Consider the following 49888-nt stretch of genomic DNA (forward strand, 5'->3'; position numbering starts at 1 on the left):
GACTCCTCAGCTGGCCGGTTATTCCCGGTTGGCCAACTTTTTAGCTGAGCGACTGGCCGGTAATCGCTGAGGTGAGGACCGTGGCGAGCCCGCCGCCCATCACCGCGGCAGCGAGGCCGACGCTGGCCGCTTTCCAGGACCCGCTAGCCCACCGCAGCCCGACCGCGACCAGCATGCTGAGCACGAGCGACAGCCCGAACTGCGGCGCCGCCTTCGCGATCGTGTCCAACGCGTGCGTCTGCTGGCCGCTGAGCAACAGCATGTAGAGGACGAAGAGCACGACCGGGACGCCGTACCAGCCAACGGTGTAACCCACCGCCTTGAGCGGACCGCCGGTGTCCTCCTCGATCTCATCGTCCGGCTCGAGCAGATCGTTCTGCCGCGCCGAAGCCGACGTGAGCGTACTCACAGGCCGCCGCTCGTACGACCCGGTCGGCGACGTCATGACCGCACCCCGAGGCGGCCACTCCGTATCCGGCGGATCCTGCCAGCTGGCCCCCGTCCGCTGGATCACCTCGGTAGCACCCGCGGACGCCGAGTTCGCAGCCGGCACCTTCACCGACCCAGCAGCCCCGCCCTGCGACGGCGCCCGGAACGGCACAAAATTACTGGTACTGAACCGCCGCGACTCCCCATCAGCAAGATCACCGTCAGCCGCCAGTTCCCGACGCCAATCCGCCTGCCCACCGGCACCCGGGGCGCGACCGCTCTGAGCCCGCTCCTCTTGCAGCCAGTTCGCCGTCCCGCTGGGGTCGGGGGCGCGGCCGTTCTGCGCGCGCTCCTCTTGCAGCCAGCCGGCCGTCTCGCTGGGGTCGGGGGCGCGGCCGTTCTGCGCGCGCTCTTCTTGCAGCCAGGGTGCGGGGGCGCCTAGTTCGGGGCCACTCTGCTTACGGCCGTTCTGTGCGCGTTCTTCGTCGAGCCAGGACGCAGGACCGGCCTGTTCGGGGGCACCTTGCGCCCGGCCGTTCTGGGCGCGTTCTTCCAGCAGCCACGAGGCCGTGTTGCCATCCTGCCGCGGACCGTTCTGCGCGCGCTCCTCCTGCAGCCACGCAGCGGGACGGACCTCGGTGACAGCATCGGAAGGCCGCGGCCCGCCCGTCTCGGCACGCAGTTGACTGAGCCAGTCCTCGGACTGGGCATCCGCCTGCACGGACGCCCGCCCCGCACCGGGCTTGGCCTGATCCCCGCCCATCTCACGACGCCAGTCCTGCGCCGCCCCACGATCCTGCAGCGACCCTTCGTCCTGCTGCCGTCCCACGGGCGCGGCCGAAACAGGCCGATCCACCGCACCGGGCACAGGCGCCGCCGACACAGGCCGGTCGAAACCACCGGGCGCCGCCGAGACGGGCCGGTCGTAATCGCCGGGCGCGGCCGAGACAGGACGGTCGTCGTAGCTGCCGGGTGCTGCGGAAACGGGTGCATCGGCGGGGCCGCTGCGCGAGGTGCCCGGGCTGCTTAAAGCTCGGCCGGAACCGTCCGGAGCACCGTCGCGTTGCCGGCCCGGTCCTGCTTCGAGCTCGCGCGCGCGTCCCTGCAGAGGCCGCGTCGGCCCTTCGCCATCGCGTCGGTAGGCATCCTGGGAAATCGGTGCCTCGGGAGCCGAACCAAGCTGCAGCGGGGCATCGGCAGCCCGGCGCCGCCCACCCGTACGCCGGCCGCCTTCCGGTCCTTCGTCCGTGCCTTCGCTCGCCGGCGGGCCACCGGGCGGGCTGTCAGGGGCACGGCGGCGTCGCCGAGGGCGGGGTTCGTCGCCTCGGTCGTCCTCGTCGTCTTCGTCGTCGTCAGCTTCGGCCCGGTGCCACTGACCGGTGTCGCTGTCGCGGAGCCATACCTCGGTCTCGGGATCGCGATCCCAGGACGCGGTTTCGAGCTCCCGCTGCCAACTTGTGTCCGGCTCGCGCCTGCGGGCGTACTCTCGCTGGCTGTCCTTGCGGCCCGGCATCCCGACGCCGCGCTGCGCATCGAGACCACGACGAGGCTCGCGCTGGCTTTCCGGGCCACGCGGTCGCGCGGGCCGGCGTTCGGGGGTACGCCCCTGGCCGTCGCGCTGCCAGGAACCGGTGTCCCCGGGACCTGGCACCTGGTCAGGTCGGCCGTCGCGCTGCCAGGAACCGGTGTCGCCGGGCGCGGGCCGCCCGTCACGCCGCAGCGATCCCGTGTCCCCGGGACCTGGCGCCTGGTCAGGCCGTCCGCTGTCCGCGGGCCGCGTCCGTCCGTCCCGCTGCCAGGACCCGGTGTCACCAGGCGCGGGCCGCCCATCACGCCGCAACGAACCGGTGTCACCAGGCGCGGGTCGTCCGTCACGCCGCAACGAACCGGTGTCGCTAGGCTCGGGACGTCCGTCACGCTGCCAGGAACCGGTGTCGCCGGGCGCCGGCCGTTCTTCGCGTTGCCAGGAGCCGGTGTCGCCGGGCGCGGGTCGTTCTTCGCGTTGCCATGAACCCGTGTCGCCGGGCGCGGGCCGTCCTTCGCGTTGCCAGGAACCGGTCTCGCCGGGCGCCGGGCGTCCCTCGCGCTGCCAAGAGCCCGTCTCACCAGGTGCAGGCCGGCCTTCGCGCTGCCAGGACCCGGTGTCCCCCGGCTCAGGTCGTCCGTTGCGCTGCCAGGAGCCGGTGTCGGACCGTCCGTCCTGCTGCCGGGAGTCGCCGTCGCGAGGACGGGGGCCGCCGGGGGCGGGTGGTTCGTCGCGTTGCCAGGAGCCGGATGCGGAGGGGGACGCGGATTCGATCTCCCGGCGCTGCCACGAACCCGAGGGTGAGCCGGACTCGATCTCGTACGGCCGGTCGGACCTGCCGCGCCGGCCGGTTTCGCCTCGCCCGTCGTTCGTGCCGGACTCGCGCTGCCAGGAACCGGTGTCCGTGCGGCTCTGCCGGTTGCCGGGCCTGCCGTCCTGCGGGAGCGAGATGATCCCCGTCTCGGTGGCGCTGTGTGCCCAGGGGTCGACTGCCGGTGCCGGTTCGGGGTCGCGCCGCCACGAACCGCTGTCGTTCCAGCCGTCGCGTGGCTCGGGACCGCGTGCCTGGTCGCCGCTGCGCCAGCTTCCGGTGGGCGGTTCCGACGACTGCCAGTTGTCAGTACGCCGGGGAGCGCCCCGAGATTCGTCCCCGCTACGCCAGCTGTCGGTGGTCGTGCTCGTTCGCCAGCTGTCGCTGGACGGTGGCAGGGGGGAGGGCGGCTGGGTGGCGTCGCGGCGCCAGCTGCCCGTGTCGGACATCGGGTCCTGGAACGCCGGCATGCTGCCCGTGTCGGTGTGACCGGCCCAGTTGTCGGCGTCGGAGCGCGTGGTCCAGCCCGTACCCCCGCCTGTCCGGGATCCTGGTTCCGGGGCCCGGCGGCGACCCACCTGGGGTGACCCGGCGGCCGATTCCCGGCGCCACTGCGCGCGGTCGTCCTCCCGGACGAGGTGCCGGCCGTCCTCGGACCAGCTTGACCGGGGCGGCTCGGAGGTCGGTTGCCAGCTCGAGCGGGTGTCCCACGACGGCCGGTCCGAGCGGGTGTCCCACGACGGCATCGACGACGACGGCGATGCGGCCGACGGCATCGACGAGGAAGGCATGGAGGGCATCGAGGACGACGGCGACGCGGGCGGGGTCGAATACTGCTGCCACGAGGGCCGGTCGTCGGGTCGCTGCCAGCTCGGTGCCGCGTCGGCGGGGCGCGGCGGGGCCGACTGCTGCCAGCTCGGCGTGGGGTCCGACGGCGGTTGCTGCCAGCTGGGGGTCGGGTCGAGGGGTCGCTGCTGCCAGCTGGGCACGCTGTCGGCGGCACCCTGCTGCCAGCTGGGTGCGGCATCCGCGGGTCGCTGCCAGCTCGGCGGCGCGTCCGGGGGTCGCTGCTGTTGCCAGCTGGGGGTCGGGTCGGCGGCCTGCGGCCAACTCGAGGTGGGGCTGGGGGGTGATTGCCAGCTGGGGGTCGGGTCGACCGGGCGTTGCTGCCAGCTCGGCGTGGAGTCGCCGACCTGGCCCGGCAGTCGGTCGTTGGGCTGTTGCCAGCTCGGGGTTGCCTCGGCGGCCTGCGGCCAGCTCGAGGTGGGGCTCGGCGGTGACTGCCAGCTGGGGGTCGGGTCGACCGGTCGCTGCTGCCAGCTGGGGGTGCTGTCCGCGGCGGCCTGTCGCCAGCTCGGCGCGGCGTCGGCGGGCCGCTGCTGCCAGCTCGGGGTGTCAGCGGCCTGTTGCCAGCTCGGGATGTTCTGCTCGGCCGCGGAGTCGGGGGTGGGCCACGCGGTGCCTGAGATGGCCGGTAGGCGCGTGGGCGGCTCGCCAGGGGTCACACCCGGGGGCGGGACCGCTTCGTCCTCTGCGCCGCTCTGCCAGGCCTCAGTAGTGGTACGCCAGCCGTGCGAACCGGTGGACGATCGCCACTCGGTCGTCTGGCGCCACCGCGCTGACTCGGTGGTCGCGCGCCACTCGGCGGTGGACGTCCGCCAGCCGACGCCGTCTGCCGGAACCGGTGGACGGCCCGTTGCCGCGACGTCCGACCAGCGGCTGACCGTGCCGGAGCTGGAGCGCTCGACGGCCTGGTCCTCGTTCTGAGCCCACGCCTCCGCGCGAAGCGACCAGGCGATCGCCTCGGGGATCGGCTGCATGCTGCCTGTATCGGTCACCGAGCCGTTGCCCCAGATCGGCGCCCCTGGCTCGACATTCTTGGACGAATCAGGACTTTCCGGGCTGTCCGAGGGTGGCCAAGAGTCAGCGGCGCTCCTCTCGCGCGGCAGGCGGGCGCCGTAGTCCCACTCCCGTTGGTCCACCTGAAAAGCGTGACGTGCGTTGCCCGGTTCTGCAACGCCCTGGCGCGATCGCTTCGTCACCGGCAGCACCTTTTTGTTTTCTCCACATGCTGGGGACGACGAATATGCAGCTCACGGCGGTGCAGACCACCACGGCCCACGGAGTTTTACACAGGCTGTGCACAGGGCCGCGCACAGGCACAGCGACGTTGTCCACAGGTTGTCCCGAGCGCCGTCCACCGCAGCGTTTGGGTCGATGACGTGCGGGTTCGTATGGTTACCGGCGCTGGATCGCGCCCACCGGCCGGTCCGCACGGGTCAAACCGGCCCATGTGCCTGATCCGCCGGGAAGGCGGCAATTCGTGTCCTGGATCACTCGGTCGGGCGCGCCCTCACCCGAAAGTGTCGTACCAGAGGTGTTTGATCTACTCGGGTCACTGGCGTTCGCGTCAGGTTCCACCCGGACGGGATGTTCATCCGGCCCGGCGTTCACAGGAAGGGGAGGTCGGAGTGTCCATCACCGATGACGCACGACCGGAGGCCCGTCCGCAGTCCTCGGGGCGCCCCTCCGGCCCCCCGCCGTCCAGCGAAGGCGCCTTCGACAAGACCCCGCCCCAGGACATCGCCGCCGAGCAGAGCGTCCTGGGCGGCATGCTGCTCTCCAAGGACGCCATCGCCGACGTCGTCGAGATGCTCAAGGTCGCGGACTTCTACCGGCCGGTGCACGCGACGATCTTCGACATCATTCTCGGACTGTACGGTCGCGGCGAACCCGCCGACGGCGTCACCGTGGCGGCCGCGCTGGCCGACTCCGGCGATCTGCAGCGCATCGGCGGGGTGCCGTACCTGCACACCCTGATGGAAAGCGTCCCGACAGCCGCCAACGCCTCGTACTACGCCCGCATCGTCGCGGACCGCGCGATCCTGCGCCGCGTGGTTGAGGCCGGCACCAGGATCGTGCAGCTGGGCTACGGCTCCGGCGGTCACGAGGGCCGCGACGTCGACGACATCGTCGACCTGGCCCAGCAGGCCATCTACGACGTGACCGAGAAGCGCGTCAACGAGGACTTCGCGGCCCTCGGCGACATGCTGCAACCCACCCTCGACGAAATCGAGGCGATCGGTGCCGCCGGCGGTGGCATGGCCGGCGTCCCCACCGGCTTCGCCGACCTGGACCGCCTGCTCAACGGTCTGCACGCGGGCCAGCTGATCATCGTCGCCGGCCGCCCCGGCCTCGGCAAGTCAACGGTCAGCATGGACTTCGCCCGCAACGCCGCCATCCGCAGCAACTGCGCCGCGGCCATCTTCTCCCTCGAAATGAGCAAGATCGAGATGGTGATGCGCCTCCTCTCCGCGGAGGCCCGCGTCCCGCTGCACTCCCTGCGCTCAGGCCAGCTCTCCGACGACGACTGGACCAAACTCGCCCGCCGGATGGGCGAGATCAGCGAAGCCCCGATCTTCGTCGACGACACCCCCAACATGAACCTCATGGAGATCCGAGCCAAGGCCCGCCGCCTCAAGCAGCGCCACAACCTCAAACTCCTGGTGATCGACTACCTCCAGCTGATGAGCTCCCCGAAGAAAACGGAAAGCCGCCAGCAGGAGGTCTCCGAGCTCTCCCGAGGCCTCAAGCTCCTCGCCAAAGAGATCGAATGCCCGGTCATCGCCGTCAGCCAGCTGAACCGAGGCCCGGAACAGCGGACCGACAAACGCCCCCAACTCTCCGACCTCCGAGAATCCGGCTCCATCGAACAGGACGCCGACGTAGTCCTCCTCCTCCACCGGGACGACTACTACGACAAGGAATCCCCCCGAGCCGGCGAAGCCGACTTCATCGTCGCCAAACACCGAAACGGCCCCACCGACACAGTCACCGTGGCCGCCCAACTCCACCTCTCCCGCTTCGTGGACATGGCCATCGTCTAACCCCCACCCCCACGAGGCGGCCCATAGTCCCAACCCATCCGTTTTCCCTCCTCGCACATCGCTTGGAGGGTCTCCTCGCTGGGTAGCTCCGTCTCCAACACGTCGTGGGCGATTCGTCCGGCCGTTGTGCGGTCGAGCGACTGCGTTCTCTCCCGGTACTGGTCGTCGAAGAGGAACCGGACGGCCAGGGCCGGGGCGTAGATCCACGCTTTACGTGGGACGCTCCACAGGATCGCCTCAAGCGGGCCGGTCACCTGTACGCGGTGGACCACGATGCTCGTTATCAGGCCCGACTCGTCCGACTTCAGGATCGTGCGGTAGCTGAATGCCGGCTCGGTCATCAGTGCGATCCGATCTGTGTGGGCCAAAGACGTCCCCCGGAATCAGGCCGTACCTGTCGAGGATGTCCTGGAAGGTAGCGCCCTCCACCGACAGCATGCGCAAGTATTCGTTCCAAGCCGCATCCTCCTCGGCGATCCACGTTACGAAGGTCGAGTCGACCTGCTTCGTGACAGGGAGATCGAGCAGATCACCCGGCTGATGCTGGGAAAGCGCGAGATTCTTGTTGATCGCCAGCATCTGCACGAAAGCATCAACGCGCACCGCGAACGGTGCCTGATGCAGTCGGAGGATCTCGTACAGCTGATGAGTCTGCTTTGAGGCCCGCCACGACAGCGCGGTAGGAAACTGCACCTCGAACCGGAATCCGGCGGGGTCGGTGACTGTGGCGTTCAACCCGTTGTGCCGTCCACCGGGGGTCCAGAATCCCACGACCTTGCCGACACGGAACCCGCGTTGTCGAAGAGTCTCGAAGATGGACAGAACCGATCTTGAGTATCCACTCTCCGGTGTCTGCACCGAAAACCGAACCCGGTCCTTCACCGTTTCCAGAAAGCCCTGAACGTCCAGACCCTCGGTCTCTGTGAGCTCGGCAAACGTACGGCTGAGCGACTCCACAGTCTTGGCCGAGTGCTCCAGCCCGACAAGTGCGAGCGGCCCGGCATCGGATCGCACGGAGTTTATGGAATCCAGAATGTTCTGAAGCTCCCCGGTGAGCCGTGCAGCAACCACTTGAGAAAGCTCTACCGACGCGACTATGGCGACCTTGTCCTCCCCGCCGAGCGCATCGAGGTACTGACCTTCGACCTCAGTCGGATCAAAATCGTCCGCCGTTACGTCGGCAATGGACGAGGACTCCAGATCTTGATCATCGCTTTGAGGAGCGCCTGGCTCGGGAGGCCGGGGTGAAGGGGCCGAGGTCGGTGGTGGTGCTGGGGGTGGTGGCGGGCCTGGGTGGGTGTGGGTTTGGGGGCGGGGGTGCCACCAGCCGTCTTCTCGGTTTTTGAAGGGGAGGGGGGTGCCTTGGCCGTTGACGACCAGGGCGTCCAGGGCTATGAGGTTGTCGGGGTGGGGTTCGCCGCGGTGGCCGTAGAGGGCCATTCCTGGTGGGGCTATGCGGCCTGATTGGGGGTCGACGTAGAGGATTTCGCCGTGGTGGTTGACGGCGGCCCAGGCGTGGGCGGAGCCGCCTTCCCAGGCGTTGACGAGGAAGGCGAAGGAGCCGTGGCCGCCTGCGATGAGCTGGGAGGATACGTCGGTGAGGGCTCGGGCGACGCGTTGGCGGGCGAGGGTGGGGGTGTCTGCCGGGTTTGGTTTGCACAGGGATTGGAGGCGGCCGCCTGTTGCTTGTTCTACGCGTTCGGGGCCGGTTGTTTCGCCGTAGAGGGGGCGTTGGGGGTCGCCGTCGCGGTAGGCGTCGAATGTGCGGGGGGCTGAGACCCGGGGGCGGCCGTGGATGTAGGTGTCGAAGAAGGAGAGGACGCAATCTTGGCAGTTGATTCCGCGGGTCGGGTCGGCTGCGGGGCCGCCGTCGTTCATGAGTTGGAAGTACGGCGAGCGGGGATCCACCAGGCGCATCGGGTTGCCGTAATAGTCGCGGGGTACGGCGTTCTCGACGTCTAGTTGGTGCTGGGCGAGCGGGGTGCGGAGACCGCCGAACTCGCCGTATCTGCGGGAGCCCTCAATTGCGGGCGGGTGGCCGTCGCCGGTCAACATCGAACGGTTTCCGAGGGAGACCGCGCCGGGTGCGAGGTTGCCGGTGTCGCGGTTGGTGCGGTGCCAATCCCGCGGACCGACCGTTGTCAGATCGCCGGTGCCGATGTCGAATGCCGGGTCGCGTGCCACCCGGGCTTCGGTTTCGGCCCGGTCGGCGGCAAAATTGGCGGTGGCGGCGTTCGTGTCGAAGAACTGGGCCAGGCCCGGATCGAACTTCAGGAATCTCGCCACCCGGGCGGAACGGCGCGCGTTCCGGGCCTGCCGGCGGGCGTTTTTTGCCTTCTCCTCCAGCCGTTCGACGGTGTCCTGCCGTCGCATTTGCCCGTATGCCGCACGCCGTTCCCGCGCGAACCGGAAATAACGATCCACATCGGAGGTCGCTCCAGGCGGTGCCGCCGCCGGCCCAGACCCAGACCCAGATCTCGTCGGTACGCCCACAGCGCTATCCCCGCCCCCCAGCGGACTCGACCACGGGCTTTCGCCGCGCTGACGCCCGGCACCCGGCGAATAGGGGACGAACCCGGGAGCGAGAGGCGTAGACGTCTGTCCGAGGGGGCTCGTAGCGGGCGATGCCGACAAAGGATCCGAGAGTGGCGGCGCATAGGCGGCACCCGTCTGTCCGGCGAAGTTTCCGGAGTCGAAGCCCGCGGGCGCGAGCGAAGGCGGCGAGACAGAAGCCGCCGCCAAGCCGGTGGAGTCGCTGCCCAAGCCGGTGGAGTCGCTGCCCAAGCTGGTGGAGTCGCTGCCCAAGCCGGTAGGGCCGCTGGCCAAGCCGGTATGGCCGTTGCCCAAGCTGGTGGCGCTGCTGGCCAAGCCGGTAGGGCCGCCGGCTGAGCTGGTGGAGTCACTGGGCAAGCCGGAATCAGCCGGCTGATGGGAGGGTTCGGCGCTCGGAGGGGTGGAGATGGAGTCCAGGTTGGGCGGGCTTGTCATCGCCCCGGTATGAGCAACGTCCGAACCCGAATGCGGGGAACCAGGGTCCAGTCCCAGGTCAGGGTGGGCTGAGCCTGGATCCGGCTGAGAAGAAACCAGGTCCGGACGAGCACCACCCAAATCTGAGTGAGCGGAACCCAGGTCTGAGGGGGCGGAGCCGAGCCCGGGTTGAGCTGAATCCAGGTCTGAGGGGGCGAGGCTGGAGAGGTCGATGGGGGGTGTGGAGGTGGGGGCCGCGAGGGTCGCGAAGGCCGGGGTGGGTTCCGGGGTGGCGGGGTCGGTGCCTGGGGAGAGGGCCGGGGGGCCCGAGTCGGTGGGTGGCGACAGGGCTGACATTTTGGCGAGGAGGGAGTTCGTGGCGGTGGAGGTGGTGGATTCGAAGGAGGAGGTGGTGGCGCCGGAGGTGGCGGATTTGGCTACTCCTTCTAGGTTTGGCAGGTTGCCGGTCATGGCTGCGCCGCCGAATTCGCCGAGGACCTCGGCGCCGGCTCCGCGGAGTACTCCGCCGCCGTGGGAGCCCTTTCCGGTGTGTGCGCCGGCTGCGGCGAAGCCGCCTCCGAAGCCGCCCGCGGCGGACATTCCGAGGTCGGTGAGGTTCACTCCGGATGCTCGGCCGGTGGCGTTCTGGTAGCCCTGGACGGCGCCGTTGGTGGCGAGTTCCTCGCGGGTTTCCTCGAGGCCTTCGTGGAGGGCTTCTTTGCCGAGATGTTTGCGGCCTTCGCGGGTGGTGAGCTGTTTGGCCGCTCGTGTGCCCGCTTCCTTGACGGTCTGCTTGATGGCTTTGCGGCCGAGCTGTTCGACGAGGCGTTTGAAGATCTGCTCGATGGCGATCCTGGTGGCGGCGATCAGGCCGCCCGCTGCGGGTGAGGCAGCACCGAGGGTCATGGCGACCGCGACGGCCATGCCGATCAGTTCGATCAGGAACATGCCGATCTCGATCCAGGCCTCGAGTTTGGCGCCCTCGAGGTCGCGGCCGCAGCCTTCGACGAGTTTTCCCATTTCGTCGGCCATGTCGAGGAGGGCGGCGAGGGGGGAGTCGGCCTGGTTCCAGGCGTCCTTGAAGGCGTCGGCGGTGACTCCTTGGCCGCCGTATCCGTTGAGGACCCGGCCGGCCGCGTCGGAGGCGTCGTCGCGGGGGACCAGCATCTGGCCGGCGATGGTGTACCAGTGGTCGGCGACGTCCCAGGTGGTGCTTTCGTTGCCGGCCGGCCAGTCGAAGCCGACGACCCATTCCAGCGCTTCGTAGGCCCAGCCCGGGACGTCGAACGGGCAGAAGTCGAGCGGATTGGGGATGGGGCTGGGCAGGATCGTCATCGCCGGTTCCGGTACGTGTGCTCCACGCGTACCGATGCGTGAAGATCTGTTTCTGTGACCTCTCGCACCGCCTGGATGACCGCGTCGCCGAGCCCTGCCACGTGGCTGCCCAATGCGGCCCAGGCCTGCAGGAACTGGTCTTCGGCGGGGCGGTAGTTGCGTTCGAAGGCGCGGCCCATGTCGTCGTTGCCCCAGGGGTGGGCGCCGCTCATCGCCGCCAGTTCCGCACCGGGGCCCGAACGCAGTTCGCTGAGGTGTTCACCGGCTGATGCGAGGTCGCGCCCGGCGCCACCGGCGAGGGTGGGGTCGAGCCAGAGCTCACTCATGGGTGGGGTCGAAGGTGGGTCCGGGGGCTTCCCGCATGATCGCGTCCTGGCGGCGCAGCAGCGAGCCGAAGTCGTTGTCGCTGAGGAAGCGCATCGGGCCGGATTCTGAGGGGATCAGACCCGCCATCAGGCGTTGGACCTCGATCGCGGCCTTGGTGGCGGCCGCCGCGGTGACCGCGATGATCTCGTCGGCGAGCTCGTCGGGTTCCAGCTCGCGATAGACGCCCGGGTCGAGTTTCAGGTCTATGAGCTGGCCACGCGGCCCGACGGTGGCCTCGACGAAGCCGTCGTCGGAGCGGACGGTTGCCCGCAGCGAACTCAGGTTGCGCTGCAATTCGTCCATTCCGGACCTAAGCCGCTGGTACTGGCCGTGTACCTCGTTGAAGCGTGCACGCAATGCCTGGTTAGCGTCACGATCTGCTGTCTCCGCCACGGTCGCCCCCCTCACGAACGTCCATCGACGTCAATGACAGTAACGGGCGACGCAACCCTATGTGTTCAGGTAACTTCAGCGCGTGCACACTTTTGGCACATTGAGGGGGCGGAATGATCACACGGGATGAGGCCGAGGAGATCGCCGCCGGCTGGGCGCGCAGCGAAACCGAGCGCCGGGGGTACGAGTGCACGCCGATGGTCACCGAGTTCGACCTGGGGTTCGTGGTGTGGACGCGTCAGCCGCCCGCGGTGCTGCCGATCCCGGGAGACGGTGCCCGCACGGTCATCGATCGCGAAACCGGTGCCCTGTCCACGTTTCCCGGGGTGCCGCCCAGCGTGGTTGCCGAGCTCTATCGCGAGCGGTGGCCGGAAGTCGCAGCTCAGCGGCGTACGGTGGCTCCCGAAGTGGAATTGCGGCGCAACGCGCGTCGCCGGCCGGTGCCGACGACGGCCGCGCACATCACTGTGGACGGACGCCTCTACCTGGCCCGCGGCGCCAAGGGTGACCAGGAGATCAACCACCATCCGCTGGTCGCGCGGCAGCTTCGAGATCTGGAACCCGCTTCGACGGTACGCGGACTCGATCGTCACGCCGAGCTGATCGTGCTCTCCGATGTGCTGCACGAGGCTGACCGGCGCCGCGAAACCCCGATGACCCGCGACGAGGTCCGTGCCTGGTTGCGCACGGCGGACTTCGAAGCATATTTCGTACGCGAAAAAGGTGACCCGCTCGCCGGAACCGAAGCCCGTCCGTGCGAATCCTGCATCGCGATTCTCGTCGACTTCGCGCTGCTCCCCTGGTCCCACCTGGCGTTCATCGAACCGTTCCGGCCGTACTCGGAGAACGTAGCCCAGCCCGGCCGCTTCCCCGACCCGGTCGCCGGGGCGCTGGCCGACGCGGGCTGGCGACCGATGCAGCGAACCGTCGCCGAGGTCCTGGCCGACGGCATGATCGACGATGTCGTGCTGGTGCCGGGGAATCGGTATCGGCATCGGGTGTTTCCCGCTGCCCGGGCCGCGGTGATGGACTTTCCGGGGATCTTCTGCGGGCTGCGGGGTCCCGGGATTCGCCGGCAGATCAGGTGGCTGAACCTCGAACCTTCGGCCGCGGCGTACACGGCGGATGTGCTCGGAGAATTTGGCACCGTGATCGGGACGCGGCTGTTTCCGCTCGGCGTGGAGGCCAAGGGTGACGCGATCCTCGCGATCGACGAGCACGGGCGGGTTTTCGCGCTGGATCAGGGCGGCGAGTGGTATCTCGGCAAGGATCTCGACGAGGCCCTGACCGGGCTGCTGACCGGCGACGGGCCGGCGGAGCGGGTCCGCGACGACGGCAGCTGGTAGGCCGCACGCGCCCCCGCCACGTGCGCGCGTCACGCCGGGCGGGGGCACGCGTCATGCCAGGCGGGGGCGCGGCGGGTTGCCGCGCTCCCGATTCGGCGTCGGTGAGGCTCAGTCGAAGAGCTCGCCGAGGAAGCTCTTCTTGCGGCGGTAGTGGCCGTGATGCCCCTGCTGCCGGTAGTGGCCGTGATATCCGTGCTGGGCGTACTGCGGGCCGTGACCGTAGGCCGGCGCCGGGGCAGCCGGGTAAGCGGGCTGGCCGTAGGCGGGGGCCGGTGCCGCGTAACCACCGTGGACCGGCGGGGCGGGCGGAGGCGGCGGGTAGCCACCCGGGGCGCCCGGGGCCTGGGCCGGGCGTGGCGGGGTGCCGGCCTGCGGTTGGCGGCTGTTCCAGTTGGCCTCGGCGTCGAAGAGTTTCTCCAGCTCGCCGCGGTCGAGGAAGATGCCGCGGCACTCCGTGCACTGGTCGATCGTCACGCCGCTGCGCTCGTAGACCCGCATCTCGCCATGACACTTGGGACAGGTCATCTGCATCTTTAAACGGTACAAGGCCGTGTCACTGCGTGGTGGCGTTGTCCCTGTGGGTCTGCTGAATGTCAGCCTGTATGCGCCAGCTATCCGGCGGACAGCCGAGCTGGTTGCCGCTCCCGCCGGCCGAGTGCGGGGGCCCAGACGAGGAACGCGAGCGGGTACAGCAGGTAACCGAATCTGGTGGTCGGCATGAGGAGAGTTGCGGCGAGGAGCCCGTACCCGCAGAAGAGGGCGGCTGTTGCGGCCGTGCGTGGCGGATGCCGGATGAGTCGCACCGCGATCGCCAGACCTGCCGCAACCAACAGTCCGATCGCGACAAAACGGCCCCCGGGCAGTGCCTGCGCGATGAGATAACCGGGGAAAGGTGACTGCGCGGGGCTTGTCACCACCCCGTGACCGAGCGGGAAACGCAGGACATTCTCGACGAAGGCGTCCGCGTGGACGAGCAGGGCTGGGAGCAGCGTCAAGATCGGCAGGCCGAGGGCGCCCGGTAGAAAGCGGCGGACGTCCTTGCGCGTGATCGCCAGAACCAGGAGCACGGCGAGCACCGGAAACGCGAACAACTTCAGCGAGGCCGCCGCCCCCACCGCCACGCCCGCCGCGACGAACCGGCCCCGGCCCGCGAACGCCAGCGCGAGCAGCGACAGGGCGAGCACGGGGAGGTCGTCGCCGCCGGTCGCGAGGGTCAGGGCGCAGAGCGGGAGGACGGTGGCGAACTGCAATGCGCGTACGGTCGAGGAGGTCAGCAGGTGTAGCGCCGTGACCAGCGCGCCTGCGGTGACCAGGGCAAACCAGATCCGGGCGTCGGTGAACCAGAAGTCGCCGAGGGCAGCGCGCGGCAGGCCGAAAACGGCCATTCCGGGCTGGTACGGCGCGTAGCCCAGTAGTTGGTCGCCTGACGGCAGCGCGGAAATCGCGTCGCGGGTGAGGTACGGCGTGCCGGTGTGCGCCAGGCGTTCGCCCATGTGCTCAACGACCAGCACTTCCTCTTGGGCGCGATCGGTACGGCCGTTTGCGCGTTGAACCGCCTCCACCACCAGGGGAAGCAGGGCAGTGGCAGCCCACGCTAGCCAGGTCAGGCTTAGGCGTTGGGCGGGGCGGCGGAGGATCAGCTGGGTCGCGGTGATCAGGAAGGCCGCCAGGTAGCCCCAGGTCGCGATTGTTCCCCAGGCTCGGTGCGGCAGCAGGGTTGAGGTGAGTGCTGTTACCAGCGCGAATACGGCGGAAAGGCCGTATAGGGCGGCGTCCATGGCGAGTCCGCCGGCCGCCTGATCTATCCGCTCCGGCAACCTCACGCTGGCCAGTCTGGCAGAGGCGATCATTCGCTGGCTGGTCGACTGGTTAGGTTGTGTGCAATTTAATTGTGCACAACTTAATTGGGCACAACCTAAACGTGGATCAGCTTCGACCTGGGCCGGGCGGGTGAAAGGCCAGGTGACGGTCAGGCCGGACGGGCGGTCAGGCCGGGTGGCGCTCAGGCCGGGTGGCGCTCAGGCCGGGTGGCGCTCAGGCCGGACGGGGCGGTCAAGCTGGACTGACGCTCAGGCTGGACAGGATGGTCAGGCCGGGAGCGGTGGTCAGGCTGGGAGGTGGGGGATTTGGGAGCGTGAGTTGCGGCGGCGCGGCATGCGGACGACCGATCCGGCCTTGTGGAGCGGCTCGGCCAGGATGCCGGGGGTGCCTGCGGACCCTCGCTGCAGTGTGGCAAGCAGCCGGTCAGCTCGCATCGGGCGAGCGAACAAATGCCCCTGCCCGGCAACGCAGCCCAGCTCCCAGAGCGCCAGCCGCTGAGGCTCGCTCTCCACCCCCTCAGCAACCACGCTGAGCTGTAGACTTCGGGCCAGATCGACAGTCGACCGGATGACCGCCGCAGCCTCCGAGGAAGTCTCGACCGCGGTGACGAACTCGCGGTCGATCTTCAGCTGGTGCACCGGGATGCGGGAGAGCACCGACAGCGACGAAACCCCCGTGCCGAAGTCGTCGAGGGCGAGGCGGACACCTGCGTCGCGCAGTTCGCTCAGCGCTCGGTCGACCACGTCGAGCTGGCTCAGCGTCAGGGTTTCGGCCAGCTCGAGGACGAGCCGGTCGGGTGGCACCGAGTGGGCGGCGAGGCGGTCGAGGACTGTGGCGGGGAAGGTGGGGTCTAGGAGGCTGCGGGGGGAGACGTTGACGGCGACGGGGAGGTTGAAGCCGGCGTCTCGCCAGACGGAGAGGGCGGTGAGGGATTCTTCGAGGACGGCGTCGGCGAAGGCGGGGAGTTGGCCTGAGCGTTCGACGGTTTGCAGGAACTGCATCGGGGTCAGGTTGCCGTGTTCCGGGTGGTGCCAGCGGGCGAGGGCTTCTGCGGAGGTCACCTCGCCGGAGGCCAGGTCGACGATGGGCTGGAAGTCGACGAAGAATTCGTGTTCGGCGACCGCGCGGGTGAGTTCGCCGCCGAGCATGAGGCGGCCGACGTCTGCGGTGTCGTGGGCGTGTGCGTACGTGGCTGTGCTCTGGCCGCCGCGTTTTGCCTGGTACATGGCGACGTCTGCGCGGCGCATGAGCTCCTGGACGCCGCCGCTGCCGGGGGCGAGGGCGATGCCGCCGGCCGCTTCGACGGTGAGTTGCATGCCGTCGACGACGATCGGGGGTTCGAGGCAGGTGAGCATCGCGGCGGCGCGGTGGCTGGCCACGGCCGGGGTGGGCAGGTGGGCGAGGAGGACCGCGAACTCGTCACCGCCGAGCCGGGCGACCAGGTCGCCGGGTTGCGCGGCGTGCTCGAGACGGCGGGCGACCTCGCGGAGGACGTCGTCGCCGGCGGCGTGGCCGAGGGTGTCGTTGACCTCTTTGAAGTGGTTGAGGTCGATGAGCAGCATGGCGAGCATGCCGTCGGAGCTGCGGCCGGCGAAGCTGCGGGCGGCCTGTTCGAGCAGCTCACGGCGGTTGGCGAGGCCGGTGAGCGGGTCGTGGGCAGCCTCGTACGCGTTTTCGGCGCTGACCCGCTTGAGCTCGGCGTACGCCCGCGCGTTGCCGATGGCCGTGGACAGTGAGGAGGCCAGCGTCTGCAGCTTGTACTGCTCGGATTCGTTGAGCTTGACCGGTTTGCGGAAGCGGAGTCGCAGGACACCGATGGCGCCGCTGGTCGGGCCGTCGAGCGCAGCCTCGATGGTCGAACCCTCCCGCTCGGGGGCCTCGCTGCGCGGTCCTTCGTAGCCGAGCCGATCGGCCGAGCCGCGCACGAGACGCGGTGGGTCCACATCGTCCAGCTCGATCTCGGCCTCGTCGGCGGAGAACAGCCCGGGGGTGCGGGTCACCGCGGAGTGCAGCACCGAGGCCAGGTCGGTCACGTTGAGCTGGTCGGCGGTCCCCGCGAGTCGCTGCCAGGCCTCCTGGTCGGCGCGCTGACGGATCTTGTTCTTCGTCGCGAGCTGCAGGGCCAGCACCGTGGGGATCATGGTCACGATGAGCAGCGTGCTCCGCTCGATCGTGAGGACGGCGACCAGCGCCAGCACGATGTTGAACCCGCGGGCGGCGAGCACCAGGTCGAGGTTGCGCAGCATGGTGCGCCGCCATGACGTGCGCGTTGCCAGCGAGAAGATCGTGTTGCCGAGGAATTCATCGACGATGCCGTAGGCGAGCGCGGCCGCGAGGAGACCGAGCACAAGATTCGGGTACGACTGGAAGTCGCCGATGTGCCCCATGTCGGGCCGGATGCCGACCAGGTAGGCGGTCGTACCGGCGGCGGTGGCAGCGACGACGTCCTTGGCGACGTTCCAGGTGACCTTCATCGGGTCCCGGATGGAGATCTTCGCCGTCAGGATGCCCAGCATCGTGCAGATGATCACCCACTGGGGCGGGATGGTGGCCACCGCGACCAGCAGCGCACCGGAGGTCGCCGAGTAGGCGCGCTTCTCCGAGCGGATGCGGATGAGGATGATCGGGCTGCCCGCGACCGCGATGATGACGGTCAGCGCGGCGAGGTAGAACAGGCTGCCGAGCGGCACCGGTGGCGCCTCGAGCGCCGCCTGGAGCAGGCAGCATGACCCCGCGAACGCGACGAGGCCGACACACAACCGGAGTCGTTTGTCGGCCTTCGCGTCGTTCACCGCGGGTGCTCCATGACCCCATGGTCCCCCGTTGCCCATACGGGCTGTCAATCCCTTGTCGCCGCTCTGTAGCCGGCGAGGGCTGTCTGATTCAGTGCCAGTCGTTGTCACGCATTTGCGCCTCCATCACATGAACGGCATGCAAAGCCTTTTTTAAGGGCGTTGCGGAGCGAGTCCTTTGAGGAGCGCCGGCCGCGTTCCCTGCCAAGAGGTTAGGAAAGGAATGCGTAGTCAGCAAGAATGATTTGTCGCTCGTTTCACGAAATGCGAGTCTCGCCCGCTTTGTACCGAATCCGTGACCGTTTAACAACGCTCCGCAGTGTTCGGAGACCGTGTATTTGCCGTACCCCTCCAGTGGTTCGCGCACGCGTACTGGACGGGCGCCATGACCTGGAGTGCAATGTACGTCCGATGCCGTGGGGGCACCTCATGAAAAAAGCGTGTGGTGGACCAATTCACCGCGTGGAACGGATTGCAATCCGAAATGGCTACGGAAAGTGCAATGGTGCTGACAATGTGCTATTGCCTGGCGCGCCGAATTCCAAGACCAACTTGCCGGTGGATACGCTGGTGAACGTGACAGACGCAGCGAAAATGACTCATGTCGACGCCCAGGGCGCGGCACACATGGTCGACGTATCCGCCAAAAACGTGACTGCCCGCCGTGCTGTCGCCGCCGGCCGGCTCGTCACCACCGCCGAGGTGGTGGCGCTCCTGCGCGGTGCGGGGGTGCCGAAGGGCGATGCGCTGGCGGTCGCCCGGCTCGCCGGCATCATGGGCGCGAAGCGGACACCCGAGATCGTTCCGTTGTGTCACCCGATCGGGCTGCACGGGGTCACAGTGGACCTGACTGTCACAGACACCGGCGTCGACATCCTCGTGACGACCAAGACCGCGGACCGCACCGGCGTCGAGATGGAGGCCCTGACGGCGGTCGCGACCGCGGGTCTCGCCCTGATCGACATGGTCAAGGCCGTAGACCCGGCCGCGAGCATCGAGGCCGTCCGCGTCCTGAGCAAAGAGGGCGGCAAAACCGGCGATTGGGTACGCCCGGAGCACCGCCAGTGATCCGCGCCCGGGTCATCGTCGCCTCCAACCGTGCCGCCGCGGGCGTCTACGCGGACACCAGCGGCCCCCTGCTCGTCGCGGGCCTGCGTGACCTCGGCTGCGAAGTCGACGCCGACCCGGTCGTGGTGCCGGACGGCGAGCCGGTGGCCGAGGCGCTGCGCGCGGCGATCGCGGACGGCGTGGACGTCGTGCTGACCAGCGGCGGCACCGGTGTGACGCCGACGGATCGCACCCCTGAGGCGACCCGGCCCCTGCTCGACTTCGAGGTTCCGGGCATCGCCGAGGCGGTCCGCGCGTACAGCAGGGACAAGGTGCCGGCAGCGGTCCTCTCCCGTGGCCTCGCCGGGGTGGCCGGTCGCACGCTGATCGTCAACCTGCCCGGCTCGACCGGGGGTGCCCGCGACGGGCTCGCGGTTCTGGCACCGGTCCTTGCTCACACCGTGGAGCAGATCGGTGGCGGCGACCATAGGCTGCAGGGGTGAAGGCAGAGAGCATGCCCGTCGACTGGGACAAAGCCCGCGCCCTGGCCTACGAGGCGGGTCGCGCCGCGGCGGCCCCGGCCGAGCGGGTGCCGCTGAGCGTCGCGGACGGCCGCACCCTCGCCGAGCCGCTGGTCGCGCTCAGCGAGCTGCCGGCCTTCCCCACGTCGAGCATCGACGGGTGGGCCGTCCGGGGCCCCGAGCCGTGGCGCCCGATCGGCCGCGTCCTGGCCGGTGACACCCCGGCGCCGCTCACGGAGCCCGGCACCTGCGTGGAGATCGCCACCGGTGCCATGGTCCCGGCCGGTGCCGAGGCGGTCGTCCGCATCGAGGAGTCGGCGCGCGACGCCGAGGGCCGGGTCACCGGCAGACCCCGGCCGGAGCCCGAGTGGCGCATGCCCGGCGACGAGGCGCGCAAGGGCGAGCAACTGCTCCCCGCAGGCACCCCGATTGACCCCGCGGTCCTCGGCATGGCCGCCACCTGCGGTTACGACACCATTCCCGTGCGGCCCCTGCCGAGCGCCGCCCTGCTCGTCTTCGGTGACGAGCTGCTCACGAGCGGGCCGCCCGGAGAGGGCCGGGTGCGTGACTCGCTGAGCCCGCTCGTGCCGGCCTGGTTGCGCCGTTCGGGAGCCGCCGTCGACCCGTCCGCGGTGCAGGGCCCGGTGCAGGACACGCTCGAGGCCCATGTCGACGCGATCAGGGCCGGTCTGGCGGTCGCCGACCTGGTCTGCACGACCGGCGGGACGATGCACGGCCCCGTCGACCACCTCCATCCGGCGCTGAGCCGGCTCGGTGCTGAATACGTGGTCAACACCGTCGCCGTGCGCCCCGGCTTTCCGATGCTGCTCGCCCGGGTGCCGGGCCCCGACGGCCGCCCGCGCTTCCTCGCCGGGCTTCCGGGCAACCCGCAGTCAGCGGTCATCGCTTTGGTCTCGCTGGTCGCGCCGCTGCTCGCCGGGCTGCAGGGCCGTGAGTTCCCGGCGCTGCCCCAGGTGGAGGTGACCGCACCCGTGCCGGGCCGCGGCAGTTTCACCCATCTCTCGCTCGCCGCGCTGGACGCGCGTGGCCGGGCGGTTCCGGTGAGCCACGTCGGTTCATCGATGCTGCGCGGGCTCGCCAACGCCCACGGCTTCGTCGTGGTCCGCCCCGACACAAAAGCCGCGGCCGGGGACGTCGTGCCGTTCCTGCCGCTCCCGCTCTACCCCGGAGAACGCCCATGACCGACTCGATCCGCATCGCCGAGGTCGGCGACGTCCCGCTGGACCTCGCCGCGCATGAGAAGGCGGTGGCCGACCCCCGCGCGGGTGCGGTCGTCTCCTTCCAGGGTGTTGTCCGCGACCACGATCACGGCCGCGGCGTGACGCTGCTCGAATACGAGGGCCACCCCACGGCCGGCGCGGTGCTGCGCGAGGTCGCCGAGGAGATCGCCAAAGACCCCGATGTGTACGCCGTGGCGGTCTCGCATCGCGTCGGCACCCTGCAGATCGGGGACGTCGCCATCGTCGCGGCGGTCAGCACGGCACATCGGGCGGCGGCCTTCGCGGCGTGCGCCCGGCTGGTCGACGAGGCGAAGGCGCGACTGCCGATCTGGAAACGCCAGGTCTTCACCGACGGCACCGACGAGTGGGTCAACTGCCCGTGAGGTCGCGCCACGGCATGGCGTTGACCAGCAGGATCAGCGCCAGTGCGAACGAGTTGGCGGCGAACGGCCCGCTCAGGCTCCACATCGGAGCCAGGACGAAGAGTAGATACAGCAGGACGGCCGCGACCGTATAGCGGGCGCGCTGTGATCGCCGACATCCTGCGGCGACGTCTCCAAGAACCAGCATGGCCGGCAGCACCCAGATCAACTCCTGCGTGCCGCTGACCGGCCCGGCGATCGCGGCGGTGAGACCGACCAGCGCGAACGCCGCGACCTCGTTCCCGTCGGCGTGCGCGGCGCGGGCGCGGACCATGCCCACCGCGGTCAGCAACACCGCGAACGACATCCACAGCAGGACCGGAGTGCTGGACGCGTCGTAGAGTCGCGCGAGGACTCCGGCGAGTGACTGGTTGGTGGTCGCGTCGATCGGACCCGCCCGGTCGATGCGCCACAGCACCTCGACGAACCACGCGCGCGTCTCGTCCGGCGCTATGAGCAGGGATATCAACGCGGCGGCGCCAAAGGTCCCGGTGGCCGTCAGCGCGGCCCGCCGCTGCCTGCTGATCAGCAGGTACACGATGAAGAACGCCGCACTACCCGTCAACGCCGTCGCCAGCCCGATCCCGAGCCCCCGCAGCGCGGAACAGCGCCGGAGCGCGACGATGTCGGCGGTGATCAACCCGAAGACGAGCAGGTCAAGGGTGCCGAGGCCGAGCGTCGCGCGGACCGGTTCGAGGGTCAGCGCGAGCGCACCCGCGGCGAGCACCACCGGCCAGGTACGCCGCCCGTAGCGCTCGGCGATCGGCCCGATCGCCACGATCAGGGCGAGGCCCAGCGCGGCGACCCCGGCGAGCGCCACGAGCCACCCCGCGACCGCGACCGGCAGGAACGCGGCCGGCGTCATGACCAGCGCGGCGGGCGGCGACATCGCGGTGCCCAGATGCGAGACCGGCGACCGGTACGCGTACAGCCCGGCGCCGTGCACCCAGCTGGCGATCGCCTCACGGTCGAGGGCGAGCGTGCTGAACGCGTACCTCTGGGCGATCGTGGTGATCGCGGCCAGGATCCCGACGCAGGCGAGGGTGACCACGACGGAGCGGGAAGTCGTCGGTGTCCGCATTGCGGGCATTCCCGACCTCCCCCGGCTAGTGACCTCCGCCCCGCTTAACGCCCCGGCCGCCGTTTAGTGATCATCAACCCGGCAGTTTGCGGGCCGCCACAGCGATCTTCGCCTCGCGCTTCGCTGTGCGGACAGCGCGCCGCGCCGACCTCTGCGAGCGCGTCACCGCGCGGCTGACCGAGCGCTGGGAGCGGTCGATCGCGTGCGTGGTGCGGTATTTGAGTCCGGGCTGGCCCTCGGTGTCGGCGGCCGCCAGCAGCAGACCGCCGAGCAGGCCGAGGTTCTTCAGGAAATGCGTCTGATGCTGCTGACGCTCCTCCTGCGGCACCGCCCAGAACGGGTGACCCGCGATCGTCGTCGGCACCAGACCGGCGGCCAGCACAGCCGCGGAGGGACGGGTCAGCCGGCCGCTGGCGAGCAGCAGACCCGCCGCGACGTCGGCGCCGGCCTTGAGGCGGACCAGGGTGCGGGCATCGCTGGGCAGGCGGGGGTCGACCCGTTCGATCAGCGGGCCGACCTGATCGGTCACCCGCTTGGCGGCGGCGACCTTCGAGTCGGGGTCGAGCACGGCACGAACTCCGCTGACAACGAAGATCGCGCCGAGCATGGCACGGGCGGCAGCGCGTACGGGTTTCATAAGCCCGTTATACCCACGATCCCGGGCGCTACGGCTGTGTGCGCAGATACCTGCCGAAGTGCGGGACGGTGAACGCGACCGTTCCGCGCTCGCCGGAGTAGATCAGGCCCTTCTTGATCAGGGCGTCGCGGGCGGGCGACAGGCTGGCCGGGCGGCGGGCGAGCGTCGCCGCGATCTCGGACGTGGGAACGGCGGCGTCCATATCGTTGTCCGTCTCGCCCGAGAGCGAGGCCATCGCGCGCATGTATTCGCGCTCGGCCGGGGTCGCCCGCTCGTAGCGCGAGCCGAAGAAGCCGACTGCCAGCTCCGCCTCCGCCTCGGGCGCCGCCACCAGCACATCCTCCGCGGTCACCGGCGACGTGGGTGCGTGGTCCCAGGTCGCCTTTCCGTACGCCTGGACGAAGTACGGATACCCGCCGGACTTCTCGTAGAGCAGGTCCAGCGCCTTGGGCTCGTACTCGACGTCCTCCCGCGCGGCCGGCGCGCAGAGTGCGAGGTCGGCGGCGATCCGGTCGAGCCGGTCGATGCGCTGGTAGCGGAAGAGCCGTTCCGAGTAGGACTTGGCGGCGGACAGCACGGCCGGCAGATGCGGCAGACCGGCACCGACCACGATCAGCGGCGCGCCCAGCTGGGACAGCTCGTGACAGGCCGCGCACAGCGCCGACACGTCCGCCGGGCCGAGGTCCTGCATCTCGTCGATGAAGAGCGCGATGCCCGTGCCGACATCGGTGGCCAGCGACGCGGCGTCGGTGAAGAGCTCCACCAGGTCGATCTCGATGTCGCCGGAATCCGCCCGGCCGCGCGCGGGCGGCACGTCGATGCCGGGGGTCCACCGGTCGCGCAGCTTCGCGTTCTCGTCGTTGACACGCAGCGCGAACGCCTTGAGCACCGCCAGCACCTCGTCGACCCGCTCGGGGTTGCGGTGGTGCGGGGTCAGCTCGCGGATCGCCATGTGCAGGGCCGCGGAGACCGGCCGGCGCAGCGACTGGTCAGGGCGCGCCTCGATCTTGCCGGTGCCCCAGAGCCGGCCGATCGCCGCGGAGCGCAGCGTGTTGAGCAGCACGGTCTTCCCGACGCCGCGCAGGCCGGTCAGGACGAGGCTGCGTTCGGGGCGGCCCCGGGCGACCCGCTCGAGGACGACGTCGAACGCGCCCAGCTCGCGGCCGCGACCGGCCAGCTCGGGTGGGCGTTGGCCGGCGCCGGGGGCGTACGGATTGCGGATCGGATCCACGGAAAGCACCGTATCGGGCAGGCCGGGCCCGACGCTAGAGTCCTCTTGGATCGTCTAAGAAATACGCTAGAGAGCGCTAGTTGCTGCCATACTCGCGGAGGCAGAGCACAAAATCGAGGCTGTCCAGCTCAGAGTCGTAGAAGTACCACTTCGTATAATTGTCGACCTTGCTGCACTTGTTCTCCGCATCCGCCTCGCCGGTGGTGCGGCCGTCGACCCGTTTGAGCACCTCATACGCGCCGTCGGTGCAGGTGACGATCTTGAGCTGAGGGCTGTCGTCGGCGTTGCTCTCGTTACGCACGCACTGACCCTTGCCGACGAACCGGGCATCCTTGCTCGTCTGCGGCTCCGGCACGACGCCGTCATCCTCGGTGCCGCGGGTGGCCGGCGTCGAGGACGGCTCGGCGTCGATGATGCTCCCCGAGTCTCCCCTGGTCACCAGCCAGGCGGCGGTGCCGAGACCGCCACAGATCAGCAGGCCGAGCACGGCCACGAGCGCGATGATCGGCCCGTTGGTGCGCTTGCGGGGCGGTGGCGCCGGGGAAGGCTGTTGCCAGACCGGCGGCGGCTGCGGGATGTGCTGCGGCGGCGGGGTGTAGGCCTCGGACGGGGGTGAGCTGTAGGGCTCGGGCGCGGCTGAGACCGGGTGGCCTCCCCACCCCGGGGCCGGTGGCGGTGCGGCTTCGCCCCAGGGATCGGACGGCTCCGCGTACGGCTCGCCGGACCCCGGCACGCCCCCGGTCGACCAGCCCTGACCGGAATACGGGCCGTTCTGCGACATCGGGAAATCCTCCAGGCGGGTTCGCTGTACGACACCGTAGCGTGCACATGTGACGGTGACCTTGACTGCGGGCTCGTGCGCCCTCAGGTGTCGGTAACCGGACGCGCACTTTGCCCCTTTCCGGGGATAGCGTCCGTGCTCATGTCCCTCCCGCTGACCCTCGGCCCGCTGACCCTCGGCGCGGCGCTCTTCGGCGGCGCCGGTGCCGCCTTCCTCCCCCGCGTCGCTCACCGTCTGGCGGTGCCGCGCGGCACCGGACCCCGGACCACTTGCGCTCACTGCGACACACCCTTGATGACATGGGTACGCGCCGGAGCTGCCTGTCCGTGCCGCCGTTTCCCCGCGTGCACGATCGGCGCGGGCGCCGTGGCCACGGGGTTGCTCGGCGCTGCACTCGGTGAGTCGCTGATGCTGCTGGTCCTGCTCCCCGCGACGCTGCTCGGGGTGCTGCTCGCCGCGATCGATGTGAGCTGTCTACGGCTGCCGAACGCGCTCGTGGCTGCCTTCGCGGTCGTTTCCGCAGGTCCGCTCGTTGTTTTCGGGGATTCGGCGCGGGTTCTGGGGGCCTTTGGAGCGGCATTTGCGTGCTTTGTCGCGTACGGTGCGATCTCGATCCTGCCTGGGAACGGCCTGGGTCTGGGCGACGTGAAGCTCGCCACCGTCCTGGCCTTCGTCCTGGGTTTTGCGGGCCGGCCCGCGCTGATCCTGGGCCTGCTCCTGCCGCACCTGATCAACGGGGCTGTCGTGCTGGTGCTGCTCAGCCTGCGGCGGGTGAGCCGCCGGACCGCGCTTCCGTTCGGTCCGGCGCTGCTCAGCGGCGCGTTGTTTGCTCTCGTCTCGACTTAAAGCAGTCTGAGCTGACGGTCCTTCGGGCGTGCGGGCACGGCATCGCCGATCCGCTCGAACAGGCCCGGGTCGATCGCGTCGAGGAACGGGCTCGGTGACTGCTCCCGCTCGCTGCCGTGCCGGAACCGGCGGGCTGCGTGCGTGACGTAGAGCCGATCCTGGGCGCGGGTGAGCCCGACGAAGAACAGCCTGCGCTCCTCGGCGATCTCGTCATCCGTCGGCTTGCCACCCGGCCAGCGCAACGGCAGCAGACCGTCCTCGCAGCCGATCAGGAAGACGATCGGGAACTCGAGGCCCTTGGCCGCGTGCAGCGTGAGCAGGTTGACCGCCTCGGCGCGCGGGTCCAGGGCATCCACCTCGGCGCCCGTCGCGATCTCCTGCAGGAAGTCGGTCAGGTCGTCACCGGTCCGCCGGGCCAGCGGCATAAGCAGGTCAGCGGCCGTCCAGACGTCCTCCGGCGCCAACTGCTCGGCATCGAGCGTGGGGGCCGCATAACGCTGGGCGAGCACCTGCGCGGCCTGCTTGACCCGCGCGGCGAGCGTTCCACTCCCGGCATTTCGCAGCTCCTGGGCGATCACCTGCACACCCGGCCGGTCCCGCAGGCGGTTGTGCGACCGCTTCTGCACGGGTACGCCGGCCCGCGACAACGCGTCCACCACGGCTTGCGACTGCGCGTCGGTGCGATACAGCACTGCGATGTCCGAGAACGACAACGTGCCCGGTGCCACCGCGCGCGAGTCGATCCGGCCGGTGTCGAGCGAGCGGTGCGACAGGCCGCCGACCAGCTCATCCACCGTACGCAGGACGAAGTCGGCCTCGTCCGCGGTGCTGCCCGCGAAATAGCGCCCCACCAGCGGCGACTCCGGGTTGACCCGGGCGGGATCCAGGCGCCGGCCGCTCACCAGCGACGTCGGCGCGATCGCCTGCACGGCGGCGGCAAGGATCGGCGCCGACGACCGGTAGTTACGGGTCAGCCGGACCAGCCGCGCATCCGCGAAGTCCTGGTTGAAGCGCAGGAAGTAACCCACGTCCGCGCCGCGGAACGAGTAGATCGCCTGGTCAGGGTCGCCGATCGCGCACAGGTTGCCGTCCGCGGGGCTGAGCAGGCGCAACAGCTCGTACTGGGTGTCGTCGACATCCTGGTACTCGTCGACGAAGATCCACTGCCACTGCCTGCGGTACCTGTCGACCAGGGCCGGCTCGTCCCGCAACAGCGCCACGGGCATCGTGAGCAGGTCGTCCAGGTCGACGAGATCCTGCTGGCGGAGCAGCTTGATGTAGGCGGCGTCGTCATCACCGGCCTGCTCGCGCGCGGCGGTCCGCTCGGTGTCGTCGGCGATCCGCCACCCCGCACCCAGCCCGGCGGCCTTCGCGTTCTCCTTGAGGATGGTCAGGCCGATCGAGTGGAACGTGCCGACCGTGAGGTCCTGCGCGCCATCACCCATCAGCGCGTCCAGCCGGGCCCGCATCTCCTCGGCGGCGCGCCGGGTGAACGTGATGGCCAGGCAGCGGTGCGGGAAGACATTCATCTCAGCACACAGGTACGCGATGCGGTGCGTCAGCGTCCGCGTCTTGCCCGTGCCCGGACCCGCGACGATGAGCAGCGGGCCGCCCGGCGCGGAAGCGGCCACCCGCTGCATCGCGTCGAGCCGGTCGAGCAGGCCGGTGCCGACCTCCTCCATCCCGGTCAGCGTCGGCTCGAACGGCTCATGCGGCGACGCGGGCTGCTGGATCGGCGGCGCCTTCTTGACGGGCTCCTTGACCTTCGGCTTCGCCGGGATCTTCTTCGGCACCGAGGCGCGCCCGATCGCGGGCTCCGCCTTGCGCTGCTGCGGGACGGGAACCATGTCGAACAGTGTCTCGGACTGCGGCTCGTTCTTCCTGAGCTCCCCGGGCTCGAACAGCGTGATCACGCCGTACTCGCCGTCGTAGCCCGGCACCCGCCGTACGTCACCGCGTCGCAGCCGGGTGATCGCTTCCTGCAGCTCCTCGCCGCCGTGCTGCCCGATGTCGTCGAGCGGCACCTTGCGCAGGATGTCCAGCTCCGGCCCGAGCTTCGCGACCACGCTGGTGAGCTGGCCGTCCACGGTCTTCGACTTCGGGCCGACGCCGTTGATCTCACCGATGATCTCGGCGAGCTGGATCAGGTGCTCGACGCTCTGTCCGGTCTTTTCCCCCGGCGCGCGATCTGCCAGGTCCTCGACGCGGCTGAGCACACCGACGGTGAGGGGCTTGCCGCACTCGGGGCAACGACCACCGGCTGCTCGTGTTGTGGCCGGCTCCCAGCTGACGTTGCACACCCGGTGCCCGTCAGCGTGGTACTTGCCTTCCTCGGGGAAGAACTCCAGCGTGCCCGCGAGGCCCTTGCCGTCCTTGATCGCGAAGTAGTCGGGCGTACCCGTGAAGAGCGTCGCCTCCCGGGCCAGCGCCGCCGGTGAATGCGCGTCGGAATTCGACACCAGGCGGTAGCGGTCGAGGCTCGACACCCGCCAGTTCATCTCCGGGTCGGAGGAGAGGCCGGTCTCGACCGCCGTGATGTGGTCGGCGAGGTCGGCGTAGCAGTCGGCGATCGCGTCAAAACCCGACTTCGAACCCAGCGCGGAGAACCACGGGGTCCAGATGTGCGCCGGCACCAGGTAGCCGTCCGGGCTGGCCTCCAGCACGATCTCCAGGAGATCGCGCGAGTCCAGGCCCAGGATGGGCCGCCCGTCAGCGGTGAGATTCCCGATCCGGCCCAGCGCCGTGTTGAACCGGGCAGCGGCCTCAAAATCGGGCATATAGATCAGATGATGGACCTTACGCGTACGGTCGTCACGCTTGTAGATCGTCGAGATCTCCACGCTCAGCATGAACCGAGCCGCGTCAGCCGCCTGCAACGATCCTGGCAGGCGTTTCGTGACATCGGCCTCGGCGTCCGCGCCCAGCCGGAACAGACCGGCCTCGTTCGCGGGCCGGAGGCTTTCGCGCAGGTGATCGAACCAGGCGGGATGGGTGAAGTCGCCGGTTCCGAGCACCGAGATGCCCTTACGCCGGGCCCACCAGGCCAGGTTGGGGAGGGTGAGGTCACGGCTGCAGGCACGCGAATACCGGGAGTGGATGTGCAGATCCGCGACGTACGTGTCCGCGGCAACCGAGGACCCTGCGCTGTCCGAGGGCACGCTGCATCCTGTCACGGGCGCGCCGGGCGCCTGAAGCCGCCACGCTCGAAGTGACATAACCGATCCACGATTGAATCCTGCGGAGATCCCCGCCGTGGCTCAACCCAATACTCAAGATTCACTCGGGCGCGCCACGTTTCCGCTGTTCCAGCCCGGGCCCTGTCGCCTGTTCCTGCCGGGTCACTTCTACTTCCCGCCGGGTCACTTCTTCTTTTTGCCGGGTCACTTCTTGTTTTTGCCGGGGTCACTTCGTCCGCAACTCGATGACTGTCACCTGCGGAGGCGCACCCACCCGGACCGGCGGCCCCCAGAACCCGGCCCCGTTGGTCACGTAGACCGGCACTCCGTCAACCTCCCCGAACCCGCTCACCACAGGCTGCTGAAGCTTGACCAGCAGGTTGAACGGAGCCATCTGCCCGCCGTGCGTATGCCCGGAAACCTGCAGATCGACCCCGTACGGTGCGGCTTCCCGCGCAGCGATCGGCTGATGAGCCATCAGAACAACAGGCCGGCTGAGATCCCGATCACCAAGCGCCCGCGCAAAATCAGGACCATCCCCGACCTCCGCCCCACCAAGATCGTTCACCCCCGCCAAATCCAGCCCCTCCAACTCCACCCGCTCATTCCGCAGCGGCCGAACCCCCAACCGCCCCACCTCATCAACCCACTCCCGGTACCCCGAGTAGTACTCATGGTTCCCGGTCACGAAGTAAGCCCCCCGCCGCGACCGAATCCCCGCCAACGGAGCAGCAACATCACCCAGCTCAGCGACGCTCCCATCAACCAGGTCCCCCACCACGCAGACAATGTCCGCGTCGACCGAGTTGATGACCTCCACGATCCGCTGCGTATGCCCGATCCCCGTCAACGGCCCCAGATGAATATCCGAAACCACAGCCAGCCGAGTCCCATCCATCCCCCGCCCCAACTTGGCCAACGGCATAACCACCCGATCAACCCGAGGCCTACCCAGCGCGGTCCGCACCCCGTACCCGGTCACCCCAGCAGCAGTAAGCCCCGCAAAAATCGCCACCCCCCGAGCAAGCACCAACCGCCGCTCAACCCCACCCCGCTGCCCATCCCCCTCAACCAGCGACCCATCCGCACCATTCGGCTTTCCAGCCTCGTTCAGGCTGTCCGCGCTGGTGGGCCTTTCCGCGTCGGCCGGTCCTGCGACGTTGGTCGAGCTTTCCGTGTCGGCTGGGCCTGCGACGTCGGTCGGGCTTTCCGCGCCGGCCTTGCTTTCCGCGCCGGCCTTGCTTGGGGCGCCGGCCTTGCTTGGGGCGCCGGCCTTGCTTGGGGCGCCGGCCTTGCTTGCGCTGCCGGTCGGACCTGCGGTGCTGCTCAGGGTTTCTGTGCCGGTCGGGTTCTCCGCGCTGTTCGGGTCTCCGGCGCGGCGGATCGTGGCGACCTCAGCGCCCGACCCGTCCGCGGTTTCGTTCTTGCTACCGACCCGTGGGCGGCCAGCCTCTTCCCCCGTCAGGCGCACAGCGGTCTTCGCGCGCGAGCCCTCGCGTCGCCGAAGCCAAAGTGAGGCTACGAGGCGCGGAATCTCCAGCGCGGCCAGCGTCACCAGCAGATAGAACATGAGCGCGATCCACAGGTAGCCGGGCCACGCCAGCCACTTCACGTGACCGCTGCGGACCCCAACCAGCGTCGCGGGCGCCAGGAACGCAAGCGCAACCGCGACGACGCCACCGATCCTCCGCGCGCGCCCCTTGCGAAGCGGGTCGCGAACCAGCCGCTTCCAGAGGTAAAGGTGGATCAGGCCGACAACAACGATGATCAGCCCGACGAACCCGATCAAGCTCAACCCCCAGCGAATGGCGGCAGGACGTCAACCGTCACGCCGGCGGGTAGCTCCGCCGACCGATCATGGCAGGCAAGTCCGTCAACCAGGAAACTGGCAGCCTTGAGCACAACGGCAAGACCCTCACCATGGCGTTGCGTGAGCTCAGCGGTCAGCTCATCCAGCGACCCAGCCGAGATCAATTCCTCCCGTACGCCGCCGGCAGCCGCCCGGGCACCCGCGAAGTACCGCACCTGCACCACGCCCCTCAGCCCCCGATCGCCGACATGGGCCGGTCGGGCTGGAGGAATGAAGGATCGTCGATGCCGTGGCCCGCCTTCTTGCCCCACATCGCAATCCGCCAGGCCTCGGCGATCTCCTCATCGGAACCACCGCCCCGAATCAGCCCGCGAAGATCAGTCTCCCCCGTAGCGAACAAGCAGTTACGCACCTGCCCGTCAGCAGTCAACCGGGTCCGGTCGCAGTCACCGCAGAACGGCCTGGTCACACTCCCGATGACCCCGACCCGGGCAGGATTCCCCGCCGCATCCCGATAGCCCGGAACCAGCCACGTCTCGGCGGGCGCTGTTCCACGTGAAACGGAGTCAGGTATTAGCCCAAAGGGGGACAAAGAATCCAGAATCGCCTCGGCGGTCACCATCTCGTGCCGATCCCACTGATGTTGGGCGTCAAGCGGCATCTGCTCAATGAACCGCAGCTCATACCCATGGTCGAGCGCGAACTGCAACAGCGCGGGAGCCTCACCGTCGTTGATCCCCCGCATAAGAACGGTATTGATCTTCACCGGTGTCAATCCGGCAGCCGCAGCCCCCGCCAAGCCCTTGAGCACGTCAGCATGCCGATCGCGATGAGTGAGCTCCTTGAACCGCGCCGGCAAAAGCGTATCGAGCGAAACGTTCACCCGGTCCAACCCGGCATCCCGCAGCGCCGAAGCCATCCGCTCAAGCCCGATGCCGTTCGTAGTGATCGACATCTTCGGCCGAGGCTCCAACCGAGCAACCCCAGCCAGAATCCCCACGAGTCCCCGCCGAATAAGCGGCTCCCCACCCGTGAACCGCACCCCGGTGATCCCCAGCTGCTCAACCGCAACCCGGACCAACCGTCCCACCTCGTCATCACTGAGCTGCTGCTCCCGAGGCATCCAAGCAAGCCCCTCTTCAGGCATGCAGTAGTTGCATCGAAGATTGCACCGATCGGTCAACGACACCCGCAAATCGGTAGCCACCCGCCCGAACTGGTCAGCAAGCAACCCACTCCCACGAACAGAAACCCGCGGCAGCACAACAGGCAGGCCAACCTCAGTCACCAACCGAACCTAGCGCTATCTCGAACAAACCGCCGTTACGCAAACCACTGCACCGCCCCCAGCACCCCCACCGACCCACAAACCCCCCGATCCCCACGCCGCCCCAGCCCCAAACACCCCAGCCCCCACGCCCGACCCGTCCTGCACGCCCCGTGCCTGCACCCCCACCCGTGCCGCAGGCCCCGGTGCCTGCACGCCCCACCCGTGCCGCAGGCCCCGTGCCTGCACGCCCCACCCGTGCCGCAGGCCCCGTGCCTGCACGCCCCACCCGTACCGCACGCTCCCGCGGTCAGCGCCCTTCCCGTTCCCCGCCCTTCGCGCACCCTGTGCCGCCCGCACCCTGTGCCGCCCGCACCCTGTGCCGCACCTCAAACGCGGAGGACCGCATTCGCCGCCGCCCGAACCGACCCGCGATAGGAATCTCCGAAGGCGGCCGTGTGCACCAACAACAGATGCAGCTGATGCAGGGGCACCCGCGCCCGCCAGCCATCACTCAGCGGCCACGCCTCCTCGTACCCGGAAAGGATCTCCGGTAGGAAGGGCGCACCGCCGAAGAGCGCCAACTGGGCCAAGTCCGTCTCCCGGTGTCCTCCGTGAGCCGCCGGGTCGATGAGCCATGCACGGTTGCCGGCGCCCCACAGCACGTTCCCCGGCCACAGGTCGCCATGGATTCGCGCGGCGGGTTCGTCCCCGCCGTACGAGTCGATCCGGGTGAGGATGCGCTCGACGACGGCGACGTCCTCCGCCTGCAACGCCCCGCGGTCTGCCGAAATCTTTAGGTACGGCAGGAGGCGTCGATGCGCGAACCACTGCGCCCACGGTTCCGAGGAGGGTGTGTTGTCCTGGTGCAGTGGCCCGATGAAGCCCGCCCACGGTGCCCCGAAGCTCTGCGCCCCCGCTCGGTGGACGGCAGCGAGCTCCCCGCCGAACCGCCGGGCCGCCTCCGCGGAGGGCTGACCCGGGTTGATCCATTCCAGCGCGAGCATCTCGTCCAGCGCGGTGAATACCTCGGGAACGGGGGCGGTGCCGGCATCGCGTAGCCAATTCAGGCCAGCGGCTTCGGTGGTGAAGAAATGCTCGGGCGGGGTCCCCGACGGCCATGTCTTCGCGAAGATCGATGACCCGTCGTCCAAGGTCAGACGGGATGCCTTGCATACGTCACCGCCTCCCACAGGCGTTTCTCGAATCCGCTGGTGGGTGAGAAATGTCGGGAGATGCTGGGGATGCGCGCGCAGATATGCCAGATCCACCGGCTTATCTTCCGCTTCGGGTTACGGCGTGCCCAATTCGGAGTCAAAATGTCGGCATGACACCTGTCGCGGTGCGTTCGTACCGGCCGAGCGACCACAGCGCCGGCCGACGTCTGTGGGCCGAGCTGACCTCGGAGCACAACAGTATGTACGGGGACCTCTCCGACGACGGCGGGGCAGGTTTCGAGGAATACCTGACCAGGCTGGATCTCGGTGGCCTCTGGGTGGCCGACCACGCGGATGACGGCGTCGTCGGTCTGGTCGGATTGATCATCCGGGGCCGCGCGGGTGAAGTGGAGCCGGTCGTGGTCACCATGACCCACCGCCACAAGGGCGTGGGGCGCAAGCTGTTGCGCCATGTGGCTCAGGAGGCCAAGAAGCGCAGCATGCAGTCGTTGACGATCTCGCCCTCGTCGCGCAACGTCGAGGCGATCCGCAGCTTGCACGCGGCCGGTTATGACGTGGTGTCGTCCGTCGAGCTGACGATGCATCTGGATCATCAGACGCACGACTGGCAGCAGGATGGACTGGAGCTGCACGCGCTTCAATTCCGCTCCTGACCTCGGTCTTGGTTCGGTCCCAGAAGCCTCCCACAACGTGGCGGGGCATCGACGGTTATCCACAATGCGGGGCTGTCCACAGGCTTTGAGGATCAATCCTCGGCCGGATCCGAACCTCGGCCACTCTTCCCGGCATGCAAAAGCTGAAAATCAACTCGAACGCCGACCTGCTGTCGGTGCTGCCCTTCATGATCGGCTTTCACGTGGAGGACAGCCTGGTCGTTGTCGCGATCAAAGGTTCCACGCCCCTCTTCGTGGCTCGGGCTGATCTGCCCGAGCGAGGGACCACGGAGATCGAGATGCGTGAGCCGATGCTCCACCTCGCGGCGTGCGTGGCGGCGAACCAGGTCGACGGCGTGATCGTTCTCGGCTACGGGCAGGCCGTTCGCGTGACCCCCGCCGTCAAATACCTCTCCAGGTGCATGACCGTGACGGATGTGCCGGTCATCGACGAGGTGCGTGTCACGAACGGTCGCTACTGGTCATATCTGTGCGACGACCTGGTGTGCTGCCCGATCGAGGGTTCCACGTGCCCGCCGCACGACAGCCTGCTGGCCGTCGAGGCGACCCTTGCGGGGGCGGTCGCCCTGCACAGCCGTAAGGAGCTGGAGGAGCGGCTGGCACCGGTGACGGGTGTGGAACGACGCTCCATGGACGAGGCCGAGGTCCGCGCGCTGGCCCGCCTGATGCGGATGAGCGGCGACGTGTCCAGCGAAGTGCGTCCCGGCGCGGGGCGGAGCCGGGCGGGCATCGCATCCGAGCAGGTCAGCCGGCTCGATCGGCAACTCAAGAAGTCGGGTCGCGCCGCGGTGCGGGCGGCGGAGCAGCGCTATCGCTCTGGCGGCCAGCTGAACCACGACGAGATGGCCTGGCTGCTGCTCGTTCTCAAGCACGCGCACATCCGTGACTACGCGTGGACGCGTTCGGGCACTGACGACTGGGAGATCAGGTTCTGGTCCGACGCGGTTCGCCGAGCCAGCCCCGAGTTCGTGGCGCCACCGGCCTCATTGCTTGCCTTTATCGCGTGGCGTGCGAACCAGGGGCCGCTGGCATGCATCGCAGTCGACCGCGCTCTCGATGCCGATGCTGACTACTCGATGGCCCTGATGATGAACGGCGTTCTGTCCGACGCGCTCCCGCCGGACGTGGTGAGCGATTGGCCGGCGATCGAAGGACTGGACGAGATCCTGCTGGCGCGCGGTGAGCGGTTCGATGGCGGCAATCCGGATCTCGATCCGGACGAGACCGCCGGCTCACCGGCGGAAGGCAGCCAGCCGATGCCTGCTGATGAGTCGGTGGCGGGGCCTCACCCAGCTCACGACGGGGTTAACGCCGCTGCGGAGGAAAACGTCGCTGACGACGATCCGATCACCGAGGCCGGCACAACCGGCGAGAGCGACCACCTGCCGGATGTCGATCCGGGACGCAGTCCCCTGCCCTTCAGGCGACCTGGGGCGACGCTGGCGAGGCCCGATGCCGGTCGGCGGAATGGCAGGGACGAGCTCCGTTCCCCGTCCCGCCACCCCACTCAGCGTCGGCTCTGAGGAGCTGCTGATGCCTACTCGTACGGGTTCAGGGGCGCTCGGTCTCCTGACGCACCGTTTCTGCTCCGAGGTCGCCCGCCTTCAACGCCGTCGCGGCCGCACCCGGGGTCGGGTTGTCCGCGGTCTGGTTCAGGCCTGGCACACGGTCTTCGACGACAAACGTCGCGCGGGTGTGGACGGGTGCGTCGGGGCGGGTCACGTAGGGCAGGACCCGGAAGTCGGCCGTGAGATCGGCGGGGGTGATCCGGGTCCGGACGTAACCGCGCTGGTTGTTGTAGAAGCGCAGGTGGGGATTCCACGCTGTCCAAGGGTGCGAGCTCGGGACCACGTCCGCGCCGTCGCCGGTGGAGGTGATCGACGAGCAGACCAGTTCCGTGCCGACCGTTCGCGAGGTGGGGTCGGTCCAGTCGAGCTTCAGGTCATCCGCCCAGTGGGCGTGGACGTCGCCGGTCAGGACCACGGGATTACGTACGCCCGCGTCCACCCAGCCCTTCGTGATTCGCTGGCGGGAAGCGGCATAGCCGTCCCAGCTGTCCATGCTGACCACCGAGGCGGGGCCCGAGTTGTTGTCGCGCTGACCGAAGAAGACCTGCTGGCCCAGGACATCCCAGCGGGCGGTCGAGCGCCGGAAGCCGTCGATGAGCCACTGCTCCTGTTCGGCTCCGGTGATCGAGCGGGCTGGGTCGAGGGCTGCTGGGCAGTCCTTGTAGCCGTCCCCGCAGCCCTGGTCGTCACGGAACTGGCGGGTGTCGAGCATGTGGAAGGTGGCGAGACGGCCCCAGCGCAGGCGGCGGTAGAGCTGCATGTCGATGCCGCGGGGGATCGAGGTGCGCCGCAGCGGCATGTTCTCGTAGTAGGCCTGGAACGCCGCGGCCCGGCGCGCGAGGAAATTCGGGTCGGGCTGCTCGGGCACCTCGTCCGCCCAGTTGTTCTCGACCTCGTGGTCGTCGAAAACCACCGCCCACGGGGCGACCGCGTGGGCGGCCTGCAGGTCGGGATCCGTCTTGTACTGGGCATGGCGCTGGCGGTAATTGGCCAGGGTCACCGTCTCGGGGCCCTCGTGGTCGCGGGGGTTCCCGCCCGGGATGTTGTAGGTGTCCGGCGCGTATTCGTACTGGTAGTCACCCAGGTGCAGGATCAGCTCCGGCTCGTCCTCGGCCAGCCGCCGGTAGGCGGTGAAGTACCCGTGCTCGTACTGGGAGCACGACACGAAGGACATCGCGAGGGCGGCGGGCGTCGTCCAGGGAGCTGGCGCCGTACGAGTCCGGGCCGTGGCAGAGACGTAACGCTCGGCCTTGAAACGGTAGAAATACTCGCGGCCGGGCAGCAGGCCGTTCAGCTCCACGTGCACGCTGTGCGCGGCCGAGGTACGGGCGATGGTGACGCCGCGACGCACGACGTGGCGGAACTGCTCGTCTGCCGCCACTTCCCACTGCACCGGGACGTCGCGAGCGGGCATGCCGCCGAGTCCGTCTTCGGCGAGTGGCGTGGGTGCCAGACGGGTCCACAGGACGAACCCGTCGTCCTCCGGATCTCCCGATGCGAGTCCGAGAGTGAACGGATCGGAGCGCAGCGGACCCCGGTATACGGCAGCGGAGGCGGCCAGGGGCCAGGTCGTCGCGGTGGTGGCCGCGCCGGCCGCGGCGCCGCTGAGCAGCAGGGTGCGTCGGGTGAGTGCCATGTCGGTGCTCCCAGCGTTCCGGGGTTACGGACGCAGGACAGCCTCATGGCCGTGAATGTCTCGGCCGCGCCACCCAGATTAATGCCGTCCGAAGACGCAACGAACTCACACCGAGATGCGTTCCGATCCGGAGTAGACGTTCATGCTCGGCCCGCGCAGGAAGCCCACCAGTGTCATCCCCGCCTCGTCGGCCAGTTCGGCGGCGAGCGTGCTGGGCGCCGAGACCGCGGCGAGGACCGGGATGCCGGCCATCCATGCCTTCTGGGTGAGCTCGAAGCTCGCACGGCCGGAGACCAGCAGCACATGACCCGTGAGCGGCAGCCGGCCCTCCCGCAACGCCCAGCCGATCACCTTGTCGACGGCGTTGTGCCGGCCGACGTCCTCGCGGAGCACGAGCAACTCCCCATCGGCGGTGAAGAGCCCGGCCGCGTGGAGTCCGCCCGTACGCTCGAACGTGCGCTGAGCTGCCCGCAGCTTGTCCGGGATCTCGGACAGCGTTCGAGCAGTGACGACCGTTTTGTCCGTGCTGACGTCGAACTGGGAGCGGGTGCGGACCGCGTCGATGCTCGCCTTGCCGCACACCCCGCACGAACTGGTCGTATAGAAGTTTCGGCTCACGTCGGTGGCCGGCGGTGGCACGTCGGCGCCGAGCACGATGTCGACCACGTTGTAGGTGTTCGGGGTGTCGGTGCCGGCGCAGAGCTGTGCCGTCAGCACGTCGTCGGCGGTCCGGATGATGCCCTCGGTCAGCAGGAATCCCATCGCCAGGTCGATGTCCTGCCCGGGGGTGCGCATGGTCACCGCCAGCGGATCCTTGCGCAGCCGGATCTCGAGCGGCTCCTCGGCGGCCAGGTCGTCGGGCCGTCGGCGGGGTTCCGCGTCCGAGTCAAGATTGATCTTCATGACCGGTCGCCGGTTCATCGTGCGCGCCATATGACGAGCGTATGCCGGGCGGAGGAGAGGCAGAACGACCCCGGTGTGGCGCAGGCAACGGGGCGCGTCCGGAAAGGCAACAGTCACGCTCGAGGGCTCGGCGGGATACGGTACGTACGTGGGGGGATTCGCGGCGGTGGTGTTGGCCGGCGGTGCGGCGCGTCGGATGGGTGGGGCGGACAAGCCCACCATCCAGGTAGCCGGCCAGCCGATGCTGACCCGAGTCCTGGCAGCGGTGCACGACGCCGACCCTCGAGTAGTGGTCGGCAGGGTCCCGCCCGACCTCCCGGTGCAGGTCGCCTCTACGACCGAGAACCCGCCCGGGGGCGGCCCGGTGGCTGCTACCGCCGCGGGGCTGGCGCTGGTGCCCGAAGGTGTGAGTTTCACGGCTCTGCTCGCCGCGGACCTGCCTTTGCTGACCGGCGAGGCGATCGACGTGCTCAGGCTCACAGTCGAGACGGCGCCCATGATGCAGGGCGCGGTCTATCGCGACGCGGAAGGTCGCCGGCAGACGCTGTGCGGAGTGTGGCGTACGAGTGCGTTGCGGAAGGCTCTGGCCGAGTTCGAGGAGGAACGCGGCAACCTGCACGGCGCTTCGATGCATGCCCTGCTCGAGCATCTGCGCTTCATAGAGGTCTCGTGGCGCCGGCCTGGACCGCCACCGTGGTTCGACTGCGACACCGACGACGACCTGCGTACGGCAGAGGAGTGGGCACGGTGAACGTGCTCGACGAGTGGATCAAGGCAGCCTCCGCCGAGCTGGGGCTCTCCCCGGCCGACATCGAGCGCAATCTGGTCCTGGACGTGGCCCGCGATGTGGCCCACAACGTCGTGCGTCCTGGAGCACCCGTAACCGCCTACCTCCTGGGCCTGGCTGTCGGTCGCGGTGCGGACCCGGCCGCCGCCGCCGCCCGCCTGAGCGCCCTGGCAACAGCGTGGCCGGCCGCAGACGATCAGCAGCAGGCCGCCCCGGCAGAAGACGTTCAGCAGCAGGCCGCCCCGGTTAAAGACGTTTAGCAGCGGCGTCCGGCAAAGACGTTTAGCAGCGGGCGTCCGGCGAAAAATGATTAGGTGCGGGCGTTCGGCGAAACATGATCAACAGCGGGCCGCCCCGGCGACATAGGCGATGGCCAGCCGAAAGGCTTGCCCTAGGTCCGGTTGCGGCAGGCGCGATGGCAGAGCTGAGAAGTGGCCGCAGGTGCGGGCGGGGCTGAAATGGGCACAGGGGAATGGGACGGGGCCGATGGGCGGGTCGTCGGCTCGATAGGGTGACGGGGCGGAGGTGACGATCATGACGGCGGAGAGCGCTGCTGAGCAGCCTGAGGGTGTCCTGCTTGACGAGCCGACCACGGCCGACTTGCGGGCGAAGGTGACGGAGGCCTGGCGGGAGTTCGCCAGTGCGTTCGCGTCCCTTGTGCCAACTTTGAGCGCTGGTGCGTACGTGGACATCACGCTCGACCCGACTGCCTCCGGAACCGGGGCGGCCGTTTACTCGGTGAGTATTCGCGTGCTTGATGACGGCGTCGTTGAGGCGCTCGCTGTCGGGAACGGTGCGCTGCCCGAGGGCTACAGGATGGATCGGGCTTCCGTTGCCGATCTGGTCGCGCTGGGCTGGTCGCCGCCGGGTGTGCTGCCCGACTCCGGTGACTCGTTCGGGTTGCGGACCTCGGTCGGGGCGGCCAAACAGCTCGCCACGATCGTCTCGAGGACGCTCCGTGACGTGTACGGCGCTCCGCATCCCGCGTTCCTGGTCTACCTGGTGCACGACGACCAGGATGAGCCGATCGAGACCGCGCCGCTGGCCACCGCCCGGCACGAGCCCAGCATCGACGAGGTGCTCAGCCTCGACGACCTGGACGAGGACGGGGTGCTTTCCGAGGCGCTCGCGAACGCCGCCGACGAGGTTGTTCCGCTCGACGAGCGGGTGCGCACGGTCGTTGCGACCATGTCCAAGACGACGGTCGACCAGCTGCAGGTCGACACGGACGGCGACATCGGCATCCGTGCGGGTTCGGCGATGGTCTTTGTCCGGGTGCGCGACAACCCGCCGCTGGTCGACGTCTTCTCCCCGATTCTCACCGAGGTCGAGCCGACCGAACAGCTCTACGTGAAGCTGTCCGAGCTCACCAACCGGATGCCGATCGGCCGGCTCTACTGCGCGCAGGACACGGTCTGGGCCTCGATCCCCGTCTTCGGCCGCAACTTCCAGGCCACCCACCTCATGCTGGCCGTCCAGGTCATGACGGGCCTCGCGGACGAGCTCGACGACCGGCTGCACGGCGAGTTCGGCGGCAAGCGCTTCTTCGGCGAAGGCGACAAACCGGCCCCGGCCAAGCCCGACACCAAGGACGCCGACGACCACCGCCCCGGCATGTACCTCTAAGGCCGCCAGCTCGTGGAAGGCCGCCAGCTCGTGGAAGGCCGCCGGCTCGTGGAAGGCCGCCGGCTCGTGGAAGGCCGCCGGCTCGCGGAAGGCCGCCGGCTCGCGGAAGCCCGCCAGGGGTCGGCGCAAGGGCAGGCGGCCTAGGTGTTGGGGAGCCAGTTGAGCTCCTCCATGGTGGACAGCGACGAGGCCTGCAAGCCGCCGTCGTACAGCGTCCACAGCACGTCGCCAAGGACCATCGAGCGTCGTACTTCGGGCCGTTCGATCGTGCCGACCTCGCGGATCGTGTCGTCGTCCACCCGTAGGCCCAGCGCGCCAGGCCCGGCTGCCGCCCCGTCGCCCGCGTCGATGGAGTTGTAGGTCGTCAGCGGGAGGACCAGGAGCTTGGTGGCGGGCCACCACAGCAGGGCGTGCGGGTCGTACTCGGCCTCTGACTGGCCGCCTGGGATGTGGTGCTGGGCGAGGCGGCGTGGGGTGGCCGGGTCTGAGATGTCGAAGAGGGAGATCTGGGTGCCCTCGGTGCGGCCGTTCGGGTCGGCTTCCTGGCCTATGCCGATGAGTCTTCCGTCGCCTGCGGGCTGCAGGTGGGCTGAGTAGCCGGTGATTTTCAGCTCGCCGGTGACGCGGGGTGCGGTCGGGGAGCTCAGGTCCAGCGTGTAGAGCGGGTCGGTCTGTTTGAAGGTGACGACGTAGCCGCGGTCGGCGATGAAGCGGACGGAGCGGATCTGTTCGCGCTTGCCGAGGCCGTCGACGAGGCCGACCTGCGTGAGCGAGTTGTTCAGAACGCGTACGGCTGACTGGTTGTTGAACGTTGTGGCGACGCGGAGGTGGCCGTCCCATTCGGACAGCGCGTACTGATTGATCAAGAAGCCGGGGACGGATCCGGCCGCCGCGTAGGCAGGGGGTCTGCTGCCGGTGGTGGTGAACCGGTAGATGTCCGTCGACGGGGGAACCGGCAGGGCGGCGCGGCCCGGAAGCCGATCGAGTCGCCAGCGCTGGTCGTTGGCGACATACAAGCTGGTCCCGTTCGCGTAGACGGTGTCGCCGTCGGCTACGACCGTCACAGGATCCCCGCTGCCGAGCGCCAAGCGACTCAGGCCAGAGGGAGAGCGAGAGGGAGAGCGAGAGGGAGAGCGAGAGGGAGAAGGCGAGCGAGAGCCAAGGTCGAAGGTGAGGATGCTGAGCAACGCCGCACCGGAGTACGCCGCCGGCCGCACGACCTGCCCGCATCCGATCTCCACCGGAACGCGGGTGGCGCCCGAAGTGCTGGTGAAGGACGGCAGCCAAGCGCTGAAAGGTGTCTCGTCGATGACCGCCTGGTTCGCTTTGATCCGCACAGCGGCGTCATCGATCGAGGGCAGCGCCGGAAACACGATCCGCGGCGTGGACCGCAGCACGACCCGCGCCGTACCCGCGGTGAGCCGCGCGTCGACCAGGCTGCCCCGATCGGCCTCATACCGGCTGACCACCCGCGGCGACCCGGCCAGATCCACAAGCAGCAGCAAAGCCCTCGAAACGCCCGAATCACCCGGAACGGCCCGAGACCCCGCCCGCTCAGTCCTGGCCGCGGCCAGGACTAGGACAGCATCCCCCGACAGCAGAATCTTCCCGCCGACCACCCCGAGCGAGACCGAACCGACCGGCTCCCGGCTGGCCGCATCCACGACCCGCAGCATGCTCCCGTCAACAAAGACGATCCGCCGCCCATCCGTCTTCACGATGTCCGGTTCATCCGCCCGACTCATACCTATTTGTCACAGATGAAGAGGCCGACGGAGTCAGCGTCCGCGCCCCACCCGCCGAAACGGCAGGCGGAACGCTGGAGTCCCCCGGAAACCCGTAAGCCCCGACGCTCGCCCTGGCCGCCTGCCGAAGCCCCGCCTCAAGCTCCTGACATGAGTCAAATGCGGCCGGCCGAAGGGTGGAGGGCGGCGACGTGCACCCACCCAGGACGACGACAGCGAGAGCGAGAAGGCGCAACATGGGCATGGGACGCGGCAATCCACGCCGCGGTTCCTCACTGCGGCGCAGGCACCGGCGTGGGCCGCTCGACCAGCCGGGAAAGCACAATCATGCTGCGGGTGGATGTCACGAACGGTTCAGCCCGCAGCCGCTCCAGGGCCTGTTCCAAATGCCCGATGTCAGCGGCGCGCAGGTGCACGAGCGCGTCGGCCTCGCCGGAGACCGTGTAGGCCCCGACGACCTCGGGGTGCCGGCGCGCTGCCACTGTGATCTGCGCCGGGGTCGTACGCCCGGTGCAGAAGAGCTCGACGAACGCCTCCGTGGTCCACCCCACGGCCGACGGCTCGATGATGGTGGTGAATCCCTTGATCACACCGTCGGTGCGGAGTCGATCGACGCGTCGCTTCACCGCCGGCGCCGAGAGTGACACCTTCGCCCCGATTTCGGCGTATGAGGCGCGGGCGTCCGTCGAGAGCAACGCAATGATTCGCTGGTCTACGGCGTCCATGCGCAACGATTCGTCTCCGACTAGCAAGGGATTGAGCTGTTTACGTCGTCCCAGCGTACCTACCCTTTACCTCATGAGCCAGACGGAGCGCTTGCCGCGAAAGCGGACATACCTCATGTGTCCGCCCGAACACTTCACGGTCGACTACGCCATCAACCCGTGGATGGACACCTCTGTCCCGGTCGATTCCGGTCTGGCGCTCAAGCAGTGGGCGATTCTGCGCGACACCCTCACCGATCTCGGCCACGCCGTGCACGTGATCGACGCAAAACCGGAACTCCCGGACATGGTCTACGCGGCCAATGGCGCGTTCTCCGTCGACGGCATCGTCTACGGCGCCCGCTTTCGCTACCCACAGCGAGCGGGTGAGGCTGCAGAACACCGGAAATTCTATGAAACCGCCACAAAATGGCCAGCAACCCAGGGGCAGAGCGTCAACGAGGGCGAGGGCGATTTCGCGTACCTGCCGGCCGCGTACGGTGGAATGATCCTGGCCGGTCATGGTTTCCGCACCGAGCCCGCCGCCCACCTGGAAGCGCAGGAGATCCTCGGCCGCCCGGTCATCTCCCTGCAGCTGGTCGACCCGGCGTTCTACCACCTCGACACGGCGCTGGCGGCGCTCGACGACCGGCACATCACGTACTACCCGGAAGCGTTCTCGGAGGCGAGCCAACGGGTTCTGCGCCAGCTCTTCCCCGACGCCGTGATCGCTGATCGTGTCGACGCAGAGGCATTCGGTCTCAACCTGGTCAGCGACGGCCGTCACGTGATCCTCAACACCGAAGCCCGGGCGATGGGCGAAAAGGTACGAGCTCACGGCTATGAGCCGGTCCATGTGGAGCTGGGCGAACTCAAACGCGGCGGCGGAAGCGTCAAATGCGTCGTGGCCGAACTCCGCCAATAGACCAGGCGAAGCGAACTAGCAGCGGCGAGGCAAGATGGATCGCATGACCGACGACACCCGCACCGAAGAGAAGCACGATGACGGCTCGGTCATCGTGGTGGGCCCCGACGGCCGCCCCCTGGGCACGGTGGAGCCGGACGGCACCATGAAGGCCGAGGAGCCCGGCAACCTCATCGAGCAGCCGGCCAAGGTCATGCGGATCGGCAGCATGATCAAGCAGCTGCTCGAGGAGGTCCGTGCGGCGCCGCTCGACGAGGCGAGCCGCAGCCGGCTCCGGGAGATCCACCAGCGTTCGATCAAGGAGCTGGAGGACGGCCTGGCGCCGGAGCTGCAGGAGGAGCTCGAGCGGCTGTCGCTGCCGTTCGAGTCGGAGACGCCGCCGAGCGAGTCCGAGCTGCGCATCGCCCAGGCGCAGCTGGTCGGCTGGCTGGAAGGGTTGTTTCACGGCATCCAGGCAGCGCTCGTAGCGCAGCAGATGGCGGCGCGGCTGCAGCTGGAGCAGATGCGTGGCGGTCAGGGCCGTCCCGCGCTGCCCGTGGGAGGCACTATCCCCGGAATGCCGCAGGCGAGCGACGGCACGGGCCGCACCGGGCAATATCTCTAAGCCCGAAGGCCACAAGAGGGACCTATAACCCGAACAGATCCGAGAGGTACGCAGCCACCCCGTCCTCGTCGTTCGTGAGCGTCACGTCATCGGCGACGGCCTTCACGGCGGGGTGCGCGTTGCCCATCGCCACGGAACGGCCTGCCCAGGACAGCAGGGGCAGGTCGTTCGGCATGTCCCCGAAGGCCACGACCTCGGCGGCCCGGACACCCTGACGCTCGCAGAGCCACGCCAGCCCGGCGGCCTTGGTGACCCCGGCGGCGGAGATCTCCACCAGCGCCGACGTCGACGAGTGCGTCGCCACCGCGATCTCGCCGAGGGTCCGGCTGACCAGCTCCGCGAATTCGTCCGGCCCGTGCTCGGCAGAGCGGGCCAGTAGTTTCACGGCGGGTGCGGACAGCAACTTCTCCTGCGAGGTCATGACTCGTACGGAGTCGTGCTTGCCGTCCCAGTGCAGCGGCCACTTCTCTTCGTACCAGAAGCTTCTGCCGTCTTCGACCTCCACCGCCAGGGCGACGTCGGGCACCGCCTCGCGCAGCTTCGCAGTGACATCGAGCAGCAGCTCAACCGTGAGCGGAGCGGCTCGCAGGATCTGGTCGGAGAACGGGTCGTAGACCACGGCGCCGTTGGCGCAGACGGCCGGAAGCGGCTCGGCCATCTGCTCGTAGAGCTGGCGCAGCCAGCGCACGGGGCGGCCGGTGACGAGCACAGCCGGGACGCCCTGGGCGTGGAGCCGGTCGAGGACCTCGATGGTTCGCGGGCTGAGCGTGCCGTCGCTGCGGATCAACGTGCCGTCGATATCCGAGGCGACCAGGCGAAAGTCTGACATCACCTCGACAGTAGCCGGTCGAGATAGACCGCCACCCCGTCCTCGTCGTTCGTCAGGGTCACCTCGTCGGCGACCGTGAGCAGCTCGGGGTGTGCATTGGCGACGGCCACGCGGCTCCAGCCGGCCCACGCGAACATCGGCAGGTCATTGGGCATGTCGCCGAAGACCAGCACATCCGCCGGGTCGACCCCGACCGCCTCGGCGACCACTGCCAGGCCGGTGCCCTTGTCGACGTCCGGCGGGCAGATCTCGATGTAGTTGAGCCCGGCCTGGGTGACCGATGCCACGTGTTCGGGCACGATCCGCCGGGCGACGGCGAGCAGTTCGTCGACGTCGTGGTCGAAGGAGCGCGCGAACGCCTTGATCACGTCGCCGGTGACGCACTCGGCCCGGGTGCGGGGTTCGACGACGACCGGGTAGCGCCAGGTCGGGTCGTAGTCGCCCCAGAGCGGGGAGTCGTGGTGCTCCAGCGCCTCCACCATCACCGACAGCGTGCCGATCTCGGCCTCGATGCTTTCCAGGGCTAGCTCCAGGGCGCGACCCGGAAGCCGGGCGCTGCGCAGGACCTGGGACTCGTTCTGGTCGATGACCCAGCCACCCTGGGCGAGCACGAGGAAGTCGGCGACGCGGATGTCGCCCCGGGTCAGCTCGGCCAGCCGGGGACCGCGACCGGTGGCGGCGACGATCCTGATCCCGGCTGCCCGGACCCGGTCCAGCACCTCGTGGGTGTATGCGGACACCGTGTCGTCGCTGCGAACCAGGGTGCCGTCAAGGTCGGTTGCGATGAGCTTCGGGAGACCGGGCTTGGCCATGAGTTCCTCCGAGGGTGGTGAGACCCCCGCGGAGGGCGGAAGGAAAACGTTACACCGACCCGGCTACCAGCAGCTATGACTTTTGGTAGCCGGGCGATTGCGAGATCGTTAGCGAACGGGTTCGAGAACGTCCCGGCCACCGAGGTACGGCTGGAGCGCCTTGGGCACCCGCACCGAACCATCGGGCTGCTGGTGGTTCTCGAGGATCGGAATCAGCCACCGGGTCGTTGCCAGCGTGCCGTTGAGCGTCGCCGCCGTCTGGGGCTTGCCGTCCTCGTCGCGGTAGCGGATGTTGAGCCGCCGCGCCTGGAACGTGGTGCAGTTCGACGTCGAGGTGACCTCGCGGTAGCGGTTCTGCGACGGCACCCACGCCTCGCAGTCGTACTTGCGGGTGGCGCTCGACCCGAGGTCACCGGCGGCCACGTCGATCACGCGGTAGGGGATCTCGACCTTGGCGAGCATCTCCTCCTCCATGGCGAGCAGCCTGAGATGCTCGGCCTCGGCCTCCTCGGGCCGGCAGAAGGAGAACATCTCCACCTTGTCGAACTGGTGGACACGCAGGATGCCGCGGACGTCCTTGCCGTGCGAGCCGGCCTCGCGGCGGTAACACGTCGACCAGCCGGCGAAGCGCTCCGCCCCGGCCTCCAGGTCGAGGATCTCGTTCGAGTGGTAGGCGGCGAGCGCCACCTCCGACGTACCCACCAGGTAAAGGTCGTCGTCCTTGAGCCGGTAGACCTCGCTGGCGTGCGAGCCGAGGAAGCCGGTGCCCTCCATCGACTCCGGGCGCACCAGCGAAGGGGTGATCGAGGGGGTGAAGCCGTGCTCGACCGCCTGGGCGATCGCCATCTGCAGCAGGCCGAGCTGCAGCAGCGCGCCCACACCGGTCAGGAAGTAGAACCGCGAACCCGAGACCTTGGCACCCCGCTCGGTGTCGATCGCACGCAGCGCCTCACCGATCTCCAGGTGGTCCTTCGCGTTCTCGATCTGCGGCCGGTCGCCGACCTCGCGCAGCACCACGAAGTCGTCCTCGCCGCCCGGCGGGACCCCCGGCGTGACCAGGTTGGGCACGGCCAGGTGGGCCGCGCGCAGCGCCTCGTCGGCGGCGTTGGCGGCGGCCTCGGCCGTCTTCACCTCGACGGCGAGATCCTTGGTGCGAGCGAGCAGTGCGACCCGCTCGTCACCCGACGCCTTGGGGATCTGCTTGCCCAGGGATTTCTGCTCCGCCCGGACAGCCTCGAACCGCTGGGTGGCGGACCGGCGCTCCTCATCGGCGCGCAGCAGGTCATCCACCTTGTCGGTGGACTCGCCGCGCAGCCGCTGGCTGGCACGGATCAGCTCGGGCTCTTCGCGTAGCAGACGCAGGTCAATCACGATTGTCAGACTACCGGCGTGCCTGATCCCATTTCACCTCGATATACCGGGGCAGCCGGAGTCACGGTCAGATCGAGTGGATCATCCTCGACCACCTGCTCTTCGACAGCCGCGGGACTAGTCGCGGCAGCAAGCGGTGCCAGGTAAGCAGCCAGCAGAATCAGCAGGACCCCGACCCCCGCACACCAGGGTCCGCGCCCGACCGAGATCGAGAACTGGTCGTCGTTGAACGAGGCCAGCTCGACCTGCCGCAGCACAAAACTGGTCCGATCGAGCGTGTTGAACGCCGCCACCACCACGGCGAGCAGCACGCCACCGGAGCCCAGCGCGGCAAGTCGTGCGTAGGCCCGACCCGGCGCCGGCCCGAACAGCAGCAACGCCACCGCGACGACCAGCACGAACAACCCGGCGAGGTAACCGGCACCCCACCCGCCGAGGTCACCGATCGAACTCTCGAACGGGCGGTTGCCGACATTGCTCTCGCGCAGCTCCGTCGCGTCGATCCGGGTGACCTGCCACTCGGCGATCAGCGACGCGAAAAGCGCGACCGCGCCCAGCCCCGCGGCGAGCGGCGAAACCCGCCGGTCCCGCACGACGCGGCCGAGGAACCCGACGCGGCCCGGCCCGTTCTCAATCACCGACATGCGGACAATCATTGCCCGCGCGCCGTCCACCGGCCACCGTGACGGTGCATGGGCTAGCGTTCTTCTCATGCCTATTCGCACTGCTACCGCCCGCTGGTCCGGCAACCTGACCGAGGGCAACGGAACGATCAAAACCGGTAAGGGTGGCTACGAGGGGAACTACTCCTTCAAATCCCGCTTCGAGGAGGGCGAGGGAACCAACCCCGAGGAGCTCATCGGCGCCGCGCACGCAGGCTGCTTCTCGATGGCGTTCTCGAAGGCGCTGTCCGACGAGGGCTTCGTCCCCACCTCGGTGGAGACCATCGCCAAGGTCCACCTCGACAAGAGCGACGCCGGCTTCTCGGTGACCCGCATCGACCTGGAGACCGTGGGCAACGTGCCCGGCGTCGACGCCGACACGTTCCAGAAGATCGCCGAGGACGCCAAGGCGAACTGCCCGATCTCCCGCCTCCTCTCGCCGGGCGCCGAGATCACCCTGAGCGCCACCCTCTCCTGACCCACGCGCACCTCTGCTCCACCCGCCCGTGCGGGCCGGTTCCGCGCTCCGGCGGGTGGAGCACAATGGGTGGTGTGCCGGTCGAGATGAGCCGTGAACGTTTCGAGGAGCTCGTGGGTGAGGCCCTCGACGAGGTCCCGCCCGAGCTCCTCAAATCCATGAACAACGTCGTGATCATGGTCGAGGACCTGCCCGCCGACGGCAGCCTCGGCCTGCTCGGCCTCTACGAGGGCACCGACCTCACCAGCCGCGGCTGGGACTACGCCGGGGTGCTGCCCGACCGCATCACCATCTATCGCCTGCCGACCCTGGCCGTCTGCGACACGGAGACGGACGTCATCGACGAGGTCGCGATCACCGTCGTGCACGAGATCGCCCACCACTTCGGCATCGATGACCAGCGGTTGCACGAGCTGGGATGGGGCTGATCGGCCGAACCGGGCGTTGCCGAGCAGCCCTACCCTGAGGATCCAAGCCCACAGGAGGAGCTCCATGCGCAGCGAACTGTTCTCGGCCGAGAACCTCGAGAAGGAATCGGCCCAGCCCGGTCTGCGACTGCAGAACCACAAACTGCTCAAGGCCGAGCTGAACGGCGAGTTCATGGCCCGGGTGGGCTCCATGGTCGCCTACCAGGGCCAGGTCAACTTCGAAGCCCTCGGCTCCGGCGGCATCGGCAAATTCCTCAAGCAGAAGCTCACCGGCGAAGGCGTCCCCCTGATGCGAGTCAGCGGCCGCGGCGACGTCTTCCTCGCCGAGAACGCCGCCGACATCCACCTCATCGACCTCGAACACGGCGACGGCCTCTCCATCAACGGCGCCAACGTCCTGGCCTTCGACTCCACCCTCAACTACGACATCAAACTCGTCAAAGGCGTCGGCATGGCCTCCAACGCAGGCCTGTTCAACTGCGTCTTCTCCGGCGCCGGCCGCATCGCGGTAACCACCAAGGGCACCCCGGTCGTCCTCACCGTCGACCAACCCACCTACGTGGACCCCCAGGCCGCCATCTGCTGGTCCGCCAGCCTCCAGACCGGCTACCACCGCGCCGAACAGATGGGCCTCGGCACCCTCCTCGGCCGCAGCACCGGCGAACGCTTCACCATGAGCTTCGCCGGCCAGGGCTTCGTCGTGGTCCAGCCCTCCGAAGAACCCCCCGGCGGCCTCGCCGGCGCCGCCCAAGGCCAGCAGCAGAGTGGTGGGCTCCTGGGGAATCTTCTCGGCGACTGAGCGGCTTTCCCCGTCAAGAGCCGCAAGATCAAGATCTAGAAGCAGATGTCGTAGCTCGGTGGGTGGTGCAGACCGCAGCTCCCGCCGAGGTCGGGCCCGGCAACCCCAGGCGCCTCAGCGGCGCCAGAACGGGGTTCCCGGGCCCTCGGCCTGCATAAGTGGTCACCCCCGCACCCTCACCGCCCCCACACCCCCGCGAAGCGGCTCACCCCCACACCAACCCACAACCCCTCAGCGCCCACCCAGCACCGCACCCCGCACCCCGTGTCCGCACCCGCACCGCACCCCGCACCTGGGCCGCACTCCGGGCCTGCACTCCGCAGTCCGCGCCCGTGCCGCACTCCGGCCGCACTCCGCACTCCGGCCGCACTCCGCACTCCGGCCGCACTCCGCACTCCGGCCGCACTCCGCACTCCGGCCGCACTCC

41 protein-coding genes are annotated in these 49888 nt (G+C 69.0%); 17 read left to right on the plus strand and 24 right to left on the minus strand.

What is annotated here, in order from left to right:
• Positions 1–40 precede the first annotated feature (40 nt).
• Complete coding sequence (locus tag Ahu01nite_RS16005; RefSeq protein ID WP_203837316.1) at positions 41–4585, minus strand: hypothetical protein; 4545 nt, start codon at positions 4583–4585, stop codon at positions 41–43.
• A 651-nt stretch (positions 4586–5236) separates the two neighbouring features.
• On the opposite strand from Ahu01nite_RS16005, the gene dnaB reads away from it, so the two are divergent.
• Positions 5237–6652, plus strand: a complete 1416-nt coding sequence (dnaB, locus tag Ahu01nite_RS16010) for a replicative DNA helicase (RefSeq protein WP_203837317.1) — start codon at positions 5237–5239, stop codon at positions 6650–6652.
• A gap of 237 nt (positions 6653–6889) precedes the next feature.
• Here dnaB and Ahu01nite_RS51365 read toward each other — a convergent pair whose 3' ends face one another.
• From Ahu01nite_RS51365 to Ahu01nite_RS16025, 3 genes are read right to left on the minus strand one after another with little or no spacing between them, the layout of a single operon-like run.
• Entirely contained in the window at positions 6890–10954 is a 4065-nt protein-coding gene (locus Ahu01nite_RS51365; protein ID WP_498370795.1) for a toxin glutamine deamidase domain-containing protein, read from the minus strand.
• Positions 10951–11280 carry a hypothetical protein gene (locus Ahu01nite_RS16020; protein WP_203837319.1) on the minus strand — a complete coding sequence of 110 codons (330 nt, stop codon included), beginning with the start codon at positions 11278–11280 and terminating at the stop codon, positions 10951–10953. Before Ahu01nite_RS16020 ends, Ahu01nite_RS51365 begins: the two co-directional genes overlap by 4 nt.
• A complete protein-coding gene (locus tag Ahu01nite_RS16025; protein ID WP_307794526.1) occupies positions 11273–11728 on the minus strand; it encodes a YbaB/EbfC family nucleoid-associated protein in 456 nt (151 codons plus the stop codon). The genes Ahu01nite_RS16020 and Ahu01nite_RS16025 overlap by 8 nt, the downstream gene beginning before the upstream one ends.
• A gap of 98 nt (positions 11729–11826) precedes the next feature.
• Between Ahu01nite_RS16025 and Ahu01nite_RS16030 the strand changes: the two genes are divergently transcribed.
• Positions 11827–13059: an SUKH-3 domain-containing protein gene (locus Ahu01nite_RS16030; protein WP_203837321.1), complete on the plus strand. Its 1233-nt coding sequence runs from the start codon at positions 11827–11829 to the stop codon at positions 13057–13059.
• A 108-nt stretch (positions 13060–13167) separates the two neighbouring features.
• Here the strand turns inward: Ahu01nite_RS16030 and Ahu01nite_RS16035 are convergent, their stop codons facing one another.
• The 3 genes from Ahu01nite_RS16035 to Ahu01nite_RS16045 form a co-directional block, all read right to left on the minus strand.
• Positions 13168–13590, minus strand: a complete 423-nt coding sequence (locus Ahu01nite_RS16035; protein ID WP_203837322.1) for a TFIIB-type zinc ribbon-containing protein — start codon at positions 13588–13590, stop codon at positions 13168–13170.
• An 80-nt stretch (positions 13591–13670) separates the two neighbouring features.
• Positions 13671–14909 (minus strand): glycosyltransferase 87 family protein, encoded by a 1239-nt coding sequence (locus Ahu01nite_RS16040; protein ID WP_203837323.1) that lies wholly within the window; start codon positions 14907–14909, stop codon positions 13671–13673.
• Positions 14910–15164: 255 nt separating this feature from the next.
• On the minus strand, positions 15165–17672 hold the full coding sequence (locus tag Ahu01nite_RS16045) for a putative bifunctional diguanylate cyclase/phosphodiesterase (protein WP_239158882.1): 2508 nt from the start codon (positions 17670–17672) through the stop codon (positions 15165–15167).
• 594 nt (positions 17673–18266) lie between these two features.
• Between Ahu01nite_RS16045 and moaC the strand changes: the two genes are divergently transcribed.
• The 4 genes from moaC to Ahu01nite_RS16065 are packed head-to-tail and all read left to right on the plus strand — an operon-like array spanning position 18267 to position 20864.
• Positions 18267–18740: a cyclic pyranopterin monophosphate synthase MoaC gene (gene moaC, locus Ahu01nite_RS16050; RefSeq protein WP_438874789.1), complete on the plus strand. Its 474-nt coding sequence runs from the start codon at positions 18267–18269 to the stop codon at positions 18738–18740.
• Positions 18737–19222: a MogA/MoaB family molybdenum cofactor biosynthesis protein gene (locus tag Ahu01nite_RS16055; protein ID WP_203837326.1), complete on the plus strand. Its 486-nt coding sequence runs from the start codon at positions 18737–18739 to the stop codon at positions 19220–19222. Before moaC ends, Ahu01nite_RS16055 begins: the two co-directional genes overlap by 4 nt.
• An 11-nt stretch (positions 19223–19233) precedes the next feature.
• Entirely contained in the window at positions 19234–20442 is a 1209-nt protein-coding gene (locus Ahu01nite_RS16060; protein WP_203837352.1) for a molybdopterin molybdotransferase MoeA, read from the plus strand.
• Entirely contained in the window at positions 20439–20864 is a 426-nt protein-coding gene (locus Ahu01nite_RS16065; protein ID WP_203837327.1) for a molybdenum cofactor biosynthesis protein MoaE, read from the plus strand. The genes Ahu01nite_RS16060 and Ahu01nite_RS16065 overlap by 4 nt, the downstream gene beginning before the upstream one ends.
• On the opposite strand, the gene Ahu01nite_RS16070 is transcribed toward Ahu01nite_RS16065, so the two are convergent.
• The 4 genes from Ahu01nite_RS16070 to Ahu01nite_RS16085 form a co-directional block, all read right to left on the minus strand.
• The gene (locus Ahu01nite_RS16070; protein WP_203837328.1) at positions 20851–21984 is read right to left on the minus strand and encodes a glycosyltransferase 87 family protein; all 1134 of its coding nucleotides are present in this window, start codon (positions 21982–21984) and stop codon (positions 20851–20853) included. The genes Ahu01nite_RS16065 and Ahu01nite_RS16070 overlap by 14 nt on opposite strands.
• A 73-nt stretch (positions 21985–22057) precedes the next feature.
• The gene (locus Ahu01nite_RS16075) at positions 22058–22621 is read right to left on the minus strand and encodes a DoxX family protein (RefSeq protein WP_203837329.1); all 564 of its coding nucleotides are present in this window, start codon (positions 22619–22621) and stop codon (positions 22058–22060) included.
• Positions 22622–22649: 28 nt separating this feature from the next.
• Positions 22650–23852 carry an ATP-binding protein gene (locus Ahu01nite_RS16080; protein WP_203837330.1) on the minus strand — a complete coding sequence of 401 codons (1203 nt, stop codon included), beginning with the start codon at positions 23850–23852 and terminating at the stop codon, positions 22650–22652.
• Between the two features lie 76 nt (positions 23853–23928).
• Entirely contained in the window at positions 23929–24633 is a 705-nt protein-coding gene (locus Ahu01nite_RS16085; protein ID WP_203837331.1) for an LppU/SCO3897 family protein, read from the minus strand.
• Positions 24634–24774: 141 nt separating this feature from the next.
• Between Ahu01nite_RS16085 and Ahu01nite_RS16090 the strand changes: the two genes are divergently transcribed.
• Positions 24775–25479 (plus strand): prepilin peptidase, encoded by a 705-nt coding sequence (locus Ahu01nite_RS16090; RefSeq protein ID WP_239158883.1) that lies wholly within the window; start codon positions 24775–24777, stop codon positions 25477–25479.
• Here Ahu01nite_RS16090 and Ahu01nite_RS16095 read toward each other — a convergent pair.
• The 5 genes from Ahu01nite_RS16095 to Ahu01nite_RS16120 all read right to left on the minus strand — a co-directional run bounded on the left by Ahu01nite_RS16095 (position 25476) and on the right by Ahu01nite_RS16120 (position 33003).
• On the minus strand, positions 25476–28694 hold the full coding sequence (locus Ahu01nite_RS16095) for a UvrD-helicase domain-containing protein (RefSeq protein ID WP_438874788.1): 3219 nt from the start codon (positions 28692–28694) through the stop codon (positions 25476–25478). The two genes, Ahu01nite_RS16090 and Ahu01nite_RS16095, sit on opposite strands and share 4 nt — an antisense overlap.
• Positions 28695–28881: 187 nt before the next feature.
• A complete protein-coding gene (locus Ahu01nite_RS50400; protein ID WP_239158884.1) occupies positions 28882–30444 on the minus strand; it encodes a metallophosphoesterase in 1563 nt (520 codons plus the stop codon).
• Positions 30445–30446: 2 nt separating this feature from the next.
• On the minus strand, positions 30447–30737 hold the full coding sequence (locus Ahu01nite_RS16110; RefSeq protein ID WP_438874790.1) for a MoaD/ThiS family protein: 291 nt from the start codon (positions 30735–30737) through the stop codon (positions 30447–30449).
• The gene (gene moaA / locus Ahu01nite_RS16115) at positions 30695–31753 is read right to left on the minus strand and encodes a GTP 3',8-cyclase MoaA (RefSeq protein WP_239158885.1); all 1059 of its coding nucleotides are present in this window, start codon (positions 31751–31753) and stop codon (positions 30695–30697) included. The genes Ahu01nite_RS16110 and moaA overlap by 43 nt, the downstream gene beginning before the upstream one ends.
• A 368-nt stretch (positions 31754–32121) precedes the next feature.
• Positions 32122–33003: a fructosamine kinase family protein gene (locus Ahu01nite_RS16120; protein WP_203837334.1), complete on the minus strand. Its 882-nt coding sequence runs from the start codon at positions 33001–33003 to the stop codon at positions 32122–32124.
• A 56-nt stretch (positions 33004–33059) separates the two neighbouring features.
• On the opposite strand from Ahu01nite_RS16120, the gene Ahu01nite_RS16125 reads away from it, so the two are divergent.
• Both Ahu01nite_RS16125 and Ahu01nite_RS16130 read left to right on the plus strand, forming a co-directional pair.
• On the plus strand, positions 33060–33563 hold the full coding sequence (locus Ahu01nite_RS16125) for a GNAT family N-acetyltransferase (protein WP_203837335.1): 504 nt from the start codon (positions 33060–33062) through the stop codon (positions 33561–33563).
• A 134-nt stretch (positions 33564–33697) separates the two neighbouring features.
• The gene (locus Ahu01nite_RS16130) at positions 33698–35107 is read left to right on the plus strand and encodes a DUF4192 domain-containing protein (protein ID WP_203837336.1); all 1410 of its coding nucleotides are present in this window, start codon (positions 33698–33700) and stop codon (positions 35105–35107) included.
• A gap of 28 nt (positions 35108–35135) precedes the next feature.
• Here Ahu01nite_RS16130 and Ahu01nite_RS16135 read toward each other — a convergent pair whose 3' ends face one another.
• A complete protein-coding gene (locus Ahu01nite_RS16135; RefSeq protein ID WP_203837337.1) occupies positions 35136–36788 on the minus strand; it encodes an alkaline phosphatase D family protein in 1653 nt (550 codons plus the stop codon).
• A 105-nt stretch (positions 36789–36893) separates the two neighbouring features.
• A complete protein-coding gene (gene fdhD, locus Ahu01nite_RS16140) occupies positions 36894–37721 on the minus strand; it encodes a formate dehydrogenase accessory sulfurtransferase FdhD (protein ID WP_203837338.1) in 828 nt (275 codons plus the stop codon).
• A 118-nt stretch (positions 37722–37839) separates the two neighbouring features.
• Here fdhD and mobA point away from each other — a divergent pair, with 118 nt between their 5' ends.
• The 3 genes from mobA (at position 37840) to Ahu01nite_RS16155 (ending at position 40104) form a co-directional block, all read left to right on the plus strand.
• Entirely contained in the window at positions 37840–38442 is a 603-nt protein-coding gene (gene mobA, locus Ahu01nite_RS16145) for a molybdenum cofactor guanylyltransferase (RefSeq protein ID WP_275411751.1), read from the plus strand.
• Positions 38439–38738, plus strand: coding sequence for a DUF6457 domain-containing protein (locus tag Ahu01nite_RS16150; protein ID WP_203837339.1), 300 nt, complete (start codon positions 38439–38441; stop codon positions 38736–38738). Before mobA ends, Ahu01nite_RS16150 begins: the two co-directional genes overlap by 4 nt.
• Before the next feature lie 274 nt (positions 38739–39012).
• Positions 39013–40104 carry a T3SS (YopN, CesT) and YbjN peptide-binding chaperone 1 gene (locus Ahu01nite_RS16155; RefSeq protein ID WP_203837340.1) on the plus strand — a complete coding sequence of 364 codons (1092 nt, stop codon included), beginning with the start codon at positions 39013–39015 and terminating at the stop codon, positions 40102–40104.
• Between the two features lie 140 nt (positions 40105–40244).
• Here the strand turns inward: Ahu01nite_RS16155 and Ahu01nite_RS16160 are convergent, their stop codons facing one another.
• Positions 40245–41822 (minus strand): beta-propeller domain-containing protein, encoded by a 1578-nt coding sequence (locus Ahu01nite_RS16160; protein WP_203837341.1) that lies wholly within the window; start codon positions 41820–41822, stop codon positions 40245–40247.
• Between the two features lie 299 nt (positions 41823–42121).
• Positions 42122–42580, minus strand: a complete 459-nt coding sequence (locus Ahu01nite_RS16165; RefSeq protein ID WP_203837342.1) for an Lrp/AsnC family transcriptional regulator — start codon at positions 42578–42580, stop codon at positions 42122–42124.
• A 67-nt stretch (positions 42581–42647) separates the two neighbouring features.
• On the opposite strand from Ahu01nite_RS16165, the gene ddaH reads away from it, so the two are divergent.
• Complete coding sequence (gene ddaH / locus Ahu01nite_RS16170; RefSeq protein WP_203837343.1) at positions 42648–43478, plus strand: dimethylargininase; 831 nt, start codon at positions 42648–42650, stop codon at positions 43476–43478.
• A 43-nt stretch (positions 43479–43521) separates the two neighbouring features.
• Complete coding sequence (locus Ahu01nite_RS16175; RefSeq protein ID WP_203837344.1) at positions 43522–44082, plus strand: bacterial proteasome activator family protein; 561 nt, start codon at positions 43522–43524, stop codon at positions 44080–44082.
• A 22-nt stretch (positions 44083–44104) separates the two neighbouring features.
• On the opposite strand, the gene Ahu01nite_RS16180 is transcribed toward Ahu01nite_RS16175, so the two are convergent.
• From Ahu01nite_RS16180 to Ahu01nite_RS16195, 4 genes are all read right to left on the minus strand, one after another.
• Positions 44105–44911 carry an HAD family hydrolase gene (locus Ahu01nite_RS16180; protein WP_203837345.1) on the minus strand — a complete coding sequence of 269 codons (807 nt, stop codon included), beginning with the start codon at positions 44909–44911 and terminating at the stop codon, positions 44105–44107.
• A complete protein-coding gene (locus tag Ahu01nite_RS16185) occupies positions 44911–45723 on the minus strand; it encodes an HAD family hydrolase (protein ID WP_203837346.1) in 813 nt (270 codons plus the stop codon). Before Ahu01nite_RS16185 ends, Ahu01nite_RS16180 begins: the two co-directional genes overlap by 1 nt.
• Positions 45724–45831: 108 nt before the next feature.
• On the minus strand, positions 45832–47094 hold the full coding sequence (serS, locus tag Ahu01nite_RS16190; RefSeq protein ID WP_203837347.1) for a serine--tRNA ligase: 1263 nt from the start codon (positions 47092–47094) through the stop codon (positions 45832–45834).
• A 5-nt stretch (positions 47095–47099) separates the two neighbouring features.
• Positions 47100–47738 carry a hypothetical protein gene (locus tag Ahu01nite_RS16195; RefSeq protein WP_203837348.1) on the minus strand — a complete coding sequence of 213 codons (639 nt, stop codon included), beginning with the start codon at positions 47736–47738 and terminating at the stop codon, positions 47100–47102.
• Positions 47739–47805: 67 nt separating this feature from the next.
• Between Ahu01nite_RS16195 and Ahu01nite_RS16200 the strand changes: the two genes are divergently transcribed.
• The 3 genes from Ahu01nite_RS16200 to Ahu01nite_RS16210 all read left to right on the plus strand — a co-directional run bounded on the left by Ahu01nite_RS16200 (position 47806) and on the right by Ahu01nite_RS16210 (position 49461).
• Entirely contained in the window at positions 47806–48234 is a 429-nt protein-coding gene (locus Ahu01nite_RS16200) for an OsmC family protein (protein WP_203837349.1), read from the plus strand.
• A gap of 65 nt (positions 48235–48299) precedes the next feature.
• Positions 48300–48662 carry a metallopeptidase family protein gene (locus tag Ahu01nite_RS16205; RefSeq protein ID WP_203837350.1) on the plus strand — a complete coding sequence of 121 codons (363 nt, stop codon included), beginning with the start codon at positions 48300–48302 and terminating at the stop codon, positions 48660–48662.
• Between the two features lie 64 nt (positions 48663–48726).
• Positions 48727–49461 carry an AIM24 family protein gene (locus Ahu01nite_RS16210; protein ID WP_203837351.1) on the plus strand — a complete coding sequence of 245 codons (735 nt, stop codon included), beginning with the start codon at positions 48727–48729 and terminating at the stop codon, positions 49459–49461.
• Positions 49462–49888 lie beyond the last annotated feature (427 nt).

Source organism: Winogradskya humida, from assembly GCF_016862215.1.
GTDB classification, from domain to species: domain Bacteria; phylum Actinomycetota; class Actinomycetes; order Mycobacteriales; family Micromonosporaceae; genus Actinoplanes; species Actinoplanes humidus.

Excerpts from the sequence above, each read along its gene's own strand:
- Ahu01nite_RS16125 (WP_203837335.1), top strand. The coding sequence starts at position 33,060 with ATGACACCTGTCGCGGTGCGTTCGTACCGGCCGAGCGACCACAGCGCC.
- fdhD (WP_203837338.1), bottom strand. The coding sequence starts at position 37,721 with ATGGCGCGCACGATGAACCGGCGACCGGTCATGAAGATCAATCTTGAC.
- Ahu01nite_RS16200 (WP_203837349.1), top strand. The coding sequence starts at position 47,806 with ATGCCTATTCGCACTGCTACCGCCCGCTGGTCCGGCAACCTGACCGAG.
- Ahu01nite_RS16060 (WP_203837352.1), top strand. The coding sequence starts at position 19,234 with ATGCCCGTCGACTGGGACAAAGCCCGCGCCCTGGCCTACGAGGCGGGT.
- Ahu01nite_RS16090 (WP_239158883.1), top strand. The coding sequence starts at position 24,775 with ATGTCCCTCCCGCTGACCCTCGGCCCGCTGACCCTCGGCGCGGCGCTC.
- Ahu01nite_RS16070 (WP_203837328.1), bottom strand. The coding sequence starts at position 21,984 with ATGCGGACACCGACGACTTCCCGCTCCGTCGTGGTCACCCTCGCCTGC.
- Ahu01nite_RS16195 (WP_203837348.1), bottom strand. The coding sequence starts at position 47,738 with ATGTCGGTGATTGAGAACGGGCCGGGCCGCGTCGGGTTCCTCGGCCGC.
- Ahu01nite_RS16095 (WP_438874788.1), bottom strand. The coding sequence starts at position 28,694 with ATGTCACTTCGAGCGTGGCGGCTTCAGGCGCCCGGCGCGCCCGTGACA.
- ddaH (WP_203837343.1), top strand. The coding sequence starts at position 42,648 with ATGAGCCAGACGGAGCGCTTGCCGCGAAAGCGGACATACCTCATGTGT.
- Ahu01nite_RS16175 (WP_203837344.1), top strand. The coding sequence starts at position 43,522 with ATGACCGACGACACCCGCACCGAAGAGAAGCACGATGACGGCTCGGTC.
- Ahu01nite_RS16005 (WP_203837316.1), bottom strand. The coding sequence starts at position 4,585 with ATGCAGCCGATCCCCGAGGCGATCGCCTGGTCGCTTCGCGCGGAGGCG.
- Ahu01nite_RS16155 (WP_203837340.1), top strand. The coding sequence starts at position 39,013 with ATGACGGCGGAGAGCGCTGCTGAGCAGCCTGAGGGTGTCCTGCTTGAC.
- Ahu01nite_RS16180 (WP_203837345.1), bottom strand. The coding sequence starts at position 44,911 with ATGTCAGACTTTCGCCTGGTCGCCTCGGATATCGACGGCACGTTGATC.
- Ahu01nite_RS16185 (WP_203837346.1), bottom strand. The coding sequence starts at position 45,723 with ATGGCCAAGCCCGGTCTCCCGAAGCTCATCGCAACCGACCTTGACGGC.
- Ahu01nite_RS16085 (WP_203837331.1), bottom strand. The coding sequence starts at position 24,633 with ATGTCGCAGAACGGCCCGTATTCCGGTCAGGGCTGGTCGACCGGGGGC.
- Ahu01nite_RS16065 (WP_203837327.1), top strand. The coding sequence starts at position 20,439 with ATGACCGACTCGATCCGCATCGCCGAGGTCGGCGACGTCCCGCTGGAC.
- Ahu01nite_RS16020 (WP_203837319.1), bottom strand. The coding sequence starts at position 11,280 with ATGAGTGAGCTCTGGCTCGACCCCACCCTCGCCGGTGGCGCCGGGCGC.
- Ahu01nite_RS16130 (WP_203837336.1), top strand. The coding sequence starts at position 33,698 with ATGCAAAAGCTGAAAATCAACTCGAACGCCGACCTGCTGTCGGTGCTG.
- Ahu01nite_RS51365 (WP_498370795.1), bottom strand. The coding sequence starts at position 10,954 with ATGACGATCCTGCCCAGCCCCATCCCCAATCCGCTCGACTTCTGCCCG.
- Ahu01nite_RS16075 (WP_203837329.1), bottom strand. The coding sequence starts at position 22,621 with ATGAAACCCGTACGCGCTGCCGCCCGTGCCATGCTCGGCGCGATCTTC.
- Ahu01nite_RS16205 (WP_203837350.1), top strand. The coding sequence starts at position 48,300 with ATGGGTGGTGTGCCGGTCGAGATGAGCCGTGAACGTTTCGAGGAGCTC.
- Ahu01nite_RS16135 (WP_203837337.1), bottom strand. The coding sequence starts at position 36,788 with ATGGCACTCACCCGACGCACCCTGCTGCTCAGCGGCGCCGCGGCCGGC.
- Ahu01nite_RS16030 (WP_203837321.1), top strand. The coding sequence starts at position 11,827 with ATGATCACACGGGATGAGGCCGAGGAGATCGCCGCCGGCTGGGCGCGC.
- Ahu01nite_RS16210 (WP_203837351.1), top strand. The coding sequence starts at position 48,727 with ATGCGCAGCGAACTGTTCTCGGCCGAGAACCTCGAGAAGGAATCGGCC.
- moaC (WP_438874789.1), top strand. The coding sequence starts at position 18,267 with ATGACTCATGTCGACGCCCAGGGCGCGGCACACATGGTCGACGTATCC.
- Ahu01nite_RS16040 (WP_203837323.1), bottom strand. The coding sequence starts at position 14,909 with ATGATCGCCTCTGCCAGACTGGCCAGCGTGAGGTTGCCGGAGCGGATA.
- Ahu01nite_RS16035 (WP_203837322.1), bottom strand. The coding sequence starts at position 13,590 with ATGCAGATGACCTGTCCCAAGTGTCATGGCGAGATGCGGGTCTACGAG.